The sequence below is a fragment of the Pseudomonas weihenstephanensis genome, assembly GCF_016812185.1.
In the GTDB taxonomy this organism is placed as follows: Bacteria; Pseudomonadota; Gammaproteobacteria; order Pseudomonadales; family Pseudomonadaceae; genus Aquipseudomonas; species Aquipseudomonas weihenstephanensis.
In genome coordinates this window covers 623981-681651 of sequence record NZ_JAAEBV010000002.1, presented here as the reverse complement: position 1 = coordinate 681651, position 57671 = coordinate 623981, and the positions used below count along the sequence as shown (strand labels likewise).

Below are 57671 nucleotides of genomic sequence, written 5' to 3'. Positions count from 1 at the left end.
CACCCACGCAATACCCAACCCTTCGAGCGCCATGCTCTTGAGGCTGTCCGCCATAGCGGTCTCATAAATAGTGGTGAAACGCAGGCTGCGTTGGCGCAGCAACAAATTGACTGAACGCCCCAGAAACGCGCCCGCGCTATACGCCAGCAACGGCACGCTTACATCGCCTTCCAGGTCAAACAACGGCTTGCCGTCTGCATCCGCCGCACACACGGGCAACATTTCGGTATTGCCCAGGTGCAAAGACGGGAAAATTTCCGGGTCCATTTGCAAAGCGGCGTCAGGATCGTAAAAAGCCAGCATCAAATCGCAGCCGCCTTCGCGCAATGCATGCACCGCGTCTCCGACGTTAGTCGCAACCAGACGCGTCGCGATGTTCAGCCCTTCATTGCGCAATTGAGCGATCCAGCGCGGGAAAAACCCCAGCGCCAAGGAGTGAGCAGCCGCCACTTGCATGACCTCGCCCTGCCCTCCTTCGAGGTGGTGCAGGTGACGCAACACCTCGCCCAGCTGCTCAACTACGGTGCGTGCCGTGACCAAAAACAGCTGACCGGCCGCAGTCAACTCCACCGGGGTGCGGGAACGATTCACTAACGTCAGCCCCAGTGCGGATTCAAGGCTTCGAATACGTCGACTAAAGGCCGGCTGCGTCACAAAACGACGCTCCGCCGCCTGAGAAAAACTGCGCGTGGCGGCAAGAGCACTAAAGTCTTCCAGCCATTTACTTTCGAGATTCATCGAGCCTCCCAGAGGCGCACCAATTTGGGTCACACGTCCGACGCGCCTGTCGCGTCACGTCGCCATTATGCCGTTTATGCATAGGATAGTGTTTAAAGGCATTGGCCCAAAATAGACCGCAAGCCTAGGATTCGCAGCGTTCCGGCCTATACCGGGTCCTTATCGAGATGATTTCTATCATGTCCTCCGCTGCATCTTTCCGCACTGAAAAAGACCTGCTTGGCGTACTCGAAGTACCCGCTCAAGCGTATTACGGCATCCAGACCCTGCGGGCGGTGAATAACTTCCGTCTCTCCGGCGTTCCGATCTCGCATTACCCAAAGTTGGTTGTGGCCCTGGCCATGGTCAAGCAAGCCGCGGCAGATGCTAACCGCGAACTGGGCCACCTCAGTGCACCCAAGCACGCGGCGATCAGCGAAGCCTGTGCCCGTTTGGTGCGCGGCGATTTCCACGAAGAGTTCGTGGTGGACATGATCCAGGGCGGCGCTGGCACTTCAACCAACATGAATGCCAACGAAGTGATCGCCAACATCGCACTGGAGGCCATGGGCCACCAGAAAGGCGAGTACCAGTACCTGCACCCTAACAACGACGTCAACATGGCGCAGTCCACCAACGACGCCTACCCGACGGCCATCCGCCTGGGCTTGTTGCTGGGTCACGACGCGCTGCTGGCCAGCCTCGACAGCCTGATTCAGGCGTTCGCTGCCAAGGGCGTTGAGTTCAACCATGTATTGAAGATGGGCCGCACCCAACTGCAAGACGCCGTACCGATGACCTTGGGTCAAGAGTTCCGCGCCTTCGCCACCACCTTGGGTGAAGACCTGGCTCGCCTTAAAACACTGGCGCCAGAGTTGCTGACCGAAGTGAACCTGGGCGGCACGGCGATTGGGACCGGCATCAACGCCGACCCGCGCTATCAACTGCTGGCCGTCAACCGCCTGGCGACCATCAGCGGTCACCCGCTGGTGCCTGCGGCCGACTTGATCGAAGCCACGTCCGACATGGGTGCCTTCGTACTGTTCTCCGGCATGCTCAAGCGTACTGCGGTCAAACTGTCGAAGATTTGTAACGACCTGCGCCTGCTGTCCAGCGGCCCACGTACCGGCATCAACGAAATCAACCTGCCAGCGCGTCAGCCAGGCAGCTCGATCATGCCTGGCAAGGTCAACCCGGTTATCCCGGAAGCTGTTAACCAGGTGGCGTTCCAGATCATCGGTAACGACTTGGCACTGACCATTGCGGCCGAAGGTGGCCAACTGCAACTGAACGTGATGGAACCGCTGATCGCCTTCAAGATCTTCGACTCGATCCGCCTGCTGCAACGTGCAATGGACATGCTGCGCGAACACTGCATCGTCGGCATCACCGCCAACGAAGCGCGCTGCCGCGAGCTGGTCGAACACTCGATTGGTCTGGTAACGGCTCTGAACCCGTACATCGGCTATGAAAACGCCACCCGCATCGCCCGTATCGCCCTTGAAAGCGGCCGCGGCGTGCTGGAACTGGTGCGCGAAGAAGGCTTGCTCGACGACGCCATGCTCGACGACATCCTGCGCCCGGAAAACATGATTGCTCCGCGTCTGGTGCCTTTAAAGGCCTGATGCTGTAACACGCTCACCAGGTCGAGGGACTAGACACCTCTCACCTTTTGAGGGCTTGCAGATGTATCTGCGGGCCCTTTTTTTTGCCTGCGATTTGGCGTTATTCGCCCAGCAACTGCCGAAGGCAGCGTCCGGCGACGCATCCATCGCAATCAAGCGCGCCTACAGGAATGACAGCGCCTTAAAAAGTGAATTTTCAGACGGCATGTATATGAAAAATCAATGGCTTATGCAGACGCTTCCACTGCGCCTAGGTATAGTGCCCGCCCTCTTGCCATGCATCGGCCCCGCTACGGCGGCCAGCGGCACTGCGCAAACAGCATCGTAAACCAAGCAGCAACATGGCCAGGGTCGCCTTGATCGCCTACGTTTATGCCCTGCACACACGGGTGTAACGCGATATTTCGACCTGGCCGTTTTGCCATCAGATAAAAACAGCGAGGAATAATCCATGCTTGAAGTCATCAATGACTTCCTCTCAGGGAAAGTGCTAATCGTGCTCATGGTTGGGCTCGGTGGCTACTTCACGATCCGCTCGCGTTTCGTTCAGTTTCGTTACTTCCTGCACATGTTTGCGGTGTTCAAAGACAGCCTGCGCAGCAGCGCTGGCCAACTCAGCTCCTTTCAGGCCCTGATGCTCAGCCTGGCGGGCCGTGTGGGTGCGGGCAACATTGCCGGCGTCGGCATTGCCGTAACTCTGGGTGGCCCCGGTGCCGTGTTCTGGATGTGGGTGACCGCACTGGTCGGCATGTCCAGCAGCCTCATCGAATGCACCCTTGGCCAGTTGTACAAGCGCCGCGACGCCGAAGGCCAGCTGCGTGGCGGCCCCTCCTTCTATATGAAGCACGGTCTGGGCAAAGCCTGGATGGGCAAGCTGATGGCCGTGTTGCTGCTGGTCACCTTTGGCTTCGCCTTCATGGGCCTGCAAGCCCACGCAGTGACGCACTCGCTGCAAGACGCCTTCGGTTTTGACGTGAACTACTCCGGTGTGGCCATTGCCGTGCTGTTGGGGCTGGTGTTTATCGGCGGTATCAAACGCATCGCCTCGGTCGCCGACTTGTTGGTGCCGGTCAAAACCCTGGCCTACATCGCCGTCACGGTGTACGTGATCGTGCTGCAATTCGACCAAGTCCCAGCCATGCTCGGCCACATCGTGAAAAGTGCCTTCGGCATGGACCCGGTGTTTGGCGGCCTGATCGGCAGCGCAATCGTGATGGGCGTTAAACGCGGCGTGTTCGCCAACGAAGCCGGTTTGGGCAGCGCCCCGAACGTGGCCGCCGTGGCGGATGTGGAACACCCGGTTGCTCAGGGCGTGGTTCAGGCATTCAGCGTGTTCCTCGACACCTTCGTCATCTGCACCTGTACGGCGCTGCTGATTCTGCTGTCCGGCTTTTACACTCCAGGCTTTGAAGGCGACGGCATTGCCCTGACCCAAAACTCCCTGGCCGCCGTGGTGGGCGAGTGGGGCCGCGTGTTCATCAGCGTGGCGCTGGCGTTATTCGTGTTTACCTCGATGCTCTACAACTACTACCTGGGCGAAAACAACCTGCGCTTTTTGATCGGTGAAAACCGCAAAGCGCTCATCGGTTATCGCGCGCTGGTATTGGTGCTGATCGTTTGGGGCTCGATTGAAAACCTGCAAACCGTGTTCGCTTTTGCCGACATCACCATGACCCTGCTGGCGTTCGTGAACCTGATTGCCTTGGCCATGCTGTTCAAAATTTGCATGCGCGTGCTCAAGGACTACGACGACCAACGTCGTGCGGGGATCAAGACACCGGTGTTCGATTCCAGTAAATTCCCGGACCTGGATCTGGACGTGAAGGCCTGGCCGCCGACACCGGCCGCCAAGGTCAAAGACACAAAACGCTGACACTGACGCGGCGGTTCTGAACAGAACCGCCGCGTTTTTGCTTATGGGGACTTATCAATGACTGTTGCCACCTTCAACGCTGCCAAACGGGTCATGGTGCTCTACACCGGCGGCACTATCGGCATGCAAGCCAGTGCCAATGGCCTTGCGCCCGCCTCGGGGTTTGAAGCGCGCATGGGCGAGTACCTCGCCAGCCAACCTGACCTGAACGTGGTGCAGTGGTGCTTTCGCGAAATGAGCCCGCTGATCGACAGCGCCAACATGACGCCCGCCTACTGGCTGCGCCTGAGTGCGGCGATTATCGACGCCATTGATCAGCAAGACTGCGATTCGGTATTGGTTCTGCATGGTACTGACACACTGGCCTACAGCGCTGCGGCAATGTGCTTTCAATTGATTGGCTTGCCAGCCCCTGTGCTGTTCACCGGCTCCATGTTGCCTGCGGGCGTGCCGCACAGCGATGCCTGGGAGAACGTCAGCGGCGCATTGACGGCCCTTGCTCAAGGTCAGCCCAACGGTGTGCAGTTGTACTTCCACGGCACGCTCATGGCACCGACCCGTTGCGCCAAAGTGCGCAGCTTCGGGCGCAATCCGTTTGTGTCACTCCTGCGCAATGGCGGTGGGACAGCGGCCGACTCCGTGCCGAGCGAGCTGCTCTACAACCGGCCCAAGCACCTTGCCAACGTGGGCGTGCTGCCGCTGGTGCCGGGCATCGGCGCAGCGCAGCTCGATGCGCTGCTCAACAGTGGCATCGAAGCCTTGGTGCTGGAATGTTTCGGCAGCGGCACCGGCCCCAGCGATGACCCCGCGTTCCTGGCCAGCCTGCAACGGGCGCAGGAAAACGGCATCGTGATCGTCGCCATTACGCAATGCCACGAAGGCGGCGTTGAGCTGGACGTGTACGAAGCGGGCAGTCGCTTGCGTGACGTGGGGGTGTTGTCAGGGGGCGGCATGACCCGCGAAGCGGTGTTCGGCAAGCTGCACGCGCTGCTGGGCGCCGATTTGCCACTGGCCGAAGTACGCCGTTTGGTTGAGCTGGATGTGTGCGCAGAGTTGCTTTAACCGACCTGCGTCATTCTCCCGTCGCAGCAACCATTCCCCACCCCGGCACACAACTTGCTCGCTTACAGCACCCTCACGCTGGAAGCGAGCATGCTGCATTCCCATCTCACCACCCTGAACGCGGTGTCGCTGGTGCTCAGCACCTTCAAGGCCGAAGGCCTGCCCAGCGAAGCGCTGCTGGCAGGCAGTGGTATACGTGCCGCGGACTTGAGCCGTGCCGACACGCGCATCACGACCCATCAGGAAATGCGCGTGTGCGCCAACGCCGTGGCCATCCGCCGGGAAATCGGCCTGGAGCTGGGCCGGCGCATGCATGTTTCGTCCTACGGCATGTTGGGTTACGCCCTGCTCACCAGTGCCACCTTAGGTGACGCTTTGCGCCTGGCCTTACGCTACCCGGCGCTGCTGGGAACACTTTTTGAGCTGAGCCTGAGTCTCGAAGACGGCGCGGTGTGGTTCTGCGCTGCGGGCTATCGCGAAAACCCGCAACTGGCGGTGTTCAACACCGAGTTGTGCCTGGCCTCGCTCAAGGTGATTTGCGAAGACCTGCTCGGCCGCCCATTGCCTCTTTTAGGCGCACGCTTCGCTCACCCCGCGCCGGACTATCACGCCCGCTACGCGGACAACTTCGATTGCCCGCACACCTTCCAAGCCCCCGACAACGCCTTCAGCTTTGCCCTGCATTGGCTTGATATGCCGCTGCCTCTGGCCGATGCCGTGACCCATCAGGCGATGGCGGAGCGCTGCCGCAAACAAAACCTTGAGTTCACGGGGCGCCAGTCCTGGCTGGACCGCATCCGCCAACTGCTGGCAGCGCAACTGCATGCCGCGCCGGGGCTTGAGGGCCTGGCGCAACAAATGAACTGCTCGCCCCGCACCTTGCGCCGGCACCTGCAAGACATGGGGTGCAGCTATCAAATGCTGCTCGACGACCTGCGCTTTGAGCGCGCCAAGTTGCTGCTCAATGACACCGAATGGCCGATTTACAGGATTGCAGACACCTTGGGGTTCAGCGAAACCGCGAGCTTTCGCCATGCCTTCGTGCGCTGGAGCGGTGTATCACCGAGCCAGTTTCGCGCTTGAACACCCTGCTTTTTACGATGTTTGCGCCGCTGGGCCTCGCCTTCGACCCCTGCGACGTGGAGCACGTTGATCCGCTCAGGGGCGAATTCAGGTCAATCATTTTGGCCATATCAATCCCCTTTTGGCCGCTCCTGCCGTTCTCTGAACCCCGCGACCCCGCAAGACTGTGGATCACCGATCACGCCTGCGGAGAATAAGAAAATGCTGACGATCTATTCAGACGATCACCACCTGCATCACGGCCGTTGTGAACTGATGGACGGGCAACTGATGCCCTGCTTCGAAATGCCCTCGCGCGCCGACCACATCCTGCAACGGGTTAAAACCCGTGAACTGGGCCCGGTACAAGCCCCCCGCGACTTTGGCCGCGGCCCCATCGAACGCATTCACACGGCGGCGTATCTGGATTTCTTTGAGGGGGCGTGGGCGCGCTGGACCGAACATGGCCGCGACGGCGACCTGTTGCCCTACACGTGGCCCGCTCGCACCTTACGTCCGATCATCCCGACCAGCCTGCACGGCCAGTTGGGTTACTACAGCTTTGACGGTGGCGCGCCGATTACGGCGGGCACATGGCAAGCGGCCTACAGCGCGGCGCAAGTGGCACTGACAGCACAAGCAGAAATTCAGCGCGGCGCTCACAGCGCTTTCGCCCTATGTCGCCCACCGGGCCATCACGCTGCCAAGGATTTAATGGGCGGTTATTGCTACCTCAACAATGCTGCCATCGCGGCTCAAGCCTTTCTCGATCAAGGCCATCGCAAGGTCGCCATCCTCGATGTGGACTACCACCACGGTAATGGCACGCAGTCGATTTTCTACACGCGCAACGATGTGTTGTTCACCTCAATTCATGGCCACCCCGAGGCCGAGTTTCCGTTCTTTCTGGGCTACGAAGACGAGCGCGGTGATGGGCCGGGCGAAGGGTTCAACTTCAACTACCCGCTGGCCGCAGGCTCCGCCTGGGACCGCTGGAGCGCCGCACTGGAGCAGGCATGCCTTGAGGTGGAGCGGTACAACGCCGATGTGCTGGTGATTTCACTGGGCGTCGACACCTTTAAAAATGACCCGATTTCCCAGTTCAAACTCGACAGCCCGGACTACGTGCGCATGGGCGAACGCATTGCGCGCCTGGGCAAGCCGACGCTGTTTGTGATGGAAGGCGGTTACGCGGTAGAAGAGATCGGCGTCAACGCCGTCAACGTGCTTGAAGGCTTCCTGAGCGCTCAATGAGGACATAACAACAATGAATACCCTTACGCGTTTATTTACCCCGGTGCTCTGCGCCAGCGCGCTGCTCAGCACCGCCGTACATGCCGAAGACCGCACCTTGCGCGTGTATAACTGGTTCGACTACATCACCCCGCAAACCCTGGTGGATTTCAAAAAGGACACCCAGGTCAAACTCATCTACGACATTTTCGACACTAACGAAGCGCTGGAAGCCAAGCTGCTCACGGGAAACTCGGGGTATGACGTGGTGGTGCCGTCCAATGTGTTTCTGGCCAAGCAGATCGAAGCGGGGGTGTTCCAGCCGCTGGACCGCAGCAAACTCCCGAACTGGAACCACCTTGATCCCAAACTGATGAAGTTGATTGAAGCCAACGACCCCGGCAATCAATTCGCCGTGCCGTATATGTACGGCACGATTCTGATCGGGTTCAACCCGGACAAGGTCAAGGCCGCACTGGGCGAGAACGCCCCCGTCGACAGTTGGGACCTGATTTTCAAAGAAGAGAACATCAGCAAACTCAAACAATGCGGCGTGGCGTTGCTGGATTCGCCCTCAGAAATATTGCCGCTGGCGCTGCAACATTTGGGGCTACCGCCCAACAGCAACAACCCCAAGGACTACGCCAAGGCCGAAGCACTGCTGCTGAAAATTCGCCCATACGTGACCTACTTCCACTCCTCCAAATACATGGCCGACATCGCCAATGGCGACATTTGTGTGGCCGTCGGTTATTCGGGCAGCTTTTCGCAGGCGGCTAACCGGGCCAAAGAGGCTAAAAATGGTGTGACGGTCGACATGCGCCTACCCAAAGAAGGCGCTCCCATCTGGTTCGATATGCTGGCGATCCCTAAAGGGGCGAAAAATACCGAAGACGCCTACACCTTCATCAACTACCTGCTGCAACCCAAAGTGATTGCGCCGATCAGTGACTTTGTCGGCTACCCCAACCCCAACAAAGACGCCACAGAACGGGTGGCCCCAAGCATTCGCAATAACCCGAACCTGTACCCCACCGAAGCGGCGATGGAAACGCTTTACACCCTCACACCGCTGCCGCGTGACGCCGAGCGGGCGCGCACACGGGCGTGGACCAAAATCAAATCGGGTACGTAATCCCTCCTCCGTAGTCACTGCCCAGGCGGAAAAAGGTCAGCGGTATTTTCGATAAACGGGTTGCTAAGCAACCCTTCGCAGCCTGCGACAGCGACTGCGCGTTGCTCATCTCCAGACCTTGCTCAACCGCGCTAGCGCCGCGCGGATATCCGCCTCGGGCACCCCCGCAAACCCCAGCACCAAACCGGCACGGTTATCCACAGGCTCGACCGAGTCGCGCAGCCAATAGCGACTCAAACCGTTGATTTCTACCTGTACCTGATGGGCCTGCGCCAGCAATACATGTTCGCGCTCAAGGCTGCTGACCGGCACGGTGACGTGCAAACCTGCCACGATGTCCGGTAATTCTCCTACACCCTCTACACCCTTTGGCCAATGCGCCAGCAAGGTATTACGCCGACTCAACGCGGCGCGCCGCATGCGCCGGATGTGACGCTGAAAATGCCCTGCGGCCATAAACTCGGCCATGACCGCCTGGGTGCTCACCTCCGAATGGCGCATGTCCAGCGAGCGACGTTGGGCGAAGGGTTCAATCAGAGCGTGGGGTAATACCAGATAACCGAGGCGTAACGCCGGAAAGGCGACCTTGCCAAACGTGCCGACGTAAATGACGCGCCCAGTGCGGTCCAGCGCGGCCAATGGCGACAACGGCGCGCCGCTGTAACGGTACTCGCCATCGTAATCATCTTCGACAATCCAGCCTTGCGTGCGCTCAGCCCACGCCAGCAATTCAAGGCGTCGCGCCAGGCTCATGGTCACCCCCGACGGGTACTGATGGGACGGTGTCACGTAGGCCAATCGGCAAGTCGGCAGGCCTGCTAACGCGTCACACTTCATGCCCTCCTGATCGACCGGCACCCCCAGCACTTGAGCACCCGCAATTGCGAACGCTTGGGCTGCCGCGTGGTAGCCGGGGTTTTCCACCGCCACGCCCTCACCCAGCTCCACCAGCAACTGTGCACAAAGGCTAATTCCTTGCTGCGCGCCGCAGGTGATCAAAATTTGTTCAGCGGAGCAGGATAAACCCCGCGATGTTCGTAAATACGCGGCAATGAGCCCGCGCAGACGCTCATCCCCGGCCGGGTCGCCGTAACACAGTTGCTGCAAATCCGGCTTACGCCAAAAAGTGGCTTGCAGCTTGCTCCAGACCTCAAACGGGAACAAATCAAAGGCCGGAATGCCCACCCGAAAAGCGCGCGGCGGCCCATTGGGAGGCAGGTCCAGAGAGTGTCTTGAGACCTTGTGCAGCGCTGTGCTGTGGATAACTTTACTGGACGTAATTACAGGTAAAAAAGACGTTTTTGTGGATAAACCTGTGGGTAAGCCTGTTGAAAACCCTGTGGACAAGTTGGTGGACAACTTTTTTGGCGCCTGCGCTTTTTGGGGTAATTGCACGACGTAGGTGCCATTTCCAATCCGGCCTTCTATAAAGCCTTCGGCGTACAGCTGATCGTAGGCGCGCACGACGCTATTGCGCGAAATACCGAGCGCTGCCGCTAAGTCACGGCTGGCCGGCAAACGCGCGCCACCACTCAATCGACCGTCCAGTACCCGCTCGCGTAACGCCTGATACAACTGACGGCTCAATCCTTTTTTAGGATCAAGCTCGATACCCGCAGGGTTGAAAGCAATAGGCAAGGCTGAATCAGGCATACATTGGACCTACGAAATGGGTCGTTAGTGGCTCTTACAACGGGCCAATAGCCTGCCTAGGATGCAGGCATTCGCCAAGAACATTCTCTGTAGGTGCGAAGTCCAGACCTCTTGAATCGCTAAGGAATAGCTTCATGACCTCCAACATCCAGATCAAACCCGCCACTGACGCCGACCACGATGTGTGGATGCCCCTCTGGCAGGCGTACCTTACGTTTTACAAAACCGAGCTACCCGCCGACGTCAGCCAATCCACCTGGCAACGTTTCATGGACCCGGCCGAACCGACTCATCTGGCCCTTGCCTGGCAAGACGATGAGGCGGTAGGCATGGTGCAGACCGTTATTCATCGCTCTAACTGGAGCATTGGCAACTCGTGCTACCTGCAAGACTTGTACGTTAGCCCGCACTTGCGTGGCACCGGGGTCGGTCGCCAGTTGATCGAACACGTCTATGCGCAGGCGCGCGCCCTGGAATGCGCCAAAGTGCATTGGTTGACCCAAGAAACCAATGCCACGGCCATTCGGTTGTATGAACGTATTGCGGATCGCCCTGGCTTCATCCAATTTCGTAAAGCCTTGTCATAAATAAGGAGCACGCCATGTCCGAATCTCTCCAACACTGGCAACCGGCCACAACCCCGGATAACCGAACACTTGAAGGGCTATATATACGTCTGGAAAAACTCGATCCGGCCCGGCATGGCGACGATTTGTGGCTAGCCTTACAGGGACCCGACAGCGATCCAAAGCTGTGGGATTACTTGCCTTACGGCCCTTTCCCGGAACGCAGTGCATTTGATGCCTTGCTTGAAAAAAATGCCGCCAGTGCCGACCCGCATTTCTATGCCGTCATCGACAGTGCCAACGATCAGGCGCAGGGCATGCTCAGCCTGATGTGCATCGTGCCGGAACACGGGCGAATCGAAATTGGCCATGTGGCATTTGGTGCACCGATGCAACGCTCGCCCAAAAGCACCGAAGCCGTCTACCTGCTAGCCAAAGAAGCCTTTGCACTGGGCAATCGTCGCCTGGAATGGAAGTGCAACAATGACAACACCCGCTCCAAGCGTACAGCAGTACGATTGGGGTACACATTTGAAGGCGTATTTCGCCAGCATATGGTGGTAAAAGGTAAAAATAGAGATACTACGTGGTACAGCATAATCAGTACACAATGGTCATCTGTAGCGGCAGGCTTCGAAAAATGGCTGGCACTGGATAACCAGCCAAAAAGCGGCCAAATCAAGTCTCTAGAAGAATGCAGGGCATCGACTGTATAAAAAATGATCAGTACGCCCAGCAAGGGCTGTTGGGCGTTTTTGGTGCACAGGTGAGGCTAGAAATTTCTCGTCATTCAAGCCAGCCCTCGTCTCTGCCTAGACACGCTTGCTCGCAAATCGGTTGTTTAGCCTCCATCGCTCATGCGCTCACTCCTAAAGCGTGGTACGGAACCTCAACGTTAGGGCAAAAAAAAGGGGAGCACATGCTCCCCCGAGGTTTAAAGCGTTTGGATCAACGGCGCATCAGGCTTCGATTTCGATCAGGATTTCGCCCGGGTTGACGCGATCGCCTTTGATCACATGGATGGTTACTACTTTGCCCGCAATCGCGGCCTGCACTTCGGTTTCCATTTTCATGGCTTCGGTGATGAGTACCGATTGCCCGGCTTTGACGGTGTCGCCCACGGCCACCAGTACGTCGACGATGTTGCCCGGCATGGCGGTGCTGACGTGACCAGGCTCGCTGGCTTGCTTGCGCTTGCTGGAGGCGCCACCGACAAACTCATTGAGCGGCTCGAACACCACTTCTTCCGGCATGCCGTCGATTGACAGGTAGAAGTGACGTTTGCCTTCAGCTTTAACGCCTACACCGGTGATGTCTACGCGGTAGCTCTCGCCGTGCACGTCGATCACAAATTCAGTCGGTACACCCTCGCCGCCCGCCTTGCTGACACCGCCCGCTTCCGGGATCGGCAATAGCACTTCAGGCACGAGCGTGCCCGCAGCACGCTCTTCAAGGAATTTACGCCCGATGTCCGGGAACATGGCGTAGGTCAGCACATCTTCTTCGGACGTGGCCAATGCACCAATCTCACCGCGCAGCTTGACCATTTCGGGCTTGAGCAGGTCAGCCGGACGGACGTCGATCAGTTCTTCGTTGCCGATGGCCTGACGACGCAGTTTTTCATTCACCACGCCCGGCGCCTTGCCATAGCCGCCTTGCAAATAGAGCTTCACTTCGTTGGTGATGGTTTTGTAGCGCTCGCCCGCCAGTACGTTGAAGAACGCTTGAGTGCCTACGATTTGCGAGGTCGGCGTAACCAACGGCGGGTAGCCGAGGTCTTCGCGCACACGCGGGATTTCGGCCAGCACTTCGCTCATGCGGTTCAGCGCGCCCTGCTCTTTGAGCTGGTTGGCCAGGTTGGAAATCATGCCGCCCGGCACTTGGTTAACTTGTACGCGAGTGTCGACGGCGGTGAATTCGCTTTCAAACTGGTGGTACTTCTTACGCACGGCGTAGAAGTACAAACCGATTTCCTGCAACAGCGCCAGGTCGAGGCCCGTGTCGTACTCGCTGCCTTTAAGGGCGGCCACCATCGACTCGGTGCCTGGGTGGCTGGTGCCCCACGCAAAGCTGGAGATCGCGGTGTCGATGTGGTCTGCGCCGTTTTCGATCGCTTTGAGCTGGCACATGGCAGCCAGACCAGCAGTGTCGTGGGAGTGGATAAAGATCGGCAGGCTGATTTCAGCCTTCAGCGCTTTGACCAGATCGCCGGTGGCGAACGGGGTCAGCAGGCCAGCCATGTCTTTGATTGCCACCGAGTCGCAACCCATCGCCTCCATTTGTTTGGCCTGCGCCACAAACGCTTCGGTGGTGTGCACCGGGCTGGTGGTGTAGGCGATGGTGCCCTGAGCGTGCTTGCCGGCCGCCTTGACTGCCTCGATGGCGACGCGCAGGTTACGCACGTCGTTCATGGCGTCGAAGATGCGGAACACGTCGATGCCATTGACCGCAGCCTTGGCGACGAAGGCTTTAACCACGTCGTCGCTGTAGTGGCGGTAGCCGAGCAGGTTCTGGCCACGCAACAACATTTGCAGGCGGGTATTGGGCAAGGCCGCACGCAACTGACGCAGGCGCTCCCACGGATCCTCTTTAAGGAAGCGCACGCAGGCGTCAAAGGTCGCGCCGCCCCAGACTTCCAGCGACCAATAGCCGACTTTGTCCAGCTTGTCGCAGATAGGCAGCATGTCTTCGGTGCGCATGCGGGTGGCCAGCAGCGACTGGTGGGCGTCACGCAGGATGGTGTCGGTTACAAAAATCTTTTTGCTCATTATTCTTTTCCTCACAGGCCTGCGTGGGCAGCGATGGCGGCAGCAATGGCCAGTGCCAGCTCTTCGGGTTTGCGCTTGATCGAGTAGTTGGTCAGTTCAGGATGGCTTTCTACGAAGCTGGTGTTGAACTGGCCACTGCGAAATTCCGGGTTACGCAGGATTTCCTGGTAGTAAGCGGCGGTGGTTTTAACCCCTTGCAGACGCATGTCGTCGAGGGCGCGCAAACCACGGTCCATCGCCTCTTCCCACGTCAGCGCCCACACCACCAGTTTCAGACACATGGAGTCGTAATACGGCGGGATGGTGTAGCCGGTGTAGATCGCCGTGTCGGTGCGCACGCCGGGGCCGCCGGGGGCGTAGTAACGGGTGATCTTGCCGAAGCTGGGCAGAAAGTTGTTTTTCGGGTCTTCGGCGTTGATCCGAAATTGCAGGGCAAAGCCGCGGTGCTGAATGTCTTCTTGCTTGATCGACAGCGGCAAACCGGAAGCGATACGGATTTGCTCGCGAACGATGTCGATGCCGGTAATTTCTTCGGTGATGGTGTGCTCCACCTGCACCCGCGTGTTCATCTCCATGAAGTACACCTCGCCTTCAGCGAGCAGAAACTCCACGGTGCCCGCATTCTCGTAGCCCACGGCCTTGGCGGCGCGCACGGACAGGTCGCCGATGTAGGCGCGCTGCTCCGGGGTCAACTGAGGGCTGGGGGCAATTTCGATGAGCTTTTGGTTACGTCGCTGAATCGAGCAGTCGCGCTCGAACAGATGGACGACGTTGCCAAAGCTGTCACCGAGAATTTGCGCCTCGATGTGCTTGGGATTAACGATGCATTTTTCGAGAAACACTTCAGCCGAGCCAAAGGCTTTGGTGGCTTCGGAGATCACCCGCGGAAACGCTTGCTCCAGCTCTTCGCGGCTGTTGCAGCGACGAATCCCGCGGCCGCCGCCGCCCGAGGTGGCTTTGAGCATGACCGGGTAGCCGATGCGCTCACCTTCAACCAACGCCTCGTGAATATCCGCCACGTTGCCCTCAGTACCCGGCGTGACCGGCACACCGGCTTTGATCATGCTGCGGCGGGCTTCAGTTTTATCACCCATGCGCCGAATGACTTCGGCAGCCGGGCCGATAAATTTGATACCGCGCTCGGCGCAGATATCAGCCAGTTCGGCATTTTCTGACAGAAAACCGTAACCGGGGTGCAAGGCATCGCAGCCGGTTTCTACCGCTAAGTTTACCAGTTTGCGTGGGTTCAGATAACCGGCGAGCGGGTCTTCGCCAATGCTGTGTGCTTCGTCGGCGCGCTTGACGTGCAAGGCATGCCGGTCAGCATCGGAATAGACCGCTACAGAGCGAATGCCCATCTCGGCGCAGGCGCGCACGATTCGGACGGCAATTTCTCCGCGGTTGGCGATCAGGATCTTTTTTATCACTTGGATTTTTCCTAAAGCCCATGGAACAAACGACCTGCTAGACCAGGTCGGCACGTGTCCAAATGTGTCTGAACCGTTGTGTCGTCACACTAGACCCACGCATTGATAAACAAAAATCAATAATTCTTGGGTCATGCATAAGTAACCACTTATAGTCAGATCACTTGTCGCTTCGGATAATTTTATAAAAATGCGTAAGTCATTGATGCGTATCACTTTTAGGCAGCTTCAGGTGTTCAATGAAGTGTGTGATTTACGCTCTTACAGCCGCGCAGCAGAAGAAATGTCGCTGACGCAACCCGCCGTAAGTCTACAAATTCGCCAACTTGAAGAACTGGTTGGGCAGCCTTTATTCGATTACGTCGGCAAAAAGCTGTACATGACCGAGGCCGCTGAAGCGCTTCAGCGGGCCAGTCGCGATATTTTTGACCGCCTGGAAAACCTTGATATGCAGCTGTCCGACCTGCTCGGTTCGCTACAAGGGCAGCTGAAATTGGCCGTGGAGTCGAGTGCGAAATATTTTGTGCCGCATCTTTTTGCGGCGTTCAAGCGCCTGCACCCCGAAGTCAATTTGCAACTCACGGTGGTCAATCGGGCACAAGCGGTGCGCAGACTTTCAGACAACCGCGACGATCTGGTGATCATGTCGATGGTGCCGCTGGACATGGGCCTGGAATTCTTGCCGTTTTTGAATAACCCCATCATTGCTGTTGCGCCGCCCGATCACCCCTTGAGCCAGCGCGAAAGCTTACAACTTCAAGAGCTGGAACCCTTCACGCTGCTGATGCGCGAGCAAGGGTCTGGCACGCGCAGGGCGTGCGAAGAGTATTTCAAAGAGAAACGTGTGCACTTCAAACACACGCTGGAGGTGGCGTCGACCGATGCTCAGCGTGAATGTGCGGTGGCGGGGTTGGGCGTGGCGCTGTTGACGCGCCACGCTGTCAGCCTGGAGCTGGCGACCGGCTTGCTGCGTGAGCTGCCGGTCGAAGAATTGCCGCTGTATCGCAGTTGGTGCGTGGTGCAGGCAAAAGCCAAACGCCTGTCACCAGTGGCGCATGCGTTCGTAGGCTTTATTCGCAGCGAGCGTCAGCAAATCAGCGCGCTGGTTGAGCGCTTCGACGGCCATTTACCGGCGGCGCCTGCCAGTAATTGAGGGCGCCGAGGTCGGGGTAGTCGGCCGTTTCAAGGCGCAATAAGCGCTGGTCCGTATGGTCTTCAATCGCACGCCGGAAGGCCATGCGGCGCTGGTCTTCCTGTTGACGACGGGTTTTGACGGCGCTGTTGCGTTCTTCGTAAGGCTGGGCCATTTCGAGTCTCCCAAGGCGTGTACGGGAGCTTTACGATGGACTTTGTTTGTGACAATTGAGCGAAGGCCCAATGACAAAAGAATGAACCGGGTACGACCCCTGTAAGCGCTGGCGAAGGCTGCGATTGTTTACGATCAAAAAATCGCCGCCTGCGAGGTGTTTAGGCGGTGTTAATCGTCGTGGTTTTTCAGCGATTTTGGCGACAGGCGCAAACTGCGCAGGCTGCGTTTGACGCTCTTGAGGTGGTTGACCAGGCTCGGGCCACGGGCCATTGCCACGCCCATTGCCAGCACGTCGATCACCACCAGGTGGGCGATGCGCGAGGTCAATGGCGTATAGATTTCGGTGTCTTCGTGAACATCGATGGCCAGGTTCACGGTGGCCAACTCTGCCAATGGCGTTTGGCTTGGGCATAACGTGATCAATGTTGCGCCGCTTTCACGCACCAAATTGGCGGTAATCAGCAAGTCTTTGGAGCGACCCGACTGCGAGATGCAGATGGCCACGTCGGTGGGCTTCAAGGTCACGGCCGACATCGCCTGCATGTGCGGGTCGGAATAGGCCGCTGCCGTTAGCAACAAACGGAAAAACTTGTGCTGCGCATCGGCCGCCACGGCACCCGAGGCACCAAAGCCATAAAACTCGACACGCTGAGCCTGAGACATGGCGGTCACGGCACGCTGCAACGCCACAGGGTCGAGCTTTTCACGCACGTCCATCAGGGTGTGCAGTGTGGTGTCGAAAATTTTGAGACTGTAGTCAGCGACGGAGTCGTCTTCATGGATGGCGAACTGACCAAAACTGGCACCCGCCGCCAGGCTTTGCGCCAGCTTGAGTTTCAGGTCTTGAAACCCGGAACACCCAATCGCACGGCAAAAGCGCACGATGGTGGGCTCACTGATACCGACGTTATAGGCAAGGTCGGCCATGGAACTGTGCATTACAGCCGCAGGATCAAGCAGCACGTGATCGGCGACCTTGAGTTCCGATTTACGTAACAAGTGGCGTGACTGGGCGATATGTTGCAGCAAGTTCAAAGGGCAGGACTCGGTCTGAAAAGGTGAGGTACCAGAGATGTAGCAATCTTGTAGTTATACTACAAGAATTCGATTTCTGCCCAACCAATACGTCGCGTATACCTGCGCTTTACCCCCAATACAGGCTACCAAAGCTCTATGTAGCCCTTTTTAGCACTACAAAAAGACTACATTGCTGCGTAATAAATCACCTAAAGCTGAAGGATTAATGGGCCGGCTGATCAAATATCCCTGCACCTCGTCACACTGCTGCGCCTTGAGAAACGCCAGTTGCACGTCATCTTCCACGCCTTCGGCGACAACCTTTAAATCCAGGCTGTGGGCCATCGCGATAATCGCTTTGGTAATCGCCTCATCCTCGACCGAGCGGCCCACACCGCGAATAAATGTTTGATCGATTTTTACGTAATCCACAGCAAACCGTTTGAGGTAACTGAGGGACGAATACCCCGTGCCAAAGTCATCGATCGCCAGTTTTACCCCCAACTCGTGGAGTTGCTGGAAAGTCGCAACAATGGAATCAACACTGTCGAGCAATTGGCTTTCAGTGAGTTCCAGCTCCAGGCAATGAGGCGCCAGCCCGCTCTCTTCCAGCACTTGACGCACCAAACTGACCAGCTTGCCCTGACGCAATTGATGCACTGACAAATTGACCGATACCCGTATCGGCGCCAGCCCTTCGCGCTGCCACTCACACGCCTGATGACAGGCCTGGCGCAGTACAAACTCGCCAATGGCACCAATCAGGCCGGTCTCTTCGGCCAAACCAATAAAATCACTCGGAGGCACGCTGCCCAGTTGTGGATGATCCCAGCGCACCAACGCCTCAGCCGCGTGCAAACGCCCTGTGGTCAGGCACAGCTTGGGTTGGTAGAAGACGTTGAGTTGCTGGTTGGCAATTGCCTTGCGCAGTTGGTTTTCCAGCTGCAAGCGTTCAAGGGTACTGTCTTGCAGGCTATGACTGAAAAACTGAAACGTGCCGCCGCCCAAGTGTTTGGCTTGCTGCATGGCCTTGTTGGACTGGCTGACCAGCGTGGCGATGTCCCGCGCGCTATCAGGCAACAAGCTGATACCCATCGATGCGCTGATGACCAGTTCATGCCCGTCAACCACCAATGGCCGGCTTATTTTGGCCAATAGCCGGGTCGCCACACGCGCCAGACTCGTCAGGCTGCCGTACGCATCGAACAACACGGCAAATTCATCACCTGAGAGCCGCGCAATGGTGTCTGCCTCCGGCAGTGCTTTGGTCAGGCGTCGAGCGACTTTATGCAGCACTTGGTCAGCGAGTTCGGGACTCAGGCTGTCATTGAGTAGCTTGAAACGATCAAGGTTGATGTAGAGCAGCGCAAGGTTGCGTGAACCTTGGCGCACACGCTGATTGGCTTCTTCCAGCCGCTCTTTGAACAACAGGCGATTGGCCAGCCCTGTGAGTTCATCAAAATGCGTCAGATGGCGCACCCGGGCTTCAGAAATACGCCGCGCTGACAGGTCGCTGACAAAGGCCACGATGTGGCTGATACGCCCGTCATCATCACGCACGACTTTAAGTTGCAGCCATTGCGGGTAAAGTTCACCGCTTTTGCGCGTTTCGACCAACTCGCCCTGCCAGTGGTCGTGCTCATCCAGCACCGGCTGGATCATTGGAAAGTGACGGCGGGCATCACGACTGCAGGCCAGTTCGTTCACACGCCGCCCGACCAGCTCTTCGACGGCGTAACCACTGATGCGACAAAACGCCTGATTGGCCGCCAACATCCGGTAATCGGGGTCGAGTATCACAATGCCTTCGCTGGCCGCTTCAAACACGGTGGCCGCCAAACGCCGTTGCTCAATCTCGCACGACAGCGGTGCAGTGCGCTGCACGCTGTGACCCTGAGCCTGCGGCAGCACTTCAGGCCATACAGGAGGTGCCAAGCGCCCTTCTTGGCGGCGCTGACTGGCTCGCCAGCCGACAACGCCCAGCAGCGCCAAAAAAAAACCGAGCCCGGTGCCCAACGCCACACCCGACGCGCTAAAACTCTGAATCATCGGCAATATTCTTATCAGTGGATGAGCCAAAAAATGTTGCCCGAGCATACACAAGCCAGGCCCGTGACCAAACTGAGACACGTCATTAAACAGATGAAATAAGCCCCTGTAATTGAAGTGCGCGCCTGCGGTTCTTTTAAAACACTCACCGCAGCGCTGCGACAGACGGCCAGCCCGAACAGGATAGAAGTTTGCCCGGTTTGAGCCAGCACCCTAGAATGCGCCGATGCGCGATGATCTCTCTCTCTTGTTAAATTCCCTCAACGATGCCCAACGTCAGGCCGTCACGGCCAGTGTCGGGCGTCAGTTGGTTCTGGCCGGCGCAGGTTCCGGCAAAACCCGTGTGCTGGTGCACCGTATCGCCTGGTTGATCCAGGTCGAAAACGCGTCCCCCCACTCCGTACTGTCGGTGACGTTCACCAACAAGGCCGCTGCCGAGATGCGTCACCGTATCGAGCAGCTGATGGGTATCAACCCGGCCGGTATGTGGGTTGGCACCTTCCACGGGCTGGCGCACCGCCTGCTGCGTGCCCATTGGCAAGAAGCGGGGTTGAGCCAGACCTTCCAGATTCTGGACAGCGATGATCAGCAACGCTTGGTCAAGCGTGTGATTCGTGAACTGGGGCTAGACGAACAACGCTGGCCAGTGCGTCAGGCGCAGTGGTTTATCAACGGTCAAAAAGACGAAGGTCTGCGTCCACAACACATCCAGGCCAGTGGCGATTTGTTCCTGGCCACCATGCGCAGCATTTACGAAGCCTATGAGGCCGCCTGCCAGCGCGCAGGCGTGATCGACTTCTCTGAGTTGCTGTTACGCGCACTGGACCTGTGGCGCGATAACCCGGGCTTGCTCGCGCATTACCAAAAACGCTTCCGGCACATTTTGGTCGACGAGTTTCAGGACACCAACGCCGTTCAATATGCCTGGCTGCGATTGCTGGCCCAGGGTGGCGACAGCCTGATGGTGGTCGGCGACGACGACCAATCCATCTACGGCTGGCGCGGCGCGAAAATTGAAAACATTTACCAGTACTCCACGGACTTCCCGGACGCCGAAACCATTCGTCTGGAGCAGAACTACCGCTCCACTGCCGGCATTCTCAAAGCCGCCAACGCCCTGATCGCCAACAACACCGGGCGCATGGGTAAAGAGCTGTGGACCGATGGCGGCGACGGCGAAGCAATCAATTTGTATGCCGCCTTTAACGAGCACGACGAAGCCCGCTATGTGGTCGAAACCATTGAGAGTGCGCTTAAAACCGGCCTTGCTCATAAAGACATCGCTATTTTGTACCGCTCCAACGCCCAATCGCGGGTACTCGAAGAGGCGCTGCTGCGCGAGCGCATTCCGTACCGTATTTATGGGGGCCAGCGCTTCTTCGAACGGGCTGAAATCAAAAACGCGATGGCCTACATGCGCCTTCTCGAAGGCCGTGGGAATGATGCTGCGCTAGAGCGGGTGATTAACGTCCCGGCTCGCGGTATTGGCGAAAAAACAGTCGAAGCGATTCGTGAACACGCACGCCACAGCGACGTGTCGATGTGGGAATCGATGCGCCAGTTGATTGCCAACAAAGCGTTGCCTGGCCGCGCGTCGGGCGCCATCGCAGGCTTTGTTGAACTGATCGAGAACCTCGCGGCAAAAGTCATGGAGATGCCGCTGCACCTGATGACTCAAACCGTGATCGAGCAAAGCGGACTGATTGCTTACCATCAGGCAGAAAAAGGCGAAAAAGGCCAGGCCCGGGTAGAAAACCTTGAGGAACTGGTCAGCGCCGCCCGTAACTTCGAGAACAACGAAGAGGACGAGGAGCTGACGCCGCTGGCCGCGTTCCTGGGTCATGCATCGCTGGAAGCCGGTGACACGCAAGCCGAAGAGCATGAAGACGGTATCCAGCTGATGACGCTGCACAGCGCCAAAGGTCTGGAGTTCCCGTATGTGTTTTTGGTGGGGATGGAAGAAGGTCTGTTCCCGCACAAGATGAGCCTGGAAGAGCCGGGTCGTCTTGAAGAAGAACGCCGCCTGGCCTACGTGGGCATCACCCGCGCCATGCATAACCTGGTCATGACCTATGCTGAAACCCGACGCCTTTACGGCAGCGAAACCTACAACAAGGTTTCGCGCTTCGTACGTGAAGTGCCAAAAGGGCTGATTCAAGAAGTGCGCTTGTCCAACAGCGTCAGTCGCCCTTTCGGCGGCGGTCAACAGCAAAACACCAGCACCCTATTTGGCGGTTCGGAGATCCCGGAAACCGAATTCAAACTGGGACAGATGGTCAAGCATGCGGTATTCGGTGAAGGCGTGATTCTCAACTTCGAAGGTGCCGGCGCGCAGGCGCGGGTGCAGGTTAACTTCGACGAAGGCAGCAAGTGGCTGATGATGGGCTACGCCAAACTTGAGGCGGTCTGACAGCAACCCGACAGGCATCGAACGATAAGGTAGGCAACATAGGCTCAGACTTTGTTCTTTCTGGACAATCCGGGCCTTGTTGTCAGCCAGCGTGCAGCACTGATTCCAGCCTCCAGGCCCGGGCCAGTCTTCATCCTGAAGCGTGGTCTCTCCCTCTGCTGTTACCCGTTTTCACGGCGGCGGTACGGGCTGGCTTTTCGACGACCCCAAGGTGAACTACACAATATCGGGAACCGTCCTACTCGCATTTAGGCAAAAGCCCGAAACATTTCACTGCTAGCCAGTCACACCTCACCTGTGCAACATGGCGCGCGTGTCATCCACAAATGGGAATTCCCTTTATGAAACGTTTTCTTAGCATCGCCATGGCGTTGTGCATCGGCTTGACGATGAGCCTCGACGCAAACGCCAAGCGCTTCGGCGGCGGTAAAAGCTTTGGTTCGGCCCCAAGCCACCAAACTCGCCAAGCCGCTCCTGCCTCTCCTGCCGCAGCCCCTGCTGCTGCCGGCGCAGCCGCAAAAGCCGGTGGTGCTTCTCGCTGGCTCGGCCCTCTGGCCGGCATCGCTGCTGGCGGCCTGCTCGCTTCCATGTTCATGGGCGGTGGCTTCCAGGGCATGCAAATCTTCGACATCCTGATCATGGCTGTCATCGCGTTCGTGATTTTCCGCTTTATCGCCGCTCGTCGCCGCAAGCAACAGGCTGACATGGCGCCTGCGGGTCACGCACCCATGCAGCGCGAAGTATTCGACGCCAAGCCTGCGCCAACATCAATCTTCGGCGGCGGTGCTTCAGCGGCGCCAGCACGCCCGGTGATCAACGCCCCGGCGTGGTTCAACGAGCAGAGCTTTCTGGAAGCCGCGCGTAACCATTTCCAGTCCCTGCAACAGCACTGGGATGCCAACGAAATGGATAAAATCGCCGAGTTCGTTACCCCGCAAATGCTCGATTTCCTCAAGCGTGAGCGCGCGGATCTGGGTGATGGCTTCAACTCAACCTACATCGATAACCTGACCGTTCAGCTGGACGGCCTGGATGATCGCGCCGACAAAACCATCGCGACCCTGACTTTCAGCGGCCTCTCGAAAACGTCGCGTTTTGACCAAGGCGAAACCTTCAGCGAAAGCTGGAACATGGAACGCGCTCAAGGCGAAAACCAACCTTGGCTTGTAGCCGGTATCCGTCAGAACGGCTGATCCCTGCGCTCCACACGCAACACCCAAAGCCCCGGACTTGTCCGGGGCTTTGCATTTCACGATTGCACTTATAACGAGCTACTGTATAAAGCGCGTCATATAAACCGCGCCATAGAGTATGAGGATTGAGGTCGTGGAAGAGATCATCGAAGAACTGCGTGAAAAGAACGAACCTGTGCCTGTTCCTCTGGAACTGCCTGATGACGATCAATTGGTGGAAATCGAAGAACAACTGTTCATCGACATCCCCTTTGTATTCAAAGAATTTCTGCTGACCGTCAGCGACGTGGTGTATGGCAGCCTGGAACCGGTCACCGTGACCGACCCACAATCCCATACCTACCTGCCAGATGTCGCAGCTACCGCATGGGATGCTGGCGTCCCACGTGAGCTGATCCCGATTTGTCAGGACGGCGACGACTATTACTGCGTGGAAGAAGATGGCACCGTGGTGCTGTGGTCCGCAGAAGAAGAGTTGGTGACCGAAGAAACCTGGGAATCGGTCTGGCACTGGGCACGGGATGTCTGGCTGGAAAGCTGATTTTTTTTGTAGGAGCGAGCTTGCTCGCTCCTACAAGAACTCAGGACAGTGCCGCTAGTGCCCTGCCTCCTTGTGATTGTCCAGCGTCTCCAACAGCGCAACTTGCATGCGCGTGTGGATACGCACAAACCAACGCCACAACACTGCCGCCACTCCCGCCGCCACGACCGCAATCACGATCAGCAATTCATTGGTCGGCAAGATGCTGGCAGACAATGCCGACAGCAATAAAAAAATCACCAGTAGCGACAAGATCGGAATCACCTCAGCGATCACCCGGCGCACGCGTTGCGTGTGACGCCCCGCCATTTCGGGTTTAACCCCCATCTCCGCCAAGAGCATCGACAGCGCCTTGAGCTTGCGATATGCCGCGATCAAGAACGGTAACGACAACAGTAAGGCAGCGCCCCAAATCAAGCCGTTTTGCCAGCTCGATTTCATCACCCAGCCCTGTAAATAATCTGCAATTCGGGGGGCGAAATACCCGCCCGCAAAGAAAATCGCGATAACCAACGCCATATTGACGCCCACCTGTAGCAGGATTTTTCTGATCATCGCCGCCAATAAAGCACCCTCGCCTTGTGGCTGGATGCTCCTCAACCACTCGCCATACAGAGCAAAAACCCGCGACACCCGGTTTGGCATGACCTGCGCCAGCTTGAGCGAAAGCGGATCTGCGGCACGAATCAAGTAAGGCGTCATCAAGGTCGTCAGCACAGACACAGCAACCGCCACGGGGTACAGGAAGCTGCTGGTGACCTGCAAGGTCATGCCCAGTGCCGCGATGATGAACGAAAACTCTCCAATCTGAGAAAGGCCCATCCCGACTCTCAGAGAGGTGCGTCCATCATTACCGGCGATAAAAGCACCCAACCCACAGGACAGCATCTTGCCCAGTACCACTGCACAGGTGATGACGACAATTGGTAAGGCGTATTCCCACAAGATGGCGGGATCGAGCATCAAACCGATGGCGACAAAAAAGATCGCGCTGAACAAATCGCGCACAGGCTCGATCAGCCTTTCGATGTTCAGCAGTTGCCGTGATTCAGCCATGATCGCGCCGATTAAAAATGCGCCCAGGACCATGCTGTATTCCAGCTTGACCACCAGCAGGCAAAAACCAAAACACAGCCCGAGCACGGTAATCAGCAGCATTTCATTGCTTTCAAATTTGGCCACATAGGCCAAAACGCGTGGCACCAGCAAGATACCGATGACCAGCGCCACAATCATGAACAACGACAGCTTGCCAACGGTGGAGAACACTTCTTCCGGGCTGACGCTGCCACTGACGGCAATGCTCGACAGCAACGCAATGATGCCGATGCCCAGAATGTCTTCAACGATCAGCACACCGAAAATCAGCTGCGCAAAACGCTCGTTTTTCATTTTCAGGTCATTGAGCGCTTTAACGATGATGGTGGTCGATGAAATGGCCAAAATGGCGCCCAAAAACAGCGAATCCATCGTGCTCCAGTCGAACCAGCGGCCAATTTCATAGCCGATCCAAATCATCAGGGTGATTTCCATGAAGGCCGCAATAAAGGCCGTCGCACCCACTTTGAATAACTTGCGCAGGCTGAACTCCAGCCCCAGGCAGAACATCAAAAAAATAACCCCCAGCTCAGCCAGGGTTTTGATGGTTTCTTCGTCATGAATCAGACCGAAAGGCGGCGTGTGCGGGCCAATAATAAAACCCGCAACGATGTAACCCAGCACCACGGGCTGTTTAAAACGGTGAAAAAGAATAGTCACCACACCTGCGACCAACATGATGACTGCCAGATCCTGAATAAAGCTGATGGCATGCATGGCGTGTCGCCTCCTTGTGTGGGTGCTGCCCGACAACAGAACGACAGACACAGCGAGTCTCGCAGTATGTATCGACTGTTTTAAGTGTAGGAAATACCCGCTAAACGGGCTTTGGCAGGTTAACACCGGGACTTAACGCAGAAAGGCGGCGCAATATATGGAAACATGTACGCCAGAGCGTGACGACAGCCCAAACGGTAGCGTCCCGTTCCTGTCTGTTTAAAAAAATCGAAAAGTATCCACAGAGATACCCATTTCACTGCTGCAACACTACCGCGAGCCTGCTGCTATGGAACCCGGAAACGCCCAACTGTCGATGACGGTCTTGATGACCCCGGACATGGCCAATTTTTCTGGCAATGTTCACGGCGGAACCCTGCTCAAATACCTCGACGAAGTCGCCTACGCGTGCGCCAGCCGCTATGCCGGGCGTTATGTGGTCACTTTGTCCGTGGACCAGGTTATTTTTCGTGAGCCGATTCATGTCGGCGAGCTGGTGACCTTTCTGGCCTCGGTCAATTACACCGGTAACACGTCGATGGAAGTGGGGATCAAAGTCGTCACTGAAAACATTCGCGAGCGCTCGGTGCGCCACACCAACAGCTGTTTTTTCACGATGGTGGCAGTGGACGACGACCGTAAACCGGCGGCTGTACCGCCTTTGCAACCCGTTAACAGCGAAGACAAACGCCGCTTTATTCAAGGCAAACAGCGTCGCCAGATCCGCCAGGAGCTGGAAAAACGCTATCGGGAATTGAAAGACGAAACGGTCTAGGCCTTTTGCCACCGGTCCAGCCTCGCGCAGATAAAACCTATCGCTGACGAGGAGTGCGAGGCTGCGTCCGGCGGCGCAGCCGTCGTAAACCATTCAGCGCAGTGCCTCAGACACACCACACTCATCCGGTTTACGACCGCTTCGCGCCCGAGCAGCCGCGTGCCTCGGCAGCGCCTACAGGCCGCGACGATGCCCCCTAGGGCAAGGATTACAGGTTGATCGGCGTAGCCTCAAAGCGCACACGCGGGTGAGCAATACGGTCTTGAGCCCGCACCAATTGCAGCTCGTAACTGGCACATGCCTGGGTTTCGAGCAGCACTTCATGCACCGCCGATGCCGCAAATTCAAATGCGGCCACCAGGCTGTCTCCCAGCAGTACCCGTGCCAGGAATAAGCCGGACGTCAGGTCACCCACGCCTACAGGCTGGCGCGGAAACGCTAATAACGGGCGGCGCAAGTGCCAGCTCCCGTCATTCGTCACCAGCAACATCTCAAAACTTTCTTCAGGCTTGCCAGGGTATGACAGGTGCTTGACCAGTACCGCTTTGGGCCCGCGGGCCAGCATGCTGCGCGCCATCGCCAGGCAATCGAACAGCGATTGCGGATGACGACCACAGAAGCTGTCCAGTTCCAGCTGGTTAGGACACAGAAAATCCGCCACTGCGGCCGCCTCATTCAGCAGAAAGTCACTGACTTCGTACGGCACGATGCAGCCTTTCTCCGGGTGCCCCATAACGGGGTCGCACAGGTAAAGCGCATTGGGGTTAACCGCCTTAATGCGCGCGACCCCGCTGAGGATGGCCCGACCCTGTGCCGCGCTCCCCAAATAGCCAGATAACACTGCATCGCAGTTACCCAGTTCGCCAATCGCGGCAATACCGTCAACCAGCGCAGGAATTTGCTCAGGGGCCAGCACTTCGCCAGTCCACTGACCATACTGAGTGTGGTTCGAGAACTGAACCGTGTTCAAGGGCCATACATTTACACCCACGCGCTGCATAGGAAAGACGGCTGCGCTGTTGCCGGCATGGCCGAAAACCACGTGGGATTGGATAGCAAGTAAGTGAGGCGTACGTTTCATGCCGGATTCCAGACTGCGGGTGGATTCAAGCCACGCAGTATGCGACGAAAAGCAACCTGTACGACAGGCTGAAGACGCAGTTAAGCTGAGCCTATTCTGTTGGAGCCCCCGTCATGCTGACCCTTGGAAATATGTTTGTGCTGATGCTACTGGCCACTGCTGCTGCCTGGCTGTGGCACAACCACGGTATGCGCGAGCGAGCGCTGGAGCGCGTCAAACAGCACTGCAACAAGCTCGACATCGAATTGCTCGATGAAAACGTGGCCCTCAAGAAAATCGGATTCATTGCGGACGCCAAGGGCAATCGACGCTTGGCCCGTGTGTATAACTTTGAGTTCACCGTCACCGGCGATCAACGCCATGCTGGCACCATCACTCAATTTGGCGCCCACAGCGCGAAGATCGAGCTGGCACCCTACCCGTTCCAAGCACAACCTGAGCCTGAGCATCGCGACATCCCCAGCGCACAAATCATAGAGCTGAGCCAATGGCGCCAGGAGCACACCAAACCGCCCCAGTGATGAATCTCGAGGAGCGCTTCCTGCCTGAGCGCCTCTTTCTCGCCTTTTTTAGTTCCCCTGTGGATAACTTTTCATAAAAACCCGTCAATAGCGCTGAAACCTTTGAAATAGACACTTCAAGGAGGTTAAAACAGATGTCAAAAACAAGGATTGTAGGACAACTTTACCAGTACAAAATGGCGTATTAATCCAAAATCAGCCCCGAAATCGATCAGGGCCGACTGCTTATTCAGCAAGTACGCCCGCGTTAACCGTTAATGCCTACAGGGGATGAATGAGGCAGTCTTGCAGCCCTTTTTTGAGTGAATTCACGTCCTGAGGGCTTTCGAAGATCAATTCAACGCGCGAATCGGTGCGCCACTCGCTGGCTTTCCAAGGTTGGAGACTGTTTTCAAGGCAATTGACTGAAAACCACCCTGAGGGCGCATGCACAACGAGCTTAGCGCGCAGCCAGTTCAGCCCCTGAAGCCAATGCCTGAGCAGCACCAGGTCAAATTGCAGTGAGGCGTGCCATTTCCAGCCAATACTCCACGCCTCCGGCTGCTGTTGCGTCATCACGAAAGGGGTCTGGGGGTCAGAAAAAACGCTTACTACTGAATTAAAATCCTTATAAATCAACGAGTTATCCACAGCATGAATATCTCTCATAGTGGCTACAGGCAGCGTATTTAGCGGGATGTAGCCCTGCTCGGTCCATAAAACAGGGCACTTTGGCAGGCTGCATGCAATCTGCTCACGTTGCTCATTTTGGACACTATTAGATTTATTCATGACAACTAAACCGGCCATTTTCAAGGCTTCTTGTTGGGTTGCAGGCACCGGTTTACCCAACGCTAACGCCTCGGCATCCAGCACTATTACGCACGGCTGCAAGGCTAAAACACCTAACCAGGGCGCAGCGCTGAGCTGCTTGAGGATTTGCGCAGGATGCCCGAGACCCGAAGGCTCAATGAATAAGCGATCAGGCTTTGCCTGACGTAACAGACGGCTCAAACCAATCTGAAAAGGCGCACCATTCACGCAACAGACACAGCCGCCCGCGACTTCAGTAATAGCGATTGCATCACCGCTTTGGCTCATCAAAGCAGCATCCAGACCTATTTGACCGAACTCATTCACCAGTACCGCCCAACGTTCGTGCACAGGCTTCTGGGCCATCAGGTGCTGAATCAGACTGGTTTTGCCTGCGCCCAGCGGCCCGGCGATCACATGGGTAGGAATGTTGTGCAGCATCATCAAAGGCTTCTGTAGGGATGGAAGGCTGCAATATGCCTCAGGCCAGCCAATCCAGGGTCAAAATCAGCCGTCGTTCGCCGGCTTGCAGCGCAGGCGAACGATGGATCAACCCTGCACCCTCGTTGCCTTGCCACTTTTCGCCTTTAAGCAGTGCCACATCTCCTGTGCTCAGCTGCTCAATCAACGCTGCTTGAGTCGGCTCTGCCTGCGCCTGGCCCAGTTGCTGACGTGCCATCACGCCCTCGGCGAGCCACTGACTGCCCTGCCCTGCGTAGGTGGTGATCAGGCGTGCAGGCACATGATCAACGTGAAAGCGCGGGCACATGGCCTTATCCAAGGCCCTGAGACGCAGCCCAATACGTTTGGCGCCTAACAAACAAGCATAGGCGCTGACCAACCAGGCAACATCCGCCATGAAGCTTTCATAGCCTTCCAAATCGTTGAACCTGTGCGCAAGCCCATAAAGGTTGGGCTGAGCGTTTTCATCGTTCATTTCCAGGCTCAAGGCATCCGCCAAAGGCTCATCCAACGACAGCAGTAAATCGCTGAAATCAGCAATATGCACAGGCAAGTGGCGCTGCCAGACGGCCAAATTGACGTCTTGATCCAGTACGCGTGTGAGGATGTGGGGAGTGGCCCCGCAGACCTGTTTTATCGTCATGTTTGGGCTGCAAGCGAAGGCATTCATCAGGCGGCCACCTCGTCATACCACCCACCAAACGGGTCGCTCATCTGCCGCCAGCCCTCTACACCCAAGGCCATCTCTTCATCAGTCAACAGGCAGGAGTCGAGTTCATGTGTGAGCTGATTGAAGTCGATATGTTGACCGATAAAGACCAATTCCTGACGACAGTCAGCGGTGTCCGGCAGCCATTTCTTAAGGATTTCGGCCTTGGCATCTGCCTCTTGCGGCCACTGATCACGGGGTACAAATCGCCACCAGCGCCCGGCATATCCATAGCGCATTAAACCGCCCGCCTGTGACCAGCTGCCGGCTTCCTGGTACTTGCTGGCCAGCCAGAAAAAACCCTTGGAACGCAGCAATTTACCGTTCGTCCACGGTCGATCAATAAAATTAAAAAAACGTTCCGGGTGGAAAGGTCGACGTGCCCGGTAAGCCGTCGAGGCAATGCCATATTCTTCGGTTTCAGGCACATGTTCACCGCGCAGTTCTTGCAACCAGCCTGGCGCTTGAGCTGCGCGCTCGAAATCAAAACGTCCCGTATCCAGAATTTTATTCAGCGGGACTTCACCCATGACCATTGCAATGATTTCAGCCTGAGCATTCAGTCGTTGAAGAATGGCCATCAACTCCTGACGCTCAACACGGCTGATGAGGTCTATTTTGCTGACCAAAATAACGTCGGCAAACTCGATTTGTTCGATTAAAAGATCAGTGATCGAACGCTCATCTTCCTCCCCCAATGTCTCACCGCGCGTGCCAAGGCTTTCGGCGGCCTGGTAATCGTGTAAAAAATTCAGGCCATCAACGACAGTGACCATTGTATCGAGGCGCGCGATGTCGGCCAGGCTTTGGCCCTTGTCATCTCGAAACGTAAAGGTTTCTGCGACAGGCAGCGGTTCAGAAATACCCGTGGACTCGATCAATAAATAATCAAATCGACCTTCCTTGGCCAGTTTGCTGACCTCTTCCAGCAAGTCTTCACGCAGGGTGCAGCAAATGCAGCCATTGCTCATTTCGACCAATTTTTCTTCTGCCCGGTTCAGGCTCACATCGCGCTGAACCTGGGCACCATCAATATTGATTTCACTCATGTCATTCACGATGACCGCGACGCGCAAGTTATCGCGGTTACGCAGAATGTAATTGAGCAGGGTGCTTTTTCCTGCACCGAGAAAACCAGACAGCACTGTCACGGGTAGACGATTGGGCATGGAAGTTCCTCATCAGGGTCGGCAGGTCAAAGCGCCCGCTTGTGGGCGTGATCATTAAATTGCTTCTAATGATACATTATAACAATACAAGGAATTATAATTGTTATCTTGTAACGTCACGCTTTTCCATAGATGGGATTTTTTATGAACGCCCTTACTCTTCCTGACATTGCGTCACAAAACGCCCGGCAGACTGTTCCGCTGGAATGGGTCGGCATGTGCGGCATTGCACTGCCTGTTGTGATAAATGGTCAGCGTTTGGCCGCAACCGCCGATGCCGGTGTCAGCCTTGATGATGGCGAGGCACGCGGCATTCATATGTCACGCTTATATTTAGCGCTCGAAGTTTTAGATTCGCAGGCTCTGAACCCACTACTTTTGAAGAAAATTTTGCAGCAGTTTTTGGACTCGCATGACGATTTATCCATCTGTGCCTACCTAAAAATCCACACGCAGGTGCTGTTGAAACGACCCGCATTAGTCAGCGCATTAAGTGGATGGAAGAGCTACCCGGTCAGCATCGAAGCTTCACTGAAAAACGGAATGTTCCACGTGGAACTAAAAATCGACGTGGACTATTCATCCACTTGCCCTTGTTCAGCCGCGCTAGCACGCCAACTTATCCAACAACAATTTGTCGATGACTTCGCGAACAAACCACTCCATCACGCCGAAGTGTTGACATGGCTTGGCAGTACTCAAGGCATTGTGGCTACTCCGCATAGCCAGAGAAGCACGGCTCACTTGCAGCTGCATCTCGGTCGCGAGCTGCAAAATTTTCCGATCAACAACATCATTGATGAAGCAGAAACAGCCCTGGGCACCGCAGTACAAACAGCCGTAAAACGCGCAGACGAACAAGCCTTCGCATTAGCCAATGGGCAAAATTTAATGTTTTGTGAGGATGCTGCGCGACGCTTGAATTTCGCGCTGAAAAGTACAGCGGGGGTTAAAGGCTTCAGCCTTAAGGTGGTGCATGCCGAGAGTTTGCACAGCCACGATGCGGTGGCTGAGAGTCGCTGGAATTGGCGAGATGCCTAGAGGGCGTTCCGCGCACTGATGGACCCGTGCGCGGACAGCTTGAATCATGTGCGAGGTTTGACGGTTCCACAGTTTTGGCCCAGCCATACCGCACGGGTATCCATGCTGCCTTTTTGCTGAACACCCGTGGCGTTGAACGTGCCGTTTACTTGGGTACTAAACTCTCTGTCGCTGGCAAATGTGGCAACCCCTGCGCCTTGGGCTTTTGGGCAACTAAAGCGAAACTTCCACTGATTTCCACTACGCTCAGTGATCTGCTGATTACAACCGGACTTCGGATCTGTCAGCGGGATCGCATCTGATTTGACCTGCTCAGGCGTCAGGCATACCCGCACACCTTTACCCCCAACGGTGATCCCTTGATTTTCCAATTGCGCCTGTTGCTCCGGGGTCAACATGGATTGCAATTGGCCCAACATCAGTTGCAGGTCAGGAAGCTGTTGGCCATCGACTTGCATATTGCTGGTGGTCAGCTCCCAAAGGCCCGGTTGCAGCATTTGGGCTTGAGCCACAGGTATCGATAAACCACAGGCCATGAGCAGCCCAAGCACACGAACATTCATCAAGTAGCTCCTACGGATATGTGGGGGTTAGACGTTGAAAAACAGCAAGCGTTGCATCAGCAAGCATTTAGGGACATTCATTGCATAACGTGGTCTTTTAGTACGCAGCGTCACACATTGAGGAGCAAGGATACGCATGGATTATCTCGGCCCGCACGTTTTCGGTTATCTGATTTTATTGATCCACACCTTGGGTTTGATTGCCGCCGTGCACGCGGTATTAACCGTGAGAACCGCTCAAGGTGCAATTGCCTGGGCCATGTCATTGTTCTTCATTCCCTACTTCACGCTCATCCCGTATTTGATTTTTGGCCGTAGCACCTTCGACGATTACATCCGCGCCAGACGTCAGGCCAATCAGGAAATGCGTGAAGCCATCGCAGATCTGAACTGGCGACCTTGGGTCGAGGAAGCCCTTGCCGCACGTAACTCAAAGGCCTACACCTCTTTGCGAGCAATGCCCAAGCTAGGCCGAATGCCGTGCCTGGCGAACAATCAGGTGAGTCTACTGATCAACGGAACAGCAACGTTCAACGCCATTTTTGAAGCCATCCGCACCGCCGAACAGGTGGTCCTGGTGCAGTTTTTTATCATTCATAACGACGACCTTGGTATGAAACTGCATGCCCTGCTGCTCGAAAAAGCGGCTCAAGGGGTTCAGGTGTATGTGTTGTACGACAGCATTGGCAGCCATTCTTTGCCCAATAGTTATTCCGAGTCGTTGCGTGCGGGGGGCGTTCAAGCGCAGGCATTTGCCACCCGCGGCGGCTGGATCAGTCGCTTTCAGGTCAACTTTCGTAACCACCGCAAAGTGGTTGTGGTGGATGGTGTGAAAGGGTTTGTCGGCGGGCATAACGTTGGCGATGAATACTTGGGAGCCAAACCGCCTCTGTCTCCGTGGCGCGATACCCACGTCGAGGTCTGCGGGCCGGTGGTGGCTTGCCTGCAAGAGTCGTTCGCCGAAGACTGGTTCTGGGCTGCGCGCAAACTACCGCCGTTGATCCTGCCGCAGGCTTACCCGGAAGGCGGTGTACTGTGCCAATTTCTAGCCAGCGGCCCAGCCGATCCGTACGAAACCTGCTCACTGTTTTTTGTTGAAGCCATCCATGCCGCCACTGAACGGGTGTGGATAACAACGCCTTACTTCGTGCCGGATGAAGCGGTTTTTTCCGCATTGAGGCTTGCCGTGTTGCGCGGGGTGGATGTACGCATCCTCATTCCCTCACGGCCCGACCATAAAATTGTGTATGCGGCCTCCAGCCTGTATGCATTCGAGGCGGTGCGTGCTGGGGTGAAAATGTTCCGCTACCAGCCAGGGTTCATTCATCAGAAGGTTGTGCTGGTCGACAACGAAATCAGTGCGGTCGGCAGCGCCAATATGGACAACCGCTCGTTCCGCCTGAACTTTGAAGTGATGCTGCTGACGGTCGACGAAGCGTTTGCCCGCGAAGTCGAACATATGCTGCTGGACGACTTTGCCCTGGCGCGTGAAATCACCGAAGACGACATCAAAACCACGCACCGTTTGCAGCAACTTGGCATGCGTGTGGCGCGCTTGGTTTCGCCTGTTCTATAAAAAGGGCCATGTCACTGAGTGACACGGCCCTTTGACGATCACCGAAATCTCGACCGCTCAACGATAAATATCGGCCCTCGTCCGTGGCAACTCAAGCGAACCGTCGGCATACGGTTTTGCGGCGAGGATCTGATGAATGTTGATCCAGCCACGGGCAAACGCATACGCGCAGCCTGCAAGGTACAGCCGCCAAATCCTTAATGTCTGCTCTGGCACTTGCTTGGCAGCCGCCTCAAGGTTTTGTTCAAGGCGCTGACTCCAATGCTCCAGCGTGCGCGCGTAATGCAAACGCAGGCTCTCGACATCGACCACTTCCAGTCCAGCCTCGCTGATGTGTGCACTAATCATCGACAAGTGCGGTAATTCGCCGTTAGGAAACACATAGCGCTCGATAAACTCCCCCGCACCGCGACCCACTTGGCGCCCGTCGGTGTGTTTGGCAGTAATGCCGTGGTTCATCACCAAACCACCTTCGCGCACTGCGTTGAACAATACTTGGCAGTACTCTCGCAGGTTGGCGTGGCCGACGTGCTCAAACATCCCCACGCTGACAATTTTGTCGAAGCGGCCATCTTGTGGCAGGTCACGGTAGTCGAGCAGTTGCAAATCGACCTTGTCTTGCAAACCTTCTGCCTTGACCCGTTCTTGAGCCAAGGCGAGTTGCTCTTTGCTCAGGGTGATACCAAACACCTTGACCCCGAATTCGCGTGCTGCAAAACGTGCCAACCCGCCCCAGCCACAGCCGACATCCAGCAGGTACTCACCTGGCTTGAGCCGAAGTTTGCGGCACAAGTGGCGAAACTTGGCTTGCTGAGCTTCATCCAGGCTCTCTTCACCGGTCTCAAAGTACCCGCAGGAATAGACCATCTCGCGGTCCAGCCATAACTGATAAAACGCGTTAGACAGGTCGTAATGGTAGGAAATGGACGCTGCGTCGGTAGCCTTGTCGTGGTAGTTGCGCGCGGGCGTGCTCTCATCATCCTCGTCGAGCAACGCTTGGCTGAGTTCATCGCACACGCGTACGACTTCGCTGATTGACCCTTCAGCCAGTTCCAGTCGACCTTCGACGAACGCACTGCCCAACAAGTCGAGACTAGGATGCATGAACTCAGAAACGATCTTCGGATCCTTGACCACAATGGTCACGCTGGGGGTTGGCCCCAGATCCAGTTCATGTCCATCCCATAGCTTCAGCCGAAGTGGAATTTTAAGATTCTGTAAAGCTGGTGGCAGTTGCGCGAGCATCAGTCATCCTCCCTCATTTCAGACGTCAAAAAATAAGGGTAGTCGATTAACCCAAACTGTCAGCCTCACGGGCTAGAAGGTATGGGCTAGAGCCGATGAAACCTTTTTTAAGTTGCACCGCAAGGCCGCGCTTACTCAGGCGAAAACAGGTCTATAAAAAACGCCAGGCCCCACGCGACAAGACTTAAGCCCGCCAGTCCAGCCCCCAACCGATGCAGCTGAGAAGCCTGAGCACTCGCGCGTTGAAAACGAGGAAGAGATTCAAGGCCACCCTCTTCGACCTCTAAATCGACATGCATGGACGCTCTCACTTCTGAAATATGTAATTGCGATATAACAGAAGAGGTGAAACTTTCGTCGACCCGGCGCAATCTTCATTTTTGGAAAAGACCGCGCCGAAGCACGATTACTGCGGGTGAGTGATCAACTGTTTGGCCAGTGCTTCGAAGGCCGGAATGGTCACAGGATCATTGGCCGAGTTGCTGGCAATCGGATGGGAGGCGAACCGCACGATCACCATTTCCGCTTTCGGATCGATGTAAATCCGTTGACCGTATACGCCGCGGGCCATAAAGGCTCCATCCGGGTTATGCGTCACCCACCACATGTTGCGGTAACTGCCGCCTTTGAGCTGGTCATAACCGGCTTGGGCAAACGCCTGTTTGTCACCGCCTGCTCGAATATCATCCACCACAGCTTTAGGGACGATTTGCTGGCCCAAGTACTTGCCGTCATTGCGAATCATCTCGCCAAAGCGCGCCAAATCCCGCAGGCCTGCATTCAAACCACCGCCCGCAAACGGGGTGCCGATGGAGTCGACGGTGAAGTAGGCATCTTGTTCGGCGCCCACACGCTGCCAGATTCTTTCTGACAATAACTGCGCAACATTGCGCCCGGTCACACGGGCAATCACCCAGCCCAATACATCGCTATTCACGGTTTTGTAGGCGAACGCTTTACCGTGCTCACCTGACGGCTGCACGGTTTGCAGGTACTCCATGTACGTTTGCGGTCCGGTGTAGTCCGCAGGTTTTGGCAGCGGATTACCGGCCATTGCGTGTTGCCAGACTTCAGCGTTGGGATCTGCATAGTCCTCGCTGAATTTGAGCCCGGTGGTCATGTCGAGCACTTGGCGCAAAGTGGCATTGGCAAACGCTGACTTGGCTAACTCGGGGATGTAATCGACGATTTTTTTATTGGCATCCAGCGTGCCATCCGCCACTAACATCGCTCCCATCGTGCCTACCACTGACTTGGTGACCGACATCGCTGCGTGCTGTTTTTGTGGATTCAACACACCAAAATAGCGTTCGTACACCACCTTGCCGCGATGCAAGACCACAATGCCATCCGTGTAATTGGCCGCCAGCGATTGCTCCCACGTCATCGGCTTACTGGCACCGGTCGGGATAAACGTCAGCGCGTCGATGTCCTTACGTAATGCACGATTCAGCGGCACCGGGGCGCCCAAGCCACGCGACACATTGGTCGTGGGCATCAATTGACGGAAGTTTGAAACACTCCAGCGCATGGCCGGAAATTTGAAATAACTGCCATCGGCAAAACGAATAATTCGATCAGGCGGCGGCGGAGAACCGACCATCCATCCCATCTTGGCGGGGTCACTGGCAGCGGCATCCGGGTATGTGGTGTCGGCTGCACCGGCAATGGAAGACGCCAGGCATGAAAGCAGAAAAGCACTGGCGCGAGCGGGTTTTGAAAAAAACTTAAGCATGTAAAAGCCCCATGAAAGGAACGTAACATTGGCCCAGTACTGAATTGAATGCTCCCTTTTCGATTCATGGCCGCACGCCACCTTGCGCGATAAGAAGGGCTTTGCATAGCCAAACTAGACCTTCTTCACGCCACGCCAGCAACGGCGTTCAAACGGGTCTTTTACCAGTTAAATGGATTTGGCATCGGGATGCTCCTCTGTAAGGTTCATCTTCACCCTACAGTGGCGCGTACTTCAGCCGTCTCAAAAAACCGAATTCACCTTTTGATTTTTTGCACCAGCGCTTCTAACTGATGGAAATCGTTTTGGGTGTTTCTGTCTTTGCACCAGATCATGTCCAGGGTGAAGGTCGGAAAACCTGGCGGTGGCTTCAAGACTTTTATCTGATCCGGCACTTTCAACGTGCTTAATACGTGCGTGGGCACGGCGATCAACGCAGGCACCGAAAGCAAAATATTGACCCCGGCGTGATAGGAATTGGCGCGCGTCATGATTGTGCGACTGCGGCCCTGTTTACTAAGCCAGTCATCCACCATGTTTTTTTCAGACAACCACGGCGTCGGAAATACCTGTGGTGTCTCGCAGAATTCGTTGAGGTCCAAGGTGTTTTTGGCCTGGTGCTTGTGCACGCTGGACAGGCATACGAAAGAATCGTCCCCCAGGCTTTGGTAACTCAAGAGAGGGTGCAACTGATGATAACCAGGGCCGAAACCGAAGCAGACATCGGTGTCACCGGCTAACAACTGACTAATGGGCAGATCCTGACCCAAGCGGCTCACACTCAATGACCAATTGCGACCGGCTTCGCGGATATGCTGCAACAACGCAGGTAACATCAAGATTTCAAAATACTCGGGCGCCGTGATATTCCACTGACGCACGGAGGGTGCCTGCGAAACGCCTTCTTTCGCACATTGATTGATGCACTGCACCATGCTTTGCAAGTACGGCTTCATCGCCAATACGCGCGCTGTTGGCTGCATCGCCCCTTCTGTGTTTTCAAACAATGTGTCGTCAAAGCAATGGCGCAGCTTCTTCAAGCTGTAGCTGATACTCGACTGACTCACGTTCAATATTTCCGAAACCCGCTTTGCACTCCTGTTTTCAATCAGCAGCAAAACGATGGAAAGGTCCTGCATATCCAATTGTTTTAATGCGTTGCTATGAAACATGCCTTTTCCTTATGGCCGTTGCCCGCAGGCCAGTAACAATTCGACCCGCATGGGCGGGTCGAAAGGTTAACGTTGTGACGAATAAAAAAAGATTGTCACGACAACCCTTAACTTACGCGGCTTACGCAGCTACACAGGAAGCGGGGAAAGGAAAAAAGGTTGTCACAAAAGTAAGAATACACTCAAAAAAAGTGCTCACTGCAATGAATAAAGGCTGTCACAAGCAAAAATGGGGGTGGGAGTTCAAAGGCGAAGCCGGTGCCCTCTGAAGCTGCGGATCGTGTTGATGTGGTTCTGATCCTGCCTCCGCTGACCACGGGCGGATTAATGCTGAACCTGATGTCTCAGATGGGCCGAAGCTTGAATGATGAGCGAGAGCAGATGCCCTCGCTCAACATATCTTTTTAAGTATTGACGTCGTCAAAGTAAGACTGGGTCAGATAATGGGCTAGGCCTTGCTCTACGGGCTGTGGTTTGAGATCGGGCACAGGTGGGAGATCAGCCAAACCATGAGTAATTTCCGCACAGCTTCTACCACCAAACTGCTCATCGACGATTGCACGCGACCCCTCCTTCACCAGAATGGTAGCGACCTCGATGCTCTTCTCAACGCTTCCACCTGTAGTCAGGATTAAGCGCAGCGTAGTGCTCATCGCGTCTGCTGTGTTGTCAGTGAAGTGCTTGATGCCGTTCAACATGCCCTGGGAATTCTCGTTGCTCATGTCCGTCTCCAAATTAGAACGGTAATGACCGCAAGCTGACTTATTGCCGACGGTCTGAGTGGATCTGGGTTTAGGTCACAGCGATCAGCGCTGGCGACGATCCAGTTCTTCAGCAATTGCTCCCTCCAGTTGCCTGGTGGTCCTTGTGGATACAAGGTGCCGGCACCCTTCAATCGCGATACGAAGCGGATCGAACAACTCGAGTGACTCCGCGTAAGCAATTGCTTCGGCCAGTGCCCTATCGACCAGTCCGGTAGACATATGGCCCCCTGCGTTGCAGTTCTCCCCATGCATAGCATATCCAGCAAGCCAGTCGAGCGAATGCAGCTTATCGTCCGGGATAGACTCCTTCTCCCACGCAGCCCAGCGTCCTGCTTCGAAATCATCGTCGTCTAGTGTTTCGCCAGGGAAAACAAAGGGCTCTTTCGCACGCTCAGCATCGTTGCGTTCCTCGCGAAAAGGGAGGTCATCCAGCCGGCAAGTAGGAAAACGCCAACCACGGCGACCGCTAGGCTTTAGCCGCACGCTTCCACGAAATGACAGTTGACGGTTGTATCCGTAGTGCGAGGCCTCCTCGTCCGCCTTCATATCGAGGTCGTACATGGCCACCAGGGGAAAATTGATGGTTCGTCCAAGATGGTAGTTGCGAGGAAAGTCCTTGGGAGCCCTAAGGTCGTAGTCGAAATAGTCCGCAGGGTTTTCATCGCTGACAAACTTCCAGAAATGTTTACGTGTATGACGATCTTCATCGTCGATCGCGTCGATGATCCGGTTTTTCAGATCGACATGATTGGCGCGATCCCGGCTTCCACCGATCAACTGAGGGGCCCCTTGCAAGTCATCGAAAAAGTCCGCACGGAAACCGACGTCGGAATAATTGGTCGATGCCTGCACGAAGATACTGAGGAGCTCGTTGAGCGAACTCTCTGGGTACCCAAGCCCTTGGATCATGCATTGCTTGATCATCTGACTATCGGGGATGTAGTAACCCACACAGCGCTCTACACGTTTTTCAAGTGCAATGAGGAATGTGTGCTGGTTAGGATAGCCAAAACCAGCGCTGGCTAAAATTTCGGCATGCCGCGAACAGTACAGCTTGCTTCCGCTGATAGCGGTTTTTTTGGCGAACTGCTGTGCAATGTAGGAGACGAATAGGTCGTATCGCTTGCGTGTGCTCATAGATGAGTCCTTGGTATCGGTTGTAGTAGGTGGACTAAGAAAACTTGCTCGTGGGTTTACTTTTCCTAGTGCACCCACGGACCAATCCGCGGATGAACAGCGCTGTCAGTAGAAAGCTACCGACGAGAAGCGACGCATTTCAGGGTCTTGCTAGACAGGAGATACCCACTACTCGTGTCTGTTAGAACGCCGTTTAGGCAGTTCCCACGAGTAGTTAGCCATTACCACCACGTAGACGTCAAGGATGAAAAGGGCGCTCAGGTGGGCCTAGGAAGAAATGTGGCATGTGCCATGAGTGACTTGACGTCTAATTCTAGGCCGCTTAATCTTACGGGAGTGTCCCAATTGCCTGTGAGTGGGCTAAAGCGACATATTGAATCTGCTTCACCTTTATACAGCCCGCCTGCTTAGGTGTTTCCATACCAGGCTGACAGCACGTGTAATCACTCAACGCGTTCCATTGGAACAATCTGTCAGTCGCCTGTTATAGGAAGCGCTATGATGTCTGACTCAAAAAATCCTGACGTAATCGATCAAGCTGTTCATTTCCTCCGTGAGTATTATCACGGTCGCGATCTCGAAATTCGATCTGCCCATGCCCATGCTGCTGTGTCCCACTTTCTTGGCTACAACAGCAAAAAGGCCCTTCAGAGCGATCCTGACTTCGAACCTTTTGACGTCGACCTCATCAACTACCGCGAAGTCGGGACCGAAAAGCTTGCCGAGCACATTCCTCGTATGAAGGAGACACCCCTCCAGAGGTTGAGCATGCGTGATCTGGCCGCAGTGATCTACGCCGGATTGGCGCCGGCGTGCGAGTGCTGTGAACAAAAGTCCCTCTCAATCACCCCATTGGGGTATGAAGAACGTGAGCCTGATGGCTGGGTTTGCCAGACGTGTGCTGATGAGGACGAGTCGGCCTATGCGTACTGCAAATTCTGCAGCGATGACTATGTCTATCGGTCCTCAGAAATCAACCATCGCGGAGAGTGCGCAGAGCATGACGGCGAGTCGGTGTACGACGATGAAGAGCTGGAGGATATGGCGTCTCTGGCGGAGTATTTTCAGAATCATTGATCCCTGACCTTACCCCAGCATCAGAAGGGCCCCGCTTAGCTTCGGTTAGGCGGGGCTTTTTTGAAAACAACAATCATCGTTCATGGCGAAAGCTCAAAGAGCAGAATGTGAAATCGACGAGCTAAAGATCGGGCCTAAAACCCCTATATGGAGCGTCTCCGACTGCTCCTCAATCTGACCCGCCAGAAGTACATCCCGCTCGGCTGGAAAATGACGTAAAAGAAAACGAGCATCCCGGGTCAGTGAAATTTCGGTAGTCGGGTCAATTCAACATCAGCGGCAATACAAACCTAGTACAGATTAAGTGACTAGCATTCACTTTTATTTGCATTAACTGAGTTCAAAGCTCGGATACGATGTGAGGAGGGGCATGACAGCCGAATTCTATAACCAAGGAGCTCACCGCCTTTAACACCCGGAATCGAACTATTTGGAGATACGGCCACAAAATACTCATATCCGTGGACGAGAAATTCATAAGCTCTCTACAGGCACTTTGCATTTCTTGGATTAGCGTGCGTAGACGAGTGTCATCCTGAACATTCTTTAATTCGGCACTAAGCGATTTACGTAGCGCTTTTATAGATTCGATAACGAGCCGTGGATCCTCAATGTTTCTATCTCGAAAAAGGGCTCCACAATCAGCCGCGAGGTCGATAGCACTCTGAGCTGATCGCTGGTTTAAACTGTTTTTACGTATCAATGGAAGAGGGCTTTTGTGCATATTCAGAAGATCTGATATGAGCGTCTCGTGCTCTGCCTTCCACTTTTTTAATTCATGTAGCGGAAAGTCAGCGCCACCATTTTTGTCGATCATCGTATGACAGTTGGCACAAAGCCATATGCCATTCGAGATATCTTGAGCCATCGCTTGATTCAATTTGTTGTGGCGTGCGGAGTTTTCTTTCTCTCCCTCCATATGTGCGGCCTCTCCAATTTTATTGGCTAGGTGCTGATTAGACAATGTTGGCCCAACTGTAAGCGTATTACATTTAGGGTAATTACAGATGTAGGCTGAACTGTAAGCGAGCTTTTCGACAACTTTTGGTGGAAATGCCATTTCTACGTTCCGACAATAAGGCTGCAGATGAATTGGGCAATGTGAGATTTTTCTCAGGAGGTATCATGTTAAACATTTCAGGGTCAAATGTTTCAAGTAGTTTTCGTGAACAGCCGTAATTCGTAGTCGCCGTGCGTTGACTTATAAGCAGTTCCGGAAGTTTGAAACCCGAGTTCGGCTAATATACGATGCATCGCTAAGTTATCTGACCTAGAAGTGGCAAAAATACCAGCTCCAGCCACTGTCTTGATGACGTACTTCGCCAAGTGAAATGAATACTTATTTCCTCTCGCCGCAGGCGCAATAAAAACCCAACCCAACTCGTAAAGAAACGTTTGCTCTGACAATGAAAATCCAGAGTGATCAGCAATTTTATTACGATATCTGTCACTGGGATTCTTAACTGCCGCTATACCTACTAACCGGTTGTCGACCCGTAAAAACCCCAAAGCCTCTGCGGTCATTATACGATTAGGTAGCCCTTGGGTTGCCACCTCACCGCCTTGGACAACCAATTTGAGAAACTCTTCTCTCTCTCGATCTGAGCACTCTCGTGGGCTCTTGACGTCAACTTTAATCATCCTCACCTCATTTGAGCATTCGTTTCTGCTCACTTCCTGAGAGCAAGCTGCGTACAGGTGATCACTGCTTTACGTTGGCCAGGCTGATGCCGCCCTCACGCTAGAAAATCAATGTCCAAACTGATGCAGCATAAGTAGTCTAATCCAGAAACGAAACTTGCCGGGCTACGTAATCAACGCTTGCGCATCAGTTCCTCTGAATAAATACCGTCGTCCTCAGCACGCTGACGAAAATGTTCGTTGATAATGTCCGGCATTTCCAACTCGACTCCTGACAGATCAAGAATAAGCTTACGTCCAGTTTTATTAAAGCGACCAACCTCATGTAGCTCGAGCTCAGCACTAATACCCGCTCGAAATGCATCAATATTCGCCTCACGTACTACACACGCAATTGCCCAATCTCCAACGCCGAAGGCCAGCTGCCAAAGCGGCACGCTATAGCATATAGACGCTTGAACAGCTAACGGCTCCATAGGTAAAGCGGTTTCAGCGATGCAAATTCCCGCGCCATCTGCACAAAAAATATTGATGGCCTCAGTTAAACCATCGCTCAAATCACATGCAGCTACAACATCAAGTGTTTCCCTAAGATATGCGCCCTCACCTATACGAGCACTCGGATTGGTAAGCACATCGATCCATTCTTGTGGAATTCTTTCATCTGAGGCCGCCGCATCCATTAGTGCCACTGCACCGGCGAACCCACCGAGCCGTCCTGCTATAAAAAGGTAATCCCCTGGGCTCGCAGAGGCTCGTCCGTAGGCGGAACTTTTTTTAACTGTTCCCAATGCCGCACCGATCACTTGAGCTGCAGGCCCTTCCTTAGTGTCACCGCCCAAGAATACAATTTGATGGGCTGCACATGCTTCTTCGCAACCTTTGATAATGTCGCGAACATCATTCGCGTCGAAATTCCCTGGCACTACGATGGACAGCATTAAGGCACGAGGCTTGGCTCCTACCGCTAGCAAATCACTGACATTCGCCGTGACCGCAAGGCGTCCCCACGTCCGGTAATCCCCAAGACCGCGGCGTACCGAGACTGGAAACGGTGCACGATCAATCTTGAATGCCAAAAGCTCTTCTAGACCTATATCAATGATACTCGCATCATGCCCAAAGCCATTAACGAATTCTGGAGCCGTATGAAGAGTGGGAAGCAATGATTTCAAAAAGGCTTTTTCACCGATCTCGGACATTGTAACCATTACTGCCTCCTACTCTTGATACTTACTTGCGGAGCGACGAAATTTGGCTCGGCTGCAGGCTTAGGCGATTGCAGTGCAGCCAACTGCTGTTTCAGATCGACTATAGTAGTATTATTTTTCTCAAACTCAAGCTTGTAGTCAGCCAGCGTTTTATTCATATCTTTAATCTGATCGCGCTGCTCACCGAGCCGATCTAATAAACTACTGTAAGAGAAAAAACCAGGGACAGCCAACACAGCCACAACAAGCGCTGCAAATACTAGCATTTGCCCGCTTAGCCAAGTAAGTTTCTCTTGTACAGCTTTGGAGACATTAGCGATCTCTGTAAGGCTGCTTACAAGCGGCTTAGATAGCTGCGCTTCTAGGCTTCCTACTGACCTATGAACATGACTTCCAATCGCATCTGCTGTCAATTTTGTAAATTCGATAGTTGCGACCCGCTCTCCGCATTTCAAGTGATAAGAAGCTGATGAAAGATTATGAAGCATCACCACTACTTTACCATTATAAGTTGGATCAAATGGAGGTTGAGAGGTAAGTACCATTCCCGCGTAAATGTGGGTCATTCGCAGCGAAACCCTAGCGGTCACATTACTGGGCAAATGAATATTTTCTGCAGTAAGGATAAAGCATACCGCATGTGGCGGAATGGTAATTGACTGTGATGCCCGCAGCTTCTGTGTTTCAAATGTAAATGACGCATCACTTTGACCAATGTAATATTCATCTCCGACCGTAAGATCATAAGAGCTCAGACGAAGGTTATTTTTTTCATCAAATGGAAATATTAAGCCTGGACTCATATTCGAAAGAGATTTGATCTCCGCATCGTTGAGTATCATCGACGAATTATCCTTTCTTTAACACTACATAACGTGACACGCAATTCGCTCTCTGACATACCAATTGGTGCTGAGCAATCTCTGGCCGAAGCTTCTAAATCACTCTTCAAAACTAACGCTTCTGAATTGCGAGTGCTCCACGCAGACACTGTTAAGGTACCTTGTGTGACATTAGTTACGTTATGCAACTCAAAAGCTCGTTTAGTATAAATATCACCGGCGAACAAAACGCGGCTAGATACAAGTGAAACGTCTGTCAATCCGTCCGCCGCAGCTGCACTACAACCCATGGCAGCATCAAAGCTGTATCGGAAGCGGGCGTAATCTGCACCAGGTGTTAGCTCATAGGAGTTCTCAGACAATCGGCCCAGAATGACGCGCGAGGAGAAATCTGCACAGTGAGAATGGATATCTTCCTTTTCTACGGATTCCCTATCCCAGAGGTGCAAGCGGAGGCACACGCCAGTATCGTCTGCAAGCAGCACAATTTTGACGAACCCCAACTGGTGCCTATGTGACCGCTGTGCGGCTTCGATCAATAGAGAGTTATCGGCTAACAAGAAATCCAAATAGTGGAGCAAAGCGGAGTTGGACGCGTCGCGTACCACCTCCATGATGGTCGGCCATTGAGGTACCCCGCCGCGTAGGAGGGCTTTGCGACCATCCTCTGCTTGGATTAAGGTCTTCATTGTGGAGAAAATCCTTGAGTGGGGAACAAGGCTGCTGGTGACGAACTCATGCCAGCCTGATAATTTTACCGGCCTTGGTCAATGCTCGTTGCTTAACCGCAGCTATGGAAGTGAAAGATTAGTATTTTAAGCGAAACGACGGTATCAGGCCTTAGCTTCATGTCTTTCGGTGCAAGCGCTGCTTTGGCGACAGGCTTGCTGGTGTCCAAAGCCAGGACGTCCATGGGCGCGGGGTACTTGGTTGTGGCCCTTATGCCAATTATTCTTTCGGCCACAGCGGTGTTCATGTTGCCGGTTTTCAAGGATGCTAAATCATTAGGATTCTATCCGATTGGGTTACTGCTCGCATTGATGTGGCAGCAAGTAGGCCCGCTTTTGGTAGGAGTTACCGGCAGGCCAACGGTCGCTCAAACCCTGATCTACATGTACGGTTTCGTCGCTGCGCTCCTCTCGCTAGCAGCTACCGCAGGCGTGTTCTTGTTTGAGCCTTGACCTCAGCGCTTTATACCGCGACTGCGCCTGACGAACACGCAGGTCAACAGAGGAAATGGCTTACTGCACTTGGAACCCAGCGCGCGGCATCAAGCTCGTAAAATGTTGGTCGGTGTTTGAACCATAAAAGGTGAGGCACGCTGGTTACAGGGTCCGAAATCAAAACTCATCCTACGATCAAGGAACCGGTATGGCGATCTCTGTGTTGTCGCCAGCGAAGGTTTGGCCCAGTTGCCGAAATTTCACTGCCCCAGCCCCCTACCTTGTGAACCATTCACATGTGCTGGATTTTTGCTGATTGGTATTGGGTCAGTGTTATTTCGGCAAACTGGTTCAGTTTCGTATCAGCGGCAAAATCGAATGATGGCCAGACAGTATGACAATGGTCTGAGCGCATCAGAATTCCTTGTGATGGCACCATGCAATTGGTAATGTCGGCTTCTTGACTGAACTTTGGATCACATTTCATGGACAAGAAAGCCGCTCTTGAGCAGCTGTTGCAAAAATTCTGGGATGAGAACGTACTAGACAGTTCGGAGCTGCCGCTTGGAGTTGAAAATCTGTACACCCCACTGGATTCAGTAACCGCTATCGACGTCCTTTCGAAGATCAAGGAACTGTTCAAGGATGTGTTCGGAGACAAAAAAATCCCTGCAGAAGATGTGATCCAGAATGGCGGTTACCGCAGTAAAGACGAATTCGTCCAGAAAGTTGTCAAAGCGGTAGCAAAACACTTCGGAGCGTGAAAATGATCGCGTCAGGTCCTCAGGATGTCACAGCCAAAGCCGGCCGCCTGCTTCACGCCCGAGAGTACATTGGGCTAACTGTGCAAGACGTATCTGCCGTGCTTGGTATTCCTCCGGACATGTTGGATACATTCGAAAGTGGCCAAGCAGAACCGGACGAACCGCTGCTACGTCGGTTGGCACAGCTTTATCAGCGTTCCCTTGATTACCTCCTGCACGGAGGCGCACCACGCTCAACTGCCCCCGATCAACTGGCCTTCCTCGCGCGCGACAAGACAGGATTGTCTGCCGCCGACCTTGAGGAAGTTCAGCTCTTTGCAAACTTCTTAGACGGCCAGGCTTAACTCGCCCGTATTTAGGTCATGGAATGGCAAGAAACAACCTTTTCTTTAAAGTTGCCGAGCACGCTAGCGATGCGCTGCATTCATCTGGCGCCCTGAAGCGAGTGGATGACGACGGATATGTACGCATTGATCCGTTCCAGGTAGCTACCGCTGCCGGAGTTCCCGTGTTACTTCGCCGACTCGATAAGCTACTAGGCGCCTTTTTGAGACTTCCGCGCCCAGGTATTCTGATTAATTCCGACCGATCTGCTGGCCTGGTTCATATGACCTGCGCACATGAGCTCGGTCACTTCTTCCTAGGGCACTCCAGTTCTTCAGATATCGTGCCTGTAGGAGCGAACGCACAGCAGGTGGAAAAAGAGGCTGACGCCTTCGCATTCCAATTGCTCGCTCCAAAATCACTACTGCTCAAACTATTGCGCCGTAAGGATTGGACTCGGGAGCCATTGACCCCCCTCAAAATCTATCAGTTGTCGCTGAGGTTAGGGATCAGCTACGACGCAATGACTTGGACGCTGCAGCGGCTCAATTTAATTGATCCAATGACCGGTGAAGATATGCGCCGTACGAAGCCTGCAGAAATCAAAAAGGCGTTGCTCGGCACTCAGCTACCAGACAGCACGAAAGAAGTCTGGCTCATTGATCCACAAGACAAAAACCTCATTCTAGAACCGCGCCCCGAGGATCATTTGGTGGTGAGACTCAAGAGCCATGCAGGCTCTGGCTACCTTTGGCACATGGATTCTTCCGACCTTTCCGCCGAGGGCTTTAGCGTTGCCCCGCTGCAAACTTCTCCCATTGCAGCAGAGTTTGATCATTTGAACCGTTTTGGCGGTCCGCCGATGATGGACTATGAGATTACGGGCGCCAAATCGGCCAGCGACGCGCCGCTTTCCCTCCAGCTCAAAGAAACAAGGCCATTCGCCCCGACCGAGCCTGCGCATCAATCTTTCGAATCTCGTGCAAAGTTTGAGGAACTTTCTAACGGCCTTGTACGAGCCCAACGGATTGCAGGACTGAATCGGGTGACGCATGCTGAATGAGTTGATCCGACTGCCGGAAGCAGACATCACGGTCCGCCCGCAAGGCTTAAGACCTACCTGCCTAGCGTTTGCGTTATCTGACCTGAATTATCAGTTAGCGAACGATCACTTGAGCCCCGAGTACATTTATAGAGTCGCCGCGCTGTCTCTTCAGAACTGGCAGCCACATGACGGTATGACCTGGGATTCGGCCATAGCGGCAGCACAAGTCGGACAGCCATTGGAAGCCAGCTTCCCTTATCAGGCAGATGAACCGCCGTTACCTGTACCGGCCCTACCCCAACAACTACCTCTTCACGGCAACACTATCGGGCTACAGCAAAATCGATTCGACGAAATTGTGGTTCGATTAAAAAGAAATACACCCACCGGACTAGCCCTGCGACTGACCCACGAATTCTATGCTCCCCAAAATGGCATGGTTTCATTTAGTGATCAGGTACTCCCAGGAATGCTCCATGCGGTCGTTGTCGTCGGTTACGGGGCATCGAACAGCAAGCAATGGCTGCTCATTCGCAACAGTTGGGGAGCGCCATGGGGAGATGGCGCGGGCCGGGCCTGGATTTGTGAGTCTTACGTCTTGACTCATTCAATGTTCGCCTTCGGAGTTTCCTAATGGCAAAGCTTTTTCAGCGTCCTGGCTTCGTAGCCGCTTGGCTAGACGCAGCTCAATATTTAGCGGGTCGGCCATGCATGGAAGATCAGAATCTGATCCTTGAAATTTCTGATCCGCTGTCGATGACAGCAGAAGCAAAGGCAGTTCTAGGCAGTGTTGACCAAGCGTTAAGCCAGAATGTTCCGGGTCTGACGATCAGCACTGTTGCCGATACAATATTTCCCTTGGGAGTCTATCTGCGACACAAGCGTCCGGTATTTTATGAAAAGTTTATTTCGTTGATGGCGGAAGGAAAGGCTCAGGGCACTTGGGGCACTTATGCGCTACGCATGATGAAGCGTACCAGTGGGACCGGCAAGAAGGCGGTACACCTAAACCCACTCGAGATTCTAGTCCAAAAGCTGGTGAATACGCACGAGGGGAGAAAACTGAAGGCCCACTATGAGCTCGGTGTTCTGGACGTTATTGAAGACATACTGCCTTTTCATGAGGTAGGAATTGAGTTACCTATCTACGATCCAGTGAAAGATGCTAGAAAGCCGTCCGGCTATCCGTGCCTGAGCCATCTCTCGTTCAAATTGATCGATGAGAAGATTCATCTCACAGCGGTTTATCGTTCCCACTACTACGGCACCCGTGCATTAGGCAATCTGATGGGGTTGACCCATCTCCTTTGGTTTGTGGCAACCGAATCCAATTTTGGTATTGGAACCCTCACTTGCGTCTCCACCCATGCCAGACTGGAGCCTGGGAGCGTCGCTGCTGGAGTGAAAGATACTAAGGCATTCGTCAATTCTTTACAGATCTAAAAAAGCGATGCCTGAACATTCGAATGGTCGGGCTCCAACGCATAGATCCGGGCCATCCCAGCCCTGAAATCCTTGACGCCACCGTAGCTTGGATGTCGGATCGTCTCTACCGGGACACCAAAACGGACAGCATAGTGGCCAGCATCTTGACCGATGGCGACGATGCGCTTAATGCCCAACCATTGGATGAGAGAGTTGTTCAACTCATCCACTTGGGAAAGCTCACGCGCTGTAAACTTGCGGTTACTGAACGGATTCCCAGGTTCGTGTGGGTGAAACGGAAAAACGTTCCACAGCAAAGGCGGGATTTCGAGCGAGCGCAGGATTGACCAAATCTCTGCAGCGGTCCTTTCTGCAATTGCAGGTCCACGTGTCACTTGCTTCGAAACGCATCCCGGATAAAGCTTGGACATCTCAGGCAGATGATACTCATCTGTTAGCGCCAAACCTGTCCTCCTGCCCCCTCGATACCCTAAGTCACGCCCCATCCAGATTGTGTCGACCCCGATATTTTTCGCGGCAGCCAAATATGTTCGCAGATTGTTGCGTCGTGAGGCGGCGGCATTTGCCCGATCATACACTGGGCATAGATCTGCATACGGGTTGAACACGTTGTGAAGCGCGAAGCCAGATAAGGCTGCCACAAACTTACTCGGAGTCATCTTTTTCTACCAAGGGCATGAATTTAAGTGTGTGGGCGTTCATATCTACCTCAATAGTGCCGCATCGATGTTCTTGCAGCTGCCGAAAGACTGCAAAGCCTTCGATTATCGCCCGCTCCCACTGCCAGAGAGCACATTCAGCAACTTCATAGCCATGCACCATGCTGGCAATTTGCTTGAGGAGGCCATAGTCTAGGCTGCCTTCAGAGACATCCGCATAGTGGTTCCGATGCTTCGCGTGATTGAAAATCCAAGTAGCGATGCCTTCCTCAATGATGGCCGCGCGTGCCCCGTCCTCGTTTTCATCGATCTTTGGGATGGACTTACGCTTGCGCTTCATCAACCCTCGCAGCACTGGCGACCATCCCATGTGAGCAACGTAGGCGAGATGAAAAACGTCGTGAAAACGATAATCGTCCTGCTCATGACTGTTATCAGTAAGGCGATCACCGATATACACCCCTGACATCCTCTGGACGACATACTTGTAATCCCCTTGCTCCCTTTCAATGAAATCCATTTTGATGTTACGGGGAAACTGCTCGTGGAGGGGCATGCTGTCGTCGAAATGCTTCGGATATGTCCCATAATTCTTGGGCCAACGACTTGCCGTCTTTGAAATATTCGCCCAAGCCACCTCCTCCAACGAAAGTTTGAAACTGGCACCGCTCAGTGCGAGCCATGCCATGAGCTTTCCCAGGTACTCGGCGCGGCGCGGAATAGTGAGACTCTGCAATGCACCATATGTCATGTCCGCCAAGGCGCCTGCCGATTTCGCAAGCTCACCAAGATAAGTAGACCTCACGAGGCCGTCAGTCGTCATATGGACTTCGATCAAAGCATCTACATGCCTGAAGGTTATGATCGTGTCCGGAGCCACATTTTGGTCGTTGAAGTGTTCTCTGAGCACCCGCAGACACTGATGTCCAAGTTCATTGGGAGCAACCTCCAGCAAATGGGCCGTGATAAACAAGTACCACAAAGCGTCCCCCAACTCTTCTCCTGCCAGCTCGCAGACATTCTCATCAAGGCTGTCCCGCACGCTTTTCTTAACCGCTGAAAGCAAACCACCGATCTCACCAAAAAAGCCGTATCTAACGTATTCAAGGCCGCGATCGTCGTCCGCAAAGCGCAGAGATTCACGGGCCTTAAGCATGAAATTGGGTACCGAAAGTGGCTCTGGGCGCGGCGATAACATGGATGACTATCCGTTGTCAGTTGGCTAAAAAAGTGACATTTGCAGCGTAAGCTTTGGCGGTGACGCCAACAACTCAACCCTCATTTTTTTGCAGCAAGCCACGATAGTTTCACGATCAGCGTCCAATGCGCCCAGCCTGAGCGCCTTGGTGCGAACTGATATCGTCACGTCATAATGCGGGTATTTCTTGCACTGAAACCAGCTTCGACGCAGTCCGAGTAGATCGGCAAAAGCGTGAAGTTCGTCAAGCGTATCTGCTACAAGATGGCACCAGCGCTTACCCCGCCACTCGATCGCCTCAGCATCAACATACACCGTCATGGCAGCTAGTCTTGAATCAATAAATGTGCAAATATTATGCACATTATGACCCCAAAAATCAAGCAGCTACTCGATCCAAAAGCCCTCGGTGCCTCGATTAAATCGAAGCGAAAAGCGCTCGGCTATACACAACAACACGTTGCGAAATTAATTAGTATCCACCACAGCCAAGTGGTTCGAATTGAGCAGGGGAAGATCGCCACGATCAATAAAAGCGTGCAAAGCATATGCACATTACTGCACATTAACCTCGATCCCGCAGATTTGGATTCAACGTCCATCTCTGCTCGTGTTGAAAGATTAATCCGTGAAGCCCCTCAATCCACAGCTCTATTACGAAGCACAGTGGAGATTCTTGAGCAAATGCTGCTTCCCTAGCGCGAATGAGCTATGGCCTCACCGCAGTGTATTCTCGATACGCTGACGAGATAGGGCAATCCTCATACCCAGGTCTCACATCGGTTCCGAGAGCTTGAGGCTGAATCCCCTCCGATGATATGCATGACCACCCAAAATGACATCGAAACCGGGAGGCCCTTCCCAGCTCCGCGATAGGCCGGTCGACTTAAGTAAGGTCTCCGGCTCAATGCCTTTTTGACGAAATTAGCCGGCTGGATGGAGTCGCTCGAAGTTCCTGCGCTCCTCTGCCGTCAGGGATGAGACAAACTCACCCGTGTAGCACGATCGTTCTCAGTGAAGTTCAAGACGCTTGATTGGACTGGCACTCTGAATCGCCCCGGATTCTCTAGACATCTTGCAAGACCAATAACTCACTGGTCTGACGACAGCGTTTAATACAATTTTCGGAATTTCGGGGACCTAAGCGTGATATCACTGGGCTACAATCAGCCACAGCACACACGCTCAGCCATCATAAACATCTGGTGATGCCTAGCCCGAAATATGGATATTTCAATGCCCTCATCTGCTGCACTTCGAACACTCCTTACTCCGTCTTCCCCGTCGCCATGCACTTGCTCAGCCGGCGGGCACCTGGGCGCGCGCCGCCAATAGGAACCTCGACTGTCTATGAATTATTTCACCGAAACGGCAGCTAACATCCTTGGCAATAAAAAGCTGCGTAGCCCTCAGATTGAGGCCTATATCAAGGCCCAGGAGCATTTTGAAAACTCCAACGAGGATGCGCTGATAGTCCTGCCGACGGGAACGGGTAAAAGCGGGTTAATCTCGATCGTACCGTTTGGTCTGTCAAAGGGGCGCGTGTTGATCATCACACCGGGATTGGTCACGAAGCAGAGTATCCGAAAGACCCAGGAAGTTCTGGAGGACAACTTCTGGATCAATTTCGATGTGATTTTTAGCGCCGAGGATCTTCCGATCACATGCGAATTCAATTCTGACACCCATCCGTCCAGCCTTGAGCAGGCTCACTTCGTCTATTCAAACATCCAGCAGGTGTACAACGAGCGTGGCCAATCACTGACAAAGCGAGTGCCATCTGACTTCTTTGATCTCATCATTATCGATGAGGGGCATCATGGGCCGGCGGGTAGCTGGCAAAAGACCTTGGCCCATTTTTCCACGGCCAAGAAGATCTTCGTGACGGGCACACCGTACCGAGGCGACAACCAGGTAGTGCCAGGAAAACTGATCCATAAGACGCCTCTGTCTGAGGTGATGCGTGATCGGTACGTGAAGTGGCTGAGAAAAGAGACAGTCAATGCTCATGAACTCTACTTCACAGTCGCCGAGCAGCCAGGAGTCCGGCTCTCCAAAGAACAAGTCCTAGAATTCAAGGACCAAGAGTGGGTAGAGCGCAGCGTAGCACTATCCCCAGAATGCTCGATGGACGTTATAAACCTGAGCATTCTGAAATTGGATGAGCTCAGGAAAACCTCACCGGATGTGCCACATAAGATTCTCGCGGTCGGCTGCAGCATCACACACGCCGAGGACCTGCGCACTTGGTATCAATCCAAGAACTTGACTGCAGCTATCGTGCACAGCGACATGGAGCAGGCGAATATCGATGCGGCATTCCGCGTGATCGATAACCACCAGTGCGATGTCGTTATCTCCGTGAACATGTTGATGGAGGGCTACGACCATCGATACCTCACGATACTGGCCCTGTTCCGTCCCTACCGAAGCGAAAATGCCTTTGCGCAGATCGTGGGCCGAGTTCTGCGGGCTATTCCGGCCGAGGAGATCACTGCCTTCGAGATCGATAACAACGCCGTGGTGATTTATCACCAGGAAACCGGTTTGGACTCTATGTGGACCGCATTCCAAACGGAGGTTGATCGGGCCAAGCACCAGCGCACCCGCGAATACACAATCACAGACCAAGACTACACCCGAAAGGAACAGGGTCTGGGAGGTGTTTCTACCACCGAAGCGTTTGTGAGTGACCGTGACTCCTACCTTGGAGATTTGGACTTCAACAAGATCTTTTCCGAGAAAAGGGCCGAAGTCGAATCCATCGCTACACAGAAGATTCTGGCTCTTCCTGGAATTGAGGGCTACGACGCGGATGTTTTAGCGCAGCTCAAAAACGTCTTCCTTAGTGCCGAGACCAAAAAAGCGGCTCAGCTCATAGACCCCAATCTCGTGGAGAAACGGCCTGAAATCGCACGCAAGCAGCTGCGCGAGATTTTGACTAAGAAAGCTCAGGACGAGATCGCAACCTTACTCAGCGATCTGCAGATCGAAGAAAAAGCTTCTACCCTTTATCCGATATTCAAAAATCACCTGCCTGTGGCGAAACCCAGCATGCCCAACGACGGTATACTTGTGAGCTATATCAACACTAAGCTGGCGAAGAAATTCGGTAAGGTTGCAGAACGCGACAACAGCTCACTGACCAAGTCAATCGAGTACGTGGTGGTGGTCATCGATGAACTGAGGGGAATGCTGAAATGAGTCTCGAATCCATCAAAATGCTTGTTGATGAGCTCTCGACTCTCCACGTGACCCGTGGTGTTCAGCCCAGCGAACTGATCGACAATCTCTTCGAAGACGACTACGTCGAGTCCTCCGCACGAAAAAACTCGCAAGGAATTGTGTTCGAGCTGAACTTCCTAGAGCCGGATGATAACGGATTGCCGAGTAAGGTAGGCATGCGCTATACCTACGACTGGAATAGAAATCTTGTGCTTGTGGAGCAGAAGGTTGCGGCCAAACGGTTCAGTATTCAGTGGGATCGTACCTACGCTGTCCAAGAACGGCTTGGCAAGATTGAAGCGCTGCTCGGTGACGAACTGCCTCGGGAGAAAGTCGCCGCGATCCTATCCACCATCCCCAAAGACTACCTAGTACTCGCACCTCGCCTGCAGTTAGTAGCCTAACTCTAGTCATTTCCTTCACTGCGGCTGATGTTCTACCAGAAATAATCTTGCCGCAGTGAATCTGCTAGATGCGCCAATACATTTAGTACAGTGGCATCAGGTGTCATTGAAACTGCCTAGCGTTCCCAGCAAAAAAAGCCCACGACCATACAGAACATAGTTTGAAACAACAGCGAAAACCGCACGGGAACCACTTTTTCATCAATCCTCAAGATCATCTGCGTACATCTCCAAATGCTCTGGGCTGGTGAGAAAATGCGCTAAGAGCTTGTGCTGAGGGTATCTGTTCTCAAAGCGTTTGATGAGCGCATCAAAAATCTCACTCCCTGCAGGTGTACCACCTACCCTTCGGATCACGTAATCAGCGATGGCTAACCGAACCTCGATCTCTCTCGGATCCATCGAGCGCACTTCAGCTTCGTCCTCTAACTGATGATCTAAAGGTTTTAGATGTTTATCTTCCATGTCTATATACCTCTGAGCCCTGTGCAGATCATCACTTGTACACAAGGCGTGTGGGGGCTGAAACTGAAATATAACCAGCCTCAGTGAGAGAGTAGTGGCACTCTGTCTTACGGCCTAAAGATTGTCCAGTGTGATTAGCACCACCTACCAGCTTGTTAACGTTTCCCTGCGAGCATGAATTTTGTTGGTATGATTCTGGCCTAAAGCATGTAAAACGCTTCAGCGGAGCTTGGCTATAATTTCTTAGAAATTTATCCTAGAAACCGTCAATGAGACGCTTTATCCGACTTCCTTATCGACGAACTCGACCAAGTGCCCCCTGCAGGTAGCGGACGAGCTGCGTGTAGGTTTAGTGAAACCGAAAGTAAGTCTTGAATATCTTTCTCCCCTACGCGACTATTACCAACAAATTTCTATTGGTAGAGAAAGTGATCTACGCTCCATTCCCTGGCGAATTTATGGCATCAGCTTTACGTAGAGGGAAAGAGATCCAAGGGATAAAAAACTTCCGAAAAGATGATTTTCACATCCAGAAAATCAGACTAACAAATAGCAAGGGTAGTTGGAAGCTTGTGTTACCATCGATGTTCGTAGATGACAACATTGCCAAGCAAGTCTTAAATGAAAACACGCTTTATCCACTTTTTGCAGTTTTAGGTCGTAGCGTACACGATAGTACATACACTCCAACACGGGGATGGAAAATCTGCAGTAAGTGCGTGATCGAGGATATACAGAGTTTTGGTTCGCCGTACATACACGTATCGCACCTACCTCGCGCTGTAACAATTTGCTATAAACATGCAGTTAAACTACATGATAAGTGCCCATCTTGTGAAACTTCTATCCACGCGCATCAACTGGCGTCCCTTATCGACTGCAGCTTTTCGTTTCCTGAGCCTGATACGGCTATAGGAACACCAAATCACGACTTGGCAGTCTTCGCCCAAGAGCTCCTAAAGTTTCGGGGTTCGACTTATAATACTATATGCGTAAACCGTCATCTTACTGAAAAATATGTAAGCTTGACATATGGCAAAAATTTTAAACTTGGTTATTCATCATACCGAAGCGATGTTAGTAAATTTTTAGGAATGGCATTCAAAGACACAAACAGTGATTACCACTCTTTGGGTATGTCCTTAGCGCTGGCTTTTCTTATATTCAAAAACGCAGACTCATTCATCTCGTTTATTCAACGACCTATAAACAAACCAAATCCCCGCGAAGCGGTCATCAGCTCAGCTCCTCAGTGCTGATCAATAGCTCAAGGGCTTCCTGAGGTCAAACGTAGCTCCTTTGCAACAGAGAGAATGTCTAACACCTCCTCTTCCGTTACATGAGAAAGCCTAATTCCAGCAAATCGGTATACGACGCTTAATGCGCTTCGTTCAGGTAAAAGATACTGCCTCACCGCCCATCTGACTTTACGAACTTGATGGTCATGATCAGATTCGAGCATATCGCTCATCAACAGAGTGCTGATTGGGAATTTATCAGGCATCCTCAAAAAGTCTTGGGAATGGGCGACTCTTCTGTTCAGCGCGGCGCGGGTAACCTTTTGCGGTTTGCCCTGCGTAAATAGAATTTGGTCCCTGGCGATCAGCAAGTTTCGAGCAAGGGCTTCGTCTCTTGCCGCCCAATCGACCAAACCCGTCATTCGCCTAATAAACGGATGGGCAGATACATACTGGGTTAACCATTCCCTATCATGGCGGTATAGCCACTGGTAGCCAGGCTTTTCATGGCACTTCACATTCTTGCTGCTGGAGAACGCCTGCCGACGCGCTTCAATTTCACTCTCCTCTGCGGGGACACCAGTATTGCTGCCCTCAGTCGCTTCCCCACCGTAAATATCGGCTTGGGGAAGGAAGGATTTCAGATGCTCAAGGCCTGCTTCGAGGAGCCAGCAGAGAAAGTAGAATTTCAAGGGCTGTACGACCGTCCTACGTGGGCGCACGACACCCAACACCCATTCCCAGGAGCAATTTAGCTCCTGAAACTCGTTAC

54 protein-coding genes and 1 pseudogene (2 of these 55 running past the window's edge) are annotated in these 57671 nt (G+C 54.2%); 27 read left to right on the top strand and 28 right to left on the bottom strand.

From position 1 onward, the window contains the following. Nucleotides 1-738: the 5' portion of a LysR substrate-binding domain-containing protein gene (locus tag GYN01_RS10575; protein WP_048363728.1), read on the bottom strand. It extends 168 nt beyond the left edge of the window; the window shows 738 of its 906 coding nt (coding positions 1-738); the start codon lies at nt 736-738; its stop codon lies off the left edge, out of view. Between the two features lie 179 nt (nt 739-917). On the opposite strand from GYN01_RS10575, the gene aspA reads away from it, so the two are divergent. The 7 genes from aspA to GYN01_RS10540 all read left to right on the top strand — a co-directional run bounded on the left by aspA (nt 918) and on the right by GYN01_RS10540 (nt 8707). After that, entirely contained in the window at nt 918-2342 is a 1425-nt protein-coding gene (aspA, locus tag GYN01_RS10570; protein WP_048363729.1) for an aspartate ammonia-lyase, read from the top strand. Between the two features lie 61 nt (nt 2343-2403). Next, complete coding sequence (locus GYN01_RS10565) at nt 2404-2670, top strand: hypothetical protein (RefSeq protein WP_048402635.1); 267 nt, start codon at nt 2404-2406, stop codon at nt 2668-2670. A 123-nt stretch (nt 2671-2793) separates the two neighbouring features. After that, nucleotides 2794-4215: an alanine/glycine:cation symporter family protein gene (locus GYN01_RS10560; RefSeq protein ID WP_203307016.1), complete on the top strand. Its 1422-nt coding sequence runs from the start codon at nt 2794-2796 to the stop codon at nt 4213-4215. 57 nt (nt 4216-4272) lie between these two features. Beyond that, nucleotides 4273-5277, top strand: coding sequence for an asparaginase (locus tag GYN01_RS10555; protein ID WP_203307015.1), 1005 nt, complete (start codon nt 4273-4275; stop codon nt 5275-5277). Between the two features lie 90 nt (nt 5278-5367). After that, entirely contained in the window at nt 5368-6360 is a 993-nt protein-coding gene (locus GYN01_RS10550; protein ID WP_048402640.1) for an AraC family transcriptional regulator, read from the top strand. A gap of 201 nt (nt 6361-6561) precedes the next feature. Further along, a complete protein-coding gene (locus tag GYN01_RS10545; protein ID WP_203307014.1) occupies nt 6562-7593 on the top strand; it encodes a histone deacetylase family protein in 1032 nt (343 codons plus the stop codon). A gap of 13 nt (nt 7594-7606) precedes the next feature. Beyond that, the gene (locus GYN01_RS10540) at nt 7607-8707 is read left to right on the top strand and encodes a polyamine ABC transporter substrate-binding protein (RefSeq protein ID WP_203307013.1); all 1101 of its coding nucleotides are present in this window, start codon (nt 7607-7609) and stop codon (nt 8705-8707) included. Nucleotides 8708-8812: 105 nt separating this feature from the next. Here GYN01_RS10540 and pdxR read toward each other — a convergent pair whose 3' ends face one another. Then, the gene (pdxR, locus tag GYN01_RS10535) at nt 8813-10360 is read right to left on the bottom strand and encodes a MocR-like pyridoxine biosynthesis transcription factor PdxR (RefSeq protein WP_203307012.1); all 1548 of its coding nucleotides are present in this window, start codon (nt 10358-10360) and stop codon (nt 8813-8815) included. Nucleotides 10361-10494: 134 nt separating this feature from the next. Between pdxR and GYN01_RS10530 the strand changes: the two genes are divergently transcribed. Then, nucleotides 10495-10947 (top strand): GNAT family N-acetyltransferase, encoded by a 453-nt coding sequence (locus GYN01_RS10530; protein ID WP_048363738.1) that lies wholly within the window; start codon nt 10495-10497, stop codon nt 10945-10947. A 14-nt stretch (nt 10948-10961) separates the two neighbouring features. Beyond that, the gene (locus GYN01_RS10525; protein WP_203307011.1) at nt 10962-11642 is read left to right on the top strand and encodes a GNAT family N-acetyltransferase; all 681 of its coding nucleotides are present in this window, start codon (nt 10962-10964) and stop codon (nt 11640-11642) included. Nucleotides 11643-11885: 243 nt separating this feature from the next. Here GYN01_RS10525 and oadA read toward each other — a convergent pair whose 3' ends face one another. Both oadA and GYN01_RS10515 read right to left on the bottom strand, forming a co-directional pair. Further along, nucleotides 11886-13694 carry a sodium-extruding oxaloacetate decarboxylase subunit alpha gene (gene oadA, locus GYN01_RS10520; RefSeq protein ID WP_048363740.1) on the bottom strand — a complete coding sequence of 603 codons (1809 nt, stop codon included), beginning with the start codon at nt 13692-13694 and terminating at the stop codon, nt 11886-11888. Nucleotides 13695-13705: 11 nt separating this feature from the next. Next, nucleotides 13706-15121, bottom strand: coding sequence for an acetyl-CoA carboxylase biotin carboxylase subunit (locus tag GYN01_RS10515; protein WP_048363741.1), 1416 nt, complete (start codon nt 15119-15121; stop codon nt 13706-13708). 190 nt (nt 15122-15311) lie between these two features. Between GYN01_RS10515 and GYN01_RS10510 the strand changes: the two genes are divergently transcribed. After that, nucleotides 15312-16274 carry a LysR family transcriptional regulator gene (locus GYN01_RS10510; protein ID WP_048402653.1) on the top strand — a complete coding sequence of 321 codons (963 nt, stop codon included), beginning with the start codon at nt 15312-15314 and terminating at the stop codon, nt 16272-16274. Here GYN01_RS10510 and GYN01_RS10505 read toward each other — a convergent pair. From GYN01_RS10505 to GYN01_RS10495, 3 genes and pseudogenes are all read right to left on the bottom strand, one after another. After that, nucleotides 16216-16428 (bottom strand): PA3496 family putative envelope integrity protein, encoded by a 213-nt coding sequence (locus GYN01_RS10505; protein ID WP_082149448.1) that lies wholly within the window; start codon nt 16426-16428, stop codon nt 16216-16218. The two genes, GYN01_RS10510 and GYN01_RS10505, sit on opposite strands and share 59 nt — an antisense overlap. Before the next feature lie 170 nt (nt 16429-16598). Then, complete coding sequence (hexR, locus tag GYN01_RS10500) at nt 16599-17465, bottom strand: transcriptional regulator HexR (RefSeq protein ID WP_203307010.1); 867 nt, start codon at nt 17463-17465, stop codon at nt 16599-16601. Between the two features lie 156 nt (nt 17466-17621). Beyond that, a pseudogene (locus tag GYN01_RS10495) lies at nt 17622-19298 on the bottom strand (putative bifunctional diguanylate cyclase/phosphodiesterase); the annotation flags it as partial. Between the two features lie 424 nt (nt 19299-19722). On the opposite strand from GYN01_RS10495, the gene uvrD reads away from it, so the two are divergent. From uvrD to GYN01_RS10480, 3 genes are all read left to right on the top strand, one after another. Beyond that, nucleotides 19723-21906: a DNA helicase II gene (gene uvrD, locus GYN01_RS10490; protein ID WP_203307008.1), complete on the top strand. Its 2184-nt coding sequence runs from the start codon at nt 19723-19725 to the stop codon at nt 21904-21906. Between the two features lie 341 nt (nt 21907-22247). Further along, a complete protein-coding gene (locus tag GYN01_RS10485) occupies nt 22248-23099 on the top strand; it encodes a Tim44 domain-containing protein (RefSeq protein ID WP_048363745.1) in 852 nt (283 codons plus the stop codon). Nucleotides 23100-23232: 133 nt separating this feature from the next. After that, nucleotides 23233-23640 carry an SMI1/KNR4 family protein gene (locus GYN01_RS10480; protein WP_048402655.1) on the top strand — a complete coding sequence of 136 codons (408 nt, stop codon included), beginning with the start codon at nt 23233-23235 and terminating at the stop codon, nt 23638-23640. A gap of 54 nt (nt 23641-23694) precedes the next feature. Here GYN01_RS10480 and GYN01_RS10475 read toward each other — a convergent pair whose 3' ends face one another. Continuing rightward, nucleotides 23695-25455 carry a cation:proton antiporter gene (locus tag GYN01_RS10475; protein WP_203307007.1) on the bottom strand — a complete coding sequence of 587 codons (1761 nt, stop codon included), beginning with the start codon at nt 25453-25455 and terminating at the stop codon, nt 23695-23697. Nucleotides 25456-25744: 289 nt separating this feature from the next. Between GYN01_RS10475 and GYN01_RS10470 the strand changes: the two genes are divergently transcribed. Next, a complete protein-coding gene (locus GYN01_RS10470) occupies nt 25745-26230 on the top strand; it encodes an acyl-CoA thioesterase (RefSeq protein WP_048363748.1) in 486 nt (161 codons plus the stop codon). Between the two features lie 208 nt (nt 26231-26438). Here GYN01_RS10470 and pdxY read toward each other — a convergent pair whose 3' ends face one another. Continuing rightward, the gene (gene pdxY, locus GYN01_RS10465; protein WP_048402659.1) at nt 26439-27311 is read right to left on the bottom strand and encodes a pyridoxal kinase PdxY; all 873 of its coding nucleotides are present in this window, start codon (nt 27309-27311) and stop codon (nt 26439-26441) included. A 113-nt stretch (nt 27312-27424) separates the two neighbouring features. On the opposite strand from pdxY, the gene GYN01_RS10460 reads away from it, so the two are divergent. Next, a complete protein-coding gene (locus tag GYN01_RS10460; protein WP_048363750.1) occupies nt 27425-27832 on the top strand; it encodes a DUF3301 domain-containing protein in 408 nt (135 codons plus the stop codon). Nucleotides 27833-28093: 261 nt separating this feature from the next. Here GYN01_RS10460 and GYN01_RS10455 read toward each other — a convergent pair whose 3' ends face one another. From GYN01_RS10455 to zigA, 3 genes are read right to left on the bottom strand one after another with little or no spacing between them, the layout of a single operon-like run. Next, entirely contained in the window at nt 28094-29065 is a 972-nt protein-coding gene (locus tag GYN01_RS10455; protein WP_048402685.1) for a CobW family GTP-binding protein, read from the bottom strand. A 40-nt stretch (nt 29066-29105) separates the two neighbouring features. Beyond that, entirely contained in the window at nt 29106-29729 is a 624-nt protein-coding gene (locus GYN01_RS10450) for a DUF1826 domain-containing protein (protein WP_420850392.1), read from the bottom strand. A gap of 26 nt (nt 29730-29755) precedes the next feature. After that, nucleotides 29756-30964: a zinc metallochaperone GTPase ZigA gene (gene zigA / locus GYN01_RS10445; protein ID WP_203307005.1), complete on the bottom strand. Its 1209-nt coding sequence runs from the start codon at nt 30962-30964 to the stop codon at nt 29756-29758. A gap of 144 nt (nt 30965-31108) precedes the next feature. On the opposite strand from zigA, the gene folE2 reads away from it, so the two are divergent. Further along, nucleotides 31109-32005, top strand: coding sequence for a GTP cyclohydrolase FolE2 (gene folE2 / locus GYN01_RS10440; protein WP_203307004.1), 897 nt, complete (start codon nt 31109-31111; stop codon nt 32003-32005). Between the two features lie 44 nt (nt 32006-32049). On the opposite strand, the gene GYN01_RS10435 is transcribed toward folE2, so the two are convergent. Further along, entirely contained in the window at nt 32050-32568 is a 519-nt protein-coding gene (locus GYN01_RS10435; protein ID WP_203307003.1) for a DUF3617 domain-containing protein, read from the bottom strand. Nucleotides 32569-32704: 136 nt separating this feature from the next. On the opposite strand from GYN01_RS10435, the gene cls reads away from it, so the two are divergent. Continuing rightward, the gene (gene cls / locus GYN01_RS10430; protein ID WP_048363755.1) at nt 32705-34144 is read left to right on the top strand and encodes a cardiolipin synthase; all 1440 of its coding nucleotides are present in this window, start codon (nt 32705-32707) and stop codon (nt 34142-34144) included. A 57-nt stretch (nt 34145-34201) separates the two neighbouring features. Here cls and cfaB read toward each other — a convergent pair whose 3' ends face one another. The 5 genes from cfaB to GYN01_RS10405 all read right to left on the bottom strand — a co-directional run bounded on the left by cfaB (nt 34202) and on the right by GYN01_RS10405 (nt 40197). After that, nucleotides 34202-35389, bottom strand: coding sequence for a C17 cyclopropane fatty acid synthase CfaB (gene cfaB / locus GYN01_RS10425; RefSeq protein ID WP_048402664.1), 1188 nt, complete (start codon nt 35387-35389; stop codon nt 34202-34204). Between the two features lie 406 nt (nt 35390-35795). After that, complete coding sequence (locus tag GYN01_RS10420) at nt 35796-37124, bottom strand: serine hydrolase domain-containing protein (protein ID WP_203307002.1); 1329 nt, start codon at nt 37122-37124, stop codon at nt 35796-35798. A 257-nt stretch (nt 37125-37381) separates the two neighbouring features. Further along, nucleotides 37382-38263, bottom strand: a complete 882-nt coding sequence (locus GYN01_RS10415) for a LysR family transcriptional regulator (RefSeq protein ID WP_238936223.1) — start codon at nt 38261-38263, stop codon at nt 37382-37384. A gap of 437 nt (nt 38264-38700) precedes the next feature. Next, nucleotides 38701-39018 (bottom strand): hypothetical protein, encoded by a 318-nt coding sequence (locus GYN01_RS10410; protein ID WP_203307000.1) that lies wholly within the window; start codon nt 39016-39018, stop codon nt 38701-38703. Nucleotides 39019-39102: 84 nt separating this feature from the next. Continuing rightward, nucleotides 39103-40197, bottom strand: a complete 1095-nt coding sequence (locus tag GYN01_RS10405; protein WP_203306999.1) for a hypothetical protein — start codon at nt 40195-40197, stop codon at nt 39103-39105. A gap of 501 nt (nt 40198-40698) precedes the next feature. On the opposite strand from GYN01_RS10405, the gene GYN01_RS10400 reads away from it, so the two are divergent. Further along, nucleotides 40699-41274, top strand: a complete 576-nt coding sequence (locus GYN01_RS10400; protein WP_203306998.1) for a hypothetical protein — start codon at nt 40699-40701, stop codon at nt 41272-41274. A gap of 340 nt (nt 41275-41614) precedes the next feature. Here the strand turns inward: GYN01_RS10400 and GYN01_RS10395 are convergent, their stop codons facing one another. The 5 genes from GYN01_RS10395 to GYN01_RS10375 all read right to left on the bottom strand — a co-directional run bounded on the left by GYN01_RS10395 (nt 41615) and on the right by GYN01_RS10375 (nt 45657). Then, nucleotides 41615-42334 (bottom strand): HNH endonuclease, encoded by a 720-nt coding sequence (locus tag GYN01_RS10395; protein ID WP_203306997.1) that lies wholly within the window; start codon nt 42332-42334, stop codon nt 41615-41617. Nucleotides 42335-42426: 92 nt separating this feature from the next. Continuing rightward, entirely contained in the window at nt 42427-42915 is a 489-nt protein-coding gene (locus GYN01_RS10390; RefSeq protein ID WP_203306996.1) for a GNAT family N-acetyltransferase, read from the bottom strand. A gap of 173 nt (nt 42916-43088) precedes the next feature. Next, nucleotides 43089-44126: a thiamine-phosphate kinase gene (locus GYN01_RS10385; RefSeq protein WP_203306995.1), complete on the bottom strand. Its 1038-nt coding sequence runs from the start codon at nt 44124-44126 to the stop codon at nt 43089-43091. Next, nucleotides 44126-44968, bottom strand: coding sequence for a dCTP deaminase (locus GYN01_RS10380; protein WP_203306994.1), 843 nt, complete (start codon nt 44966-44968; stop codon nt 44126-44128). Before GYN01_RS10380 ends, GYN01_RS10385 begins: the two co-directional genes overlap by 1 nt. Continuing rightward, nucleotides 44965-45657, bottom strand: coding sequence for a hypothetical protein (locus GYN01_RS10375; RefSeq protein ID WP_203306993.1), 693 nt, complete (start codon nt 45655-45657; stop codon nt 44965-44967). The genes GYN01_RS10380 and GYN01_RS10375 overlap by 4 nt, the downstream gene beginning before the upstream one ends. 159 nt (nt 45658-45816) lie before the next feature. On the opposite strand from GYN01_RS10375, the gene GYN01_RS10370 reads away from it, so the two are divergent. From GYN01_RS10370 to GYN01_RS10345, 6 genes are all read left to right on the top strand, one after another. Then, on the top strand, nt 45817-46149 hold the full coding sequence (locus GYN01_RS10370; protein WP_203306992.1) for a hypothetical protein: 333 nt from the start codon (nt 45817-45819) through the stop codon (nt 46147-46149). Between the two features lie 467 nt (nt 46150-46616). Beyond that, the gene (locus GYN01_RS10365) at nt 46617-46895 is read left to right on the top strand and encodes a hypothetical protein (protein ID WP_203306991.1); all 279 of its coding nucleotides are present in this window, start codon (nt 46617-46619) and stop codon (nt 46893-46895) included. 2 nt (nt 46896-46897) lie between these two features. Then, nucleotides 46898-47239, top strand: a complete 342-nt coding sequence (locus tag GYN01_RS10360; protein WP_203306990.1) for a helix-turn-helix domain-containing protein — start codon at nt 46898-46900, stop codon at nt 47237-47239. 23 nt (nt 47240-47262) lie between these two features. Continuing rightward, a complete protein-coding gene (locus GYN01_RS10355; RefSeq protein WP_203306989.1) occupies nt 47263-48282 on the top strand; it encodes an ImmA/IrrE family metallo-endopeptidase in 1020 nt (339 codons plus the stop codon). Then, a complete protein-coding gene (locus GYN01_RS10350) occupies nt 48272-48898 on the top strand; it encodes a C1 family peptidase (protein ID WP_203306988.1) in 627 nt (208 codons plus the stop codon). The genes GYN01_RS10355 and GYN01_RS10350 overlap by 11 nt, the downstream gene beginning before the upstream one ends. Next, the gene (locus GYN01_RS10345; RefSeq protein WP_203306987.1) at nt 48898-49707 is read left to right on the top strand and encodes a thymidylate synthase family protein; all 810 of its coding nucleotides are present in this window, start codon (nt 48898-48900) and stop codon (nt 49705-49707) included. The genes GYN01_RS10350 and GYN01_RS10345 overlap by 1 nt, the downstream gene beginning before the upstream one ends. On the opposite strand, the gene GYN01_RS10340 is transcribed toward GYN01_RS10345, so the two are convergent. The 3 genes from GYN01_RS10340 to GYN01_RS10330 form a co-directional block, all read right to left on the bottom strand. Next, the gene (locus tag GYN01_RS10340; protein ID WP_238936188.1) at nt 49704-50153 is read right to left on the bottom strand and encodes a uracil-DNA glycosylase; all 450 of its coding nucleotides are present in this window, start codon (nt 50151-50153) and stop codon (nt 49704-49706) included. The two genes, GYN01_RS10345 and GYN01_RS10340, sit on opposite strands and share 4 nt — an antisense overlap. A gap of 202 nt (nt 50154-50355) precedes the next feature. Beyond that, the gene (locus tag GYN01_RS10335; RefSeq protein WP_238936187.1) at nt 50356-51525 is read right to left on the bottom strand and encodes a hypothetical protein; all 1170 of its coding nucleotides are present in this window, start codon (nt 51523-51525) and stop codon (nt 50356-50358) included. 66 nt (nt 51526-51591) lie between these two features. Then, complete coding sequence (locus GYN01_RS10330) at nt 51592-51888, bottom strand: DUF4031 domain-containing protein (RefSeq protein WP_203306984.1); 297 nt, start codon at nt 51886-51888, stop codon at nt 51592-51594. 36 nt (nt 51889-51924) lie between these two features. Here GYN01_RS10330 and GYN01_RS10325 point away from each other — a divergent pair, with 36 nt between their 5' ends. The 3 genes from GYN01_RS10325 to GYN01_RS10315 all read left to right on the top strand — a co-directional run bounded on the left by GYN01_RS10325 (nt 51925) and on the right by GYN01_RS10315 (nt 55196). Next, nucleotides 51925-52266: a helix-turn-helix domain-containing protein gene (locus GYN01_RS10325; protein ID WP_203306983.1), complete on the top strand. Its 342-nt coding sequence runs from the start codon at nt 51925-51927 to the stop codon at nt 52264-52266. Between the two features lie 651 nt (nt 52267-52917). Next, a complete protein-coding gene (locus GYN01_RS10320) occupies nt 52918-54771 on the top strand; it encodes a DEAD/DEAH box helicase (RefSeq protein WP_203306982.1) in 1854 nt (617 codons plus the stop codon). After that, nucleotides 54768-55196 carry a hypothetical protein gene (locus GYN01_RS10315; protein WP_203306981.1) on the top strand — a complete coding sequence of 143 codons (429 nt, stop codon included), beginning with the start codon at nt 54768-54770 and terminating at the stop codon, nt 55194-55196. The genes GYN01_RS10320 and GYN01_RS10315 overlap by 4 nt, the downstream gene beginning before the upstream one ends. A 201-nt stretch (nt 55197-55397) precedes the next feature. On the opposite strand, the gene GYN01_RS10310 is transcribed toward GYN01_RS10315, so the two are convergent. Further along, the gene (locus tag GYN01_RS10310; RefSeq protein ID WP_238936186.1) at nt 55398-55661 is read right to left on the bottom strand and encodes a hypothetical protein; all 264 of its coding nucleotides are present in this window, start codon (nt 55659-55661) and stop codon (nt 55398-55400) included. A gap of 1267 nt (nt 55662-56928) precedes the next feature. Then, nucleotides 56929-57671: the end of a TnsD family Tn7-like transposition protein gene (locus GYN01_RS10305; RefSeq protein ID WP_203306980.1), read on the bottom strand. The gene runs 760 nt beyond the window's last position; 743 of the gene's 1503 nt are visible here — the last part of the coding sequence; the start codon falls outside the window, past its right edge; the stop codon is at nt 56929-56931.

Bases quoted from the DNA above. Each gene is read 5' to 3' on its own strand.
- zigA (WP_203307005.1), bottom strand. From the start codon at position 30,964: ATGCCCAATCGTCTACCCGTGACAGTGCTGTCTGGTTTTCTCGGTGCA.
- GYN01_RS10455 (WP_048402685.1), bottom strand. From the start codon at position 29,065: ATGCTGCACAACATTCCTACCCATGTGATCGCCGGGCCGCTGGGCGCA.
- GYN01_RS10550 (WP_048402640.1), top strand. From the start codon at position 5,368: ATGCTGCATTCCCATCTCACCACCCTGAACGCGGTGTCGCTGGTGCTC.
- GYN01_RS10435 (WP_203307003.1), bottom strand. From the start codon at position 32,568: ATGAATGTTCGTGTGCTTGGGCTGCTCATGGCCTGTGGTTTATCGATA.
- GYN01_RS10450 (WP_420850392.1), bottom strand. From the start codon at position 29,729: ATGACGATAAAACAGGTCTGCGGGGCCACTCCCCACATCCTCACACGC.
- oadA (WP_048363740.1), bottom strand. From the start codon at position 13,694: ATGAGCAAAAAGATTTTTGTAACCGACACCATCCTGCGTGACGCCCAC.
- GYN01_RS10375 (WP_203306993.1), bottom strand. From the start codon at position 45,657: ATGAAGACCTTAATCCAAGCAGAGGATGGTCGCAAAGCCCTCCTACGC.
- GYN01_RS10370 (WP_203306992.1), top strand. From the start codon at position 45,817: ATGTCTTTCGGTGCAAGCGCTGCTTTGGCGACAGGCTTGCTGGTGTCC.
- GYN01_RS10410 (WP_203307000.1), bottom strand. From the start codon at position 39,018: ATGAGCAACGAGAATTCCCAGGGCATGTTGAACGGCATCAAGCACTTC.
- GYN01_RS10475 (WP_203307007.1), bottom strand. From the start codon at position 25,455: ATGCATGCCATCAGCTTTATTCAGGATCTGGCAGTCATCATGTTGGTC.
- aspA (WP_048363729.1), top strand. From the start codon at position 918: ATGTCCTCCGCTGCATCTTTCCGCACTGAAAAAGACCTGCTTGGCGTA.
- GYN01_RS10350 (WP_203306988.1), top strand. From the start codon at position 48,272: ATGCTGAATGAGTTGATCCGACTGCCGGAAGCAGACATCACGGTCCGC.
- GYN01_RS10485 (WP_048363745.1), top strand. From the start codon at position 22,248: ATGAAACGTTTTCTTAGCATCGCCATGGCGTTGTGCATCGGCTTGACG.
- GYN01_RS10525 (WP_203307011.1), top strand. From the start codon at position 10,962: ATGTCCGAATCTCTCCAACACTGGCAACCGGCCACAACCCCGGATAAC.
- pdxY (WP_048402659.1), bottom strand. From the start codon at position 27,311: ATGAAACGTACGCCTCACTTACTTGCTATCCAATCCCACGTGGTTTTC.
- GYN01_RS10505 (WP_082149448.1), bottom strand. From the start codon at position 16,428: ATGGCCCAGCCTTACGAAGAACGCAACAGCGCCGTCAAAACCCGTCGT.
- GYN01_RS10395 (WP_203306997.1), bottom strand. From the start codon at position 42,334: ATGGCATTTCCACCAAAAGTTGTCGAAAAGCTCGCTTACAGTTCAGCC.
- GYN01_RS10390 (WP_203306996.1), bottom strand. From the start codon at position 42,915: ATGATTAAAGTTGACGTCAAGAGCCCACGAGAGTGCTCAGATCGAGAG.
- GYN01_RS10540 (WP_203307013.1), top strand. From the start codon at position 7,607: ATGAATACCCTTACGCGTTTATTTACCCCGGTGCTCTGCGCCAGCGCG.
- uvrD (WP_203307008.1), top strand. From the start codon at position 19,723: ATGCGCGATGATCTCTCTCTCTTGTTAAATTCCCTCAACGATGCCCAA.
- GYN01_RS10400 (WP_203306998.1), top strand. From the start codon at position 40,699: ATGTCTGACTCAAAAAATCCTGACGTAATCGATCAAGCTGTTCATTTC.
- GYN01_RS10470 (WP_048363748.1), top strand. From the start codon at position 25,745: ATGGAACCCGGAAACGCCCAACTGTCGATGACGGTCTTGATGACCCCG.
- GYN01_RS10330 (WP_203306984.1), bottom strand. From the start codon at position 51,888: ATGACGGTGTATGTTGATGCTGAGGCGATCGAGTGGCGGGGTAAGCGC.
- GYN01_RS10320 (WP_203306982.1), top strand. From the start codon at position 52,918: ATGAATTATTTCACCGAAACGGCAGCTAACATCCTTGGCAATAAAAAG.
- GYN01_RS10460 (WP_048363750.1), top strand. From the start codon at position 27,425: ATGCTGACCCTTGGAAATATGTTTGTGCTGATGCTACTGGCCACTGCT.
- GYN01_RS10405 (WP_203306999.1), bottom strand. From the start codon at position 40,197: ATGAGCACACGCAAGCGATACGACCTATTCGTCTCCTACATTGCACAG.
- GYN01_RS10325 (WP_203306983.1), top strand. From the start codon at position 51,925: ATGCACATTATGACCCCAAAAATCAAGCAGCTACTCGATCCAAAAGCC.
- GYN01_RS10315 (WP_203306981.1), top strand. From the start codon at position 54,768: ATGAGTCTCGAATCCATCAAAATGCTTGTTGATGAGCTCTCGACTCTC.
- GYN01_RS10335 (WP_238936187.1), bottom strand. From the start codon at position 51,525: ATGCTTAAGGCCCGTGAATCTCTGCGCTTTGCGGACGACGATCGCGGC.
- GYN01_RS10310 (WP_238936186.1), bottom strand. From the start codon at position 55,661: ATGGAAGATAAACATCTAAAACCTTTAGATCATCAGTTAGAGGACGAA.
- pdxR (WP_203307012.1), bottom strand. From the start codon at position 10,360: ATGCCTGATTCAGCCTTGCCTATTGCTTTCAACCCTGCGGGTATCGAG.
- cfaB (WP_048402664.1), bottom strand. From the start codon at position 35,389: ATGCTCGCGCAACTGCCACCAGCTTTACAGAATCTTAAAATTCCACTT.
- GYN01_RS10420 (WP_203307002.1), bottom strand. From the start codon at position 37,124: ATGCTTAAGTTTTTTTCAAAACCCGCTCGCGCCAGTGCTTTTCTGCTT.
- GYN01_RS10565 (WP_048402635.1), top strand. From the start codon at position 2,404: ATGTATCTGCGGGCCCTTTTTTTTGCCTGCGATTTGGCGTTATTCGCC.
- GYN01_RS10345 (WP_203306987.1), top strand. From the start codon at position 48,898: ATGGCAAAGCTTTTTCAGCGTCCTGGCTTCGTAGCCGCTTGGCTAGAC.
- GYN01_RS10545 (WP_203307014.1), top strand. From the start codon at position 6,562: ATGCTGACGATCTATTCAGACGATCACCACCTGCATCACGGCCGTTGT.
- GYN01_RS10560 (WP_203307016.1), top strand. From the start codon at position 2,794: ATGCTTGAAGTCATCAATGACTTCCTCTCAGGGAAAGTGCTAATCGTG.
- GYN01_RS10360 (WP_203306990.1), top strand. From the start codon at position 46,898: ATGATCGCGTCAGGTCCTCAGGATGTCACAGCCAAAGCCGGCCGCCTG.
- cls (WP_048363755.1), top strand. From the start codon at position 32,705: ATGGATTATCTCGGCCCGCACGTTTTCGGTTATCTGATTTTATTGATC.
- GYN01_RS10380 (WP_203306994.1), bottom strand. From the start codon at position 44,968: ATGATACTCAACGATGCGGAGATCAAATCTCTTTCGAATATGAGTCCA.
- folE2 (WP_203307004.1), top strand. From the start codon at position 31,109: ATGAACGCCCTTACTCTTCCTGACATTGCGTCACAAAACGCCCGGCAG.
- GYN01_RS10385 (WP_203306995.1), bottom strand. From the start codon at position 44,126: ATGGTTACAATGTCCGAGATCGGTGAAAAAGCCTTTTTGAAATCATTG.
- GYN01_RS10530 (WP_048363738.1), top strand. From the start codon at position 10,495: ATGACCTCCAACATCCAGATCAAACCCGCCACTGACGCCGACCACGAT.
- GYN01_RS10365 (WP_203306991.1), top strand. From the start codon at position 46,617: ATGGACAAGAAAGCCGCTCTTGAGCAGCTGTTGCAAAAATTCTGGGAT.
- GYN01_RS10510 (WP_048402653.1), top strand. From the start codon at position 15,312: ATGCGTAAGTCATTGATGCGTATCACTTTTAGGCAGCTTCAGGTGTTC.
- GYN01_RS10555 (WP_203307015.1), top strand. From the start codon at position 4,273: ATGACTGTTGCCACCTTCAACGCTGCCAAACGGGTCATGGTGCTCTAC.
- GYN01_RS10355 (WP_203306989.1), top strand. From the start codon at position 47,263: ATGGCAAGAAACAACCTTTTCTTTAAAGTTGCCGAGCACGCTAGCGAT.
- GYN01_RS10415 (WP_238936223.1), bottom strand. From the start codon at position 38,263: ATGCAGGACCTTTCCATCGTTTTGCTGCTGATTGAAAACAGGAGTGCA.